We start from the raw sequence: 56568 nt of genomic DNA on the forward strand, positions 1-56568 counted from the left end.
CGCCTGCACACCGAGCTCGGCGACATCCCACCGAGCGAGCACGAGACCAACCACTACCGTCAGATCAGCACCTCGACGACCCTGGAAACCAAAGAACCGAGCCTCCACTGAACCCGGGGCGGTTCACCTGCGTGCTAGCGGTGCAGGGAGGCATCATGAGGCGCATGGGTGAGGGGCCGCGGCGGGTAGTGAAGGTGACGCGCGCCCAGGTCGCGGCCGCACAGGCGAAACTGAGTTGGATGACCGCCTCGGCAGGGCCCACGACCCGCACGTGCTCAGGATCGCCGCGGCGCTGCCCACCCCGAGACACCCCCGACCCGAACGTGGTGTCCCCCCATATGGGGCATAGGGAAGGGCCTGCCGCCTGGGGGAGCGACAGGCCCTTCCCGCCCAGCGCTACCCCGCCTACGCGGGGCTGACTGATACCCCCGAAGAGGTCCAGCGTTCGGCTACCTCCACCGCACCCACGCAGGGTTCGAGCTTGACAGGCGAAGACGGTCCCGGTCTCGCTGCCTCAAGCCGTCACCGACAGCGACAAGGCGGTTAGCATCGACTCGACGATCAGCCGCTTGTGCCGACAGGTGATGACTCTGCCCTGGGGGGCAAGGGGACCTGCCGGGTCACACGAGTCCCCACGAGTCGGTCTGGGCGGCAGGTCGGCGGAGGTGTCAGCCCCTGCCTTCTGGCGCTGCGACGCCGAGCAGTCCCTCGGCTGTCCTGTACGGGCGGAGCGTGAGGTTGTCACCGTCGGCGAGCCACCCGAGGGTGTCACGGTTCCATCGTCGGGAAAGCCGGGAGACCTCGCGGGCAGTCCCCGGGCGGGTGTCCTGCTGTCCCGCACCGGGTCGAGCTAGCGGGGACGGTCCGGCTTGTCGGACACGTCGTGATCTGAGGAAGCCCCTCGGTCGCCCGAGGCTCCGTAGATCCAGCCGATTGCGATGCCGGCCAGACCGCTGATCAAAGGGAGGTAGTCACCCGCAGTCGTGCTCGCGGTGCCGATAGCGAACGTCACGGACAACAGCAGGCCACCGACCAAGACCGCTGCCAGGGTGAGGCGCGCCCTGTCCAGGTTCCTTTCGCGTCGCAATGCCGCTCGCCTGCGAGGCTGGCCCGGATCGCTCGGCACCAGACGGTCCACGATCTCGTCGTACCGGTTCAGGTCGCCGCTCTTGGACGCCTCCAGCGCCTGCTGGAGGAGCGACCTGTTTACTTCCAGACGGAGCTTTGCGGCCTCGCGCTCTGGATCAAGGTCGCTGCTGCTGCCGTCGCCGTCGCCGTCACCAGCCGTGGCGCTGGCGCCGGTGAATACAGGTGTGCCGCTCATCGCCGACCCCCGATGACGGAATGATGATCTTCTGTGACGCCGCTGCGTCGCGGGCCCGTCGGGCTAGCTCTCCTGGTTGGGGTTGAGGACGAGACCGAGTAGGCCGGCGAAGCTGGTCGTGAACAGCCCAATCAGCACGTCCGGCGCCGTTGCATCGTTGCCGTCGAGGACCGCTACGAGGATTCCGACCATGGAGATCACCGCCAGCCCGGCCGCCGTGTACACGAGGACCCGCCAGATTTCGTTGATCACCTGGCGGCCAGGCAGCCGCAGCTGGTTGAGTTCCCTTGTCTTGTCCTCGGTGCTCAAACCCGGGTCGGAGATGACCGGTTCGATCGTCTTAACGAGTTCGTCGGTGAACTTCATGACGCCCCCTGTGCGCCAGGCCCGCAGACGCGGACACGCCCAACATCCCGCCCGAGTCGGCCGCGGGGAAGGGTCGTTCGTCCCCTATGGGTGCCGCTGGGCCCAATCTGGCACCGAGAGCTCCACCCGCCTCGACCTCACCACCCACGGGTGCTACCAGTTGTGGATCGCGGCCGGGATGGCAATCCTCGACCTCGATGCGGGCGAGTTGGTGTTCGGCACCGGTAAGGCCGTGGTGGTCGGCGTGACCTGCCCCACAGGTCACGCCACCCTCGAGGTCGGCCACGCGCACAGCTGGGACCTCCTCGCCCGCAGCGGTCCGGTCCGCTGGACCCAGGACCCGATCACCCACATCATCCCGGCCTGAGAACACCTCGGGCGGGGAGCGGAGCCTGACGCTCGACGCTCCCCGCCACCAGGGAGGGCACCACCCCGAAGGGGTGGACCAACCGGTACCGGGCACCACCCCGATCACCAGCAACCGTCGGCGACTGCCTGCGCCAGCCCGGCGTGCAGCACCCGGTAGGCCTGGGTCGCTGCGGTCTGGCCCGCGTTGCGGCGCAGCGGTCGGGCCGGTGGCAGGGAACCGCCCGTGGCCGCGAGCCAGGCCTCCCGCGCCCAGGACGGGATGCGCCCCGCGGGGGCGAGCGGTGCGCCCTGCTCGGCCGCCCAGGCACGGATCGCGGCCGCGGCCCGCTTCGGGTGCTCGGTCTGCAGGCGCCAGCGTTCGGTCTCTCGTCGGGTTGACTCGGTCATCACGGCGTGGTGCCACTCGCGCACGAGGGCGGGCGTGATCGACGCGAGGGTACGGATCCCCAGGTGCACCGTGCGTGGCTTGCCGGTGCGACCGGTGGTAGGCAGCGCGGCATCGATCCAGGTGGCCACGGACTGCAGGTACAGCGCCCGGGTGGACTCGGCGATGTCGGTGCGGGTGGCAATCCAGCCGTGCAGCCACTCGCCGAGCAGCTGTTCGCCGAGGCGCGGGTCGCGCCACTCGCCGCGGGCGATCCGGGAGACCTCCTGGGCCAGCCTCTGATCGGCCTCGGCCTTGGTGGCGAAGGTCCCCAGCGTCCGCATCGCCCCGTCCGGGCCGGTGTAGCGGGCCTGCCAGCGGCCCGAGGGAAGGTGGCGGATGGCGCCGCTGGTACGGCGACTGGCGACACGCGTTGTGGACATGGCGAGGTCCCTCCCCGGGGCCGAAGTGGCACGTTATGGCACGACGGGCCTGGAACGAGGGTCCACCGGGGGTCTGACATGGCCACCGCAGGTCTCTGACCTGCGGAAACGTCGGAGCGGACGACGGGAATCGAACCCGCGTAGCCAGTTTGGAAGACTGGGGCTCTACCATTGAGCTACGTCCGCGCGCGGCCCGGTGGGGCCGCCGCCCCAGAGTAGTGGGCTCGGCGGTCGGTCTCCCAAACGCCCCGGGCCGCGCCGTGCCTCACCCCGAGCTCTGCACCGGTTCCGGCGTCGCGGTCGGATCCGCCGTGGGATCGGCCGTCGCACTCGGATCGGGTGTCGAGCTGGGTTCGGGCGACGGGCTCGGGTCGGGCGTCGCGCTCGGGTCCGCCGTCGCGCTCGGGTCCGGCGCCGCGGTCGCCGACGGATCGCTGCTCGGACTCGGCGTCGGGCTCGGGCTCGCCGTCGCGTCCGCCGCGGTGGCGGTCGGGGACGGGTCCGGGGTGGCCGCGGCCGTCGCGGCTGCGGTGGCGTCCGGGGTCGCCTCGGCGGCGGCCGGTTCGGCTCCACCGGCGACGAACCCCGCGGCGGGATCCGTGATGCCGTCGATGAACGCCTGCAGCGAGTCGCGCCGCGAGTCGATCCGCCAGTCGTTGGTGATCCGGGTCCCGCCCGAGTACGTGGTGATCGCGTGGTTGAACCAGGCGAAGCCGATCACGTCGTCGTACTTCGGGTCGGTGAACGCGTCGAAGAACGACGTCAGCCACGCCGGCTTCTGGTCGCCGATCTCCGACGCCCCGACCTCGGCCAGCAGGATCGGTTTGCCCGGTGCGACCTCGCGCAGCTGGGCGAGTGAGCGGTCGAACGTGTACGAGAACGTCGGGGTCTGGTCGGACGCGTAGGGCGGCCGGAAGTAGCCGGACAGGCCGACCCAGTCCACGTAGTCGTCGCCGGGGTACAGGCTCGCCATGTACCACGAGCTCCACTTCGCGTAGTCGGGCAGGCGGTTGACGATGTTCGGGGCCCAGACCCAGATGACGTACGCGTTGGCACCCTCCTCCTCGAAGATGTCGTGCACGTGCCGCCACATCTTCACGTAGTCGCCCTTGCTGTTGCCGTTCTGGAAGCCGCCGCCCCAGCTGCGCTCGCCCCACGGGTACCAGGAGCCGTTCATCTCGTGGTCCAGGCGGATCGCGAGCGGCAGGCCCAGGTCGGCGACGTCCTTCGCGTACTGGTGCAGGTAGTCGTCGTACGTGCCGTTGATGATGCTCGGCAGGTTGTACGCGGCGTTGGTCGGCTGGTCGTTGCCCGCCGTGGAGTCGATCGACTCCCAGGACAGCAGGGGCATCGCGCCGCGCTGCCAAGAACGGATCACCGCGTCCGGCCGGAATGGCTTGTCCCAGCCCTGGAAGTACCCGGCGATCGTCGGCTTCACGCCCACCTTGCCCACGATGTCGTCCCACTCCGCCCAGTTGAACGGCGACTGCGTCGTGTAGAGGCCGAACTGGCGTGTGCTCGGGTGCAGGAGCTCGGCCAGCGAGGGCGTGCTCGGGAGCGCCGGCTCGGTCGGCGTCGGCGTCGGGGTCGGTGTCGCGGCGTTCTTCTCGGCGTCGATCGCGCGCTGGAGCCGAGCGTCGGCCAGGCCCTGGTAGTAGTCGGCCCGGCCGTCGGCGGCCGCCGCCTGCTCCTGGCTCGCGGCCGCGTCCTGCTCGGCCGTGGCCTTCTCCTGCCAGGCCTGCTTCGCCCGGTCGAGGGCCCAGGTGTAGCGCCCCTGCGCCGCAGCGGCGGCGCGTTCGGCCGCGGCCTTCTCGCGGGCGGCCTCCGTCTGCGCCTCGGAGTCCGCGGACCCGCTCGACGTGTCGCCGATGGACGGGTCGGTACCGGAGGAGTCCTTCGCGGCCTGCAGTGAAGCGATCTCGTCGTCGCGTGCCGCGAGCGAGTCCTGGGCGTCGGCCAGCTGCTTGTTCAGGTCGGCGACCTGCGCGGCGAGCGCCTCGGCCTCCGCGCTGGTCAGGGCGGCACCGGTGGCCGGGCCGCCCGGCGAGAGCCAGACCGTGACGCTGACCACCGCGAGCAGCATGCCGATGGCCGTGGTCGCGACCCGCGACCGGCGGGAGAGCCGGCCGCCGGCCCACCACTGACGTGTTCCACGACTAGACATAGAGGAGTACCTCCAGACCGATGAGGACGGCACCGATCAGATACGGGATCGCAGCCAGGGGGTTGGGTCCACGACGCGTGGGCGCCGGCGCGGTGGCGGCAGCGGCGCGGAGCGTCGTGCGGGTGGCAGTGCGGGTGGCGCCCTGGGGCTCGGCGAGGGCGACCGTCCCGCGGTCCACCACGTCGAGCGGGGCCGTCCCGCGCTGGTCGTCCAGCTCGGCCAACCAGTCCTCGGCGCCGCCGCTGACCCGGAGCGCACCGGGGTCGGTCAGGCTCTCCCGGCCCGCGTACGCACCCGCCCGGGTACCCCAGCCGGCCACGTGCCCCATCCGGAAGAAGCCGAAGAGCCGGATCGGCATGAGGAAGAAGGTCGAGACGATGATGAACACCGGCAGCCGGAGGAAGTCCGTCGGCACCTCCTGCAGGTGCCGGATCTGCCGGATCGCCATGCTGAGCACCGACGACAGGATCATCAGCGTGATGACGGCGGCCCAGCCGACCTCCTGGCCGTAGGTGGCCAGCATCGCCTGGTAGAAGTTCACGCCGGTGTGCGACACCGCGCGGTAGACCCAGCCGCCGATCGTGCCGAGCAGCAGGAACGGCAGCAGGATGTCGGCCACGAAGAACACCGCCAGCACCGGGGCGTGCCCGACCATCCAGGGCAGCATCCGCAGCGTGTTGTACTGGCTGCCGCGCGCCCAGCGCAGCTGCTGCTTGGTGAGCTTGCGGACTTTCAGCGGGGCGTCCGTGTACACCAGGCTGGTGTGCTGGTAGACGGTCCGGAAGCCTTCCTTCAGCACGAGGTTCGTCAGCGTCCGGTCGTCGGAGATCTCGAGGAAGACCCCGAGGAACTTGTCGGTCATGAACCGGTCCATGACGCGCACCAGGAGCTCGCGGCGGAACGCGATCGTGCGTCCGGGCAGGCACCCGACCTGGCCGAGCGTGCTCTGGGCGGGCATCGAGTACAGCGAGCGGGTGTTCTCCAGCCAGTCGGCCCAGCGGGTGATCCAGGACCGGCTCGGCTCGAGGATCCGCTGGCGGGTCGTGACCCCGCCGACCCGTGCGTCCGCGAACGGCTTGACCAGCTCGGTCAGGGTGCCCGGCGTCCAGACCGTGTCGGAGTCCACCAGGACCGTGATCTCCCCGGCCGAGAGCAGGGTGCCGATCCGGACGGCGTTGCGCTTGCCGGGCACCGTGGTGTGCACCCAGCGGACCAGCGGCGCGAACTCCTCGCTGACCTGCTCCAACGTGGGGTTGCGGGCGCCGTTGATCACGACGATCACCTCGTCGGGCCGCTGCTCGCAGATCCGGCCGAGCACGTCGCGGAACAGGTCCTCGGGCTCGTCCACGACCGGCACCACGACGCTCGTGGTCGTGGAGTGCGGCTCGGTCCAGGGCCGGTAGCGGCGGGAGAGCACCACCTTGGTGAGCCACAGGGCCCAGACCAGCGCGCTGAAGAACGCGAACAGGTAGTACTCGTCCTGGTCCGCCAGCATGTGGCGGACCTGGAGCAAGAAGATGAACATCCCTGCCTCCACGGGCGCGCGAGGTGTCACCGCCGCCGCGGGAGCGACGGTGGGATCGACATCGATGGGGACCGGCCGGAGACGGTCGGTCGTGGAGCGGCCCGGCCGTGCCGGTGCGTCGCTCTGCGTTGTCCTGTGATGCGGACCGGGGGTTCCGAGGTCGCGATCCTCGTCACCCGTTCGGGTGAACGCGGCGTGTGACTGACCGTCGCGTCCCTGTGTGACACACCGTGCGGGACGATCACGGGTGGCGCAAGACGGCAATCGGCCACTCGGGGGAGGCGTCTCCCGAAATGTCCGGTTCGCCAGCACGGGGGACATTCCGGCGATGCCCGCCGGTAACAGAAACGTCACTCCACGATGCGAGACATCGGGCGGTGCCGGTGGGGCGGCCGGCGCTGACAGCGTGGGCGGCCCGCGCGTGACTGGCACGCGACCGGGCGAGTCGGGCGCGGGCTCGATCCGGCCACCGGCAGGTGGTGCGCTCGGCCGCCGGCGGCTGCCGGCGTGCCCGAGTGACCGATCAGGCTGATCGCCGACTACGCTGCGGCCGACGGGATGTGGCGCAGGTTGGTAGCGCGTCCGCTTTGGGAGCGGAAGGTCGTGGGTTCAAATCCCGCCATCCCGACTCTCGGACGAGCGAGAGCGAGGCAGGTGCCGCGCACCTGCCGACGATGCCTCGTCAGGCGGAGCGGCGGCCGCCGAAGAACCGCCAGGCGGCGGTGACGATCACGGCACCGACCACGGAGCCGATGATCCCCGACGGCCGCAGCGCGAGGCCGTCCCCGGCGAGCAGGCTCGCGAGCAGACCGCCGACGAACGAGCCGACCAGGCCGCTGACGATCGCCATGGTCCAGTCGACGCCCTTGCGCGAGCGCCCGAGCAGGAGCTGCGCCGCGGCGCCGACGAGCATGCCGAACAGGATGATCCCGAGGATGAGCACGTTCGTACCGTAGTGCCACGGGTGCTCCGTGGTGGTAGGGGTGCTCGCGTGCCGTAGGATCGGTGGGCCGTGCGCGCCGTTTCGTCGCGCCCGCGGACCTTCGACCACCACCCATCTGGAGACCACTGCTGTGAAGAGCGACGTCGAGACCCTGGACGCCACCACGGTCAAGCTCACCGTCGAGGTGACCGGGGAGGAGCTCAAGCCGAGCATCGACCACGCTTACCAGGCGATCGGGAGCCAGGTTCAGGTGCCCGGATTCCGCAAGGGCAAGGTCCCGACCCGGATCATCGACCAGCGGATCGGCCGCGCTGCCGTGGTCGAGCAGGCCGTGAACGAGGGCATGGCGACGTTCTACCGCCAGGCCGTCACCGAGGCCGACCTGCGCCCGCTCGGCCAGCCGGAGATCGAGGTCACCGAGCTGCCCGCGCTGAACGACCCGGCCGCCGGCATGACCTTCACCGCGCAGGTCGAGGTCCGCCCCGAGATCACCCTCCCGGAGCTCGACTCGCTCACCGTCACGGTGGACGGCGTCGAGGTCACCGAGGACGACGTCGCCGAGCGCCTCGACGCGCTGCGCGAGCGGTTCGGCACCCTGGTGGGCGTCGACCGTCCGGCGGGGGACGGCGACTACGTGGTCCTGGACCTGACCGCCACCGCCGGCGAGGAAGAGATCGACGCGGTCAGCGGCGTCTCCTACCAGATCGGCTCCGGCAACCTGCTCGAGGGTCTCGACGAGGCGCTGCTCGGCCTGTCGGCCGGGGAGACCACGACCTTCGAGACCGCGCTCGCGGGTGGCGAGCACGCCGGCGAGAACGCCGTGGTGACCGTCACCACGACCTCCGTGAAGACCCGCGACCTGCCCGCCGCGGACGACGACTTCGCCCAGCTCGCCTCCGAGTTCGACACGCTCGACGAGCTGCTCGAGGACCTCAAGGTCCAGGTCGCCGCCGCCAAGGCGAACAACCAGGCGGTGCAGGCGCGCGACAAGCTCCTCGAGGCGCTGCAGGAGGCCGTCGAGATCCCGGTCCCGACCGGCGTGGTCCAGGCCGAGGTGCACCGCCACCTGGAGTCCGAGGGCCGGCTCGAGGACGACGAGCACCGCGCCGAGGTCGAGGCCGACGCCACCAGCACGCTGACCCAGCAGATCCTCCTCGACGTCCTCGCGGAGAAGCTCGAGGTCAAGGTCTCCCAGAGCGAGCTGGTCGACTACCTGGTCAACGCCGCGCAGCAGTACGGCATGGACCCCAACCAGTTCATCCAGACCGTCGACCAGCAGGGCCAGCTCCCCGCGATGATCGGTGAGGTCGGCCGCTCGAAGTCCATCGCCGTCGCGCTCCGGCACGTCACGGTGACCGACTCCTCGGGCACCGTGGTCGACCTGACGCAGTTCATCGGCACGGACGACGAGCCGGTCGCCGACGCCGTCGCCGAGCCTGCTCCCGAGCCGGCCGACGAGCCTGCCGAGGACGCTGCCGAGGACGCTGCCGAGCCGGCCCCGGCCGACGAGGCCTGACCTCGCGCCACGACGGCCCCGCCCCGTTCCGGGTGCGGGGCCGTCGGCGTTCCACCACCCGGGGGTCGTGTGGTGCGCCGACAGCGAAACCCGTCCGGAGCGCGCGTGGCGGCGAGCCGCCCCGGGTTAGGGTCCAGGAGCACGTTGACCCAGCGGAGGAGAACCGTGAACCAGTTGCCGACCACCCCGCGCGATGCCCGGGGCGAGGGGCCCCAGATGGGCGGCCTCAACGACCACATCTTCAACCGGCTGCTGCGCGAGCGGATCATCTGGCTCGGCTCGGAGGTCCGTGACGAGAACGCCAACGCGATCTGCGCGCAGATGATGCTGCTCGCCGCGGAGGACCCGGACAAGGACATCTGGCTGTACATCAACTCCCCGGGCGGCTCGATCACCGCGGGCATGGCTATCTACGACACCATGCAGTACATCCAGCCCGACGTCGCCACCATCGCGATGGGCATGGCGGCCTCGATGGGCCAGTTCCTGCTCTCCTCGGGGGCCAAGGGCAAGCGGTACGCGACGCCGCACGCGCGGGTCATGATGCACCAGCCCTCGGGCGGCATCGGCGGCACCGCGACCGACGTCCGGATCAACGCCGAGCTCATCCTGCACATGAAGCGCGTGCTGGCCGAGCTCACCGCCGAGCAGACCGGCAAGAGCCTCGAGCAGATCAACCGCGACGCGGACCGCGACCGTTGGTTCACCGCGGACGAGGCCCTCGAGTACGGCTTCATCGACCACGTCGTCACGCACGCCGGTTCCGTCAGTGGCGGCGGCGGCACGTCCGCCCGCTGAGGGAACAAGGAGAGAACATGAACGACTTCCTCGCCCGTGCCGAGCGCCTCGGTGGCGGTCGCGCGATGCCCTTCGGTGCGCCGTCGTCGCGCTACGTCCTCCCGCAGTTCGAGGAGCGCACCGCCTACGGCTTCAAGCGCCAGGACCCCTACACCAAGCTGTTCGAGGACCGGATCATCTTCCTCGGCGTCCAGGTCGACGACGCGTCGGCGGACGACATCATGGCGCAGCTCCTCGTCCTGGAGAGCCAGGACCCGGACCGCGACATCACGCTCTACATCAACTCTCCGGGCGGCTCGTTCACCGCGATGACCGCGATCTACGACACGATGCAGTACATCAAGCCGCAGATCGCGACCGTGTGCCTGGGTCAGGCCGCGTCCGCCGCGGCCGTGCTGCTCTCCGCGGGCACCAAGGGCAAGCGGCTCGCGCTGCCCAACGCGCGCGTGCTCATCCACCAGCCGGCGATGGAGGGTGGCGGCTACGCCCAGGCCTCCGACATCGAGATCCACGCGAACGAGCTGATCCGGATGCGTGAGTGGCTCGAGGAGGTGCTGGCCAAGCACACCGGGAGGCCGCTGGAGCAGGTCCGCAACGACATCGAGCGGGACAAGATCCTCTCCGCCGAGCAGTCGCGCGACTACGGCCTGGTCGACCAGGTGCTGGAGAGCCGCAAGGCGCCGACCCTCTGACGGGGACCCATTCGGAGCAGACACACGTGGTGTCCGGCTGACAGGCGGGCCGCCGTGGTGTGCAATGGTCTTTGACACGGGTCGAACGGGAGAGGAGGCGTCGTGGCGCGGATCGGTGACGGTGCCGACCTGTTGAAGTGCTCTTTCTGCGGCAAGAGCCAGAAGCAGGTCAAGAAGCTCATCGCCGGGCCCGGCGTCTACATCTGCGACGAGTGCATCGACCTGTGCAACGAGATCATCGAGGAGGAGCTCGCCGAGGCCACCGAGGTCGGCATGGTCGAGCTCCCCAAGCCGCGCGAGATCTTCGACTTCCTCGAGCAGTACATCGTCGGCCAGGAGGCGGCCAAGCGGTCGCTCGCCGTGGCGGTCTACAACCACTACAAGCGGATCCAGGCCGGTGAGCCGAAGGACGCCGACGCGGTCGAGCTCGCGAAGAGCAACATCCTGCTGATCGGCCCGACGGGCTGCGGCAAGACGTACCTCGCGCAGACCCTCGCGCGGATGCTCAACGTGCCGTTCGCGATCGCCGACGCGACCGCGCTCACCGAGGCCGGCTACGTCGGTGAGGACGTCGAGAACATCCTCCTCAAGCTCATCCAGGCGGCCGACTACGACGTGAAGAAGGCCGAGACCGGGATCATCTACATCGACGAGGTCGACAAGATCGCCCGGAAGTCGGAGAACCCGTCGATCACGCGCGACGTGTCGGGTGAGGGCGTCCAGCAGGCGCTGCTGAAGATCCTCGAGGGCACCACGGCCTCGGTGCCGCCGCAGGGTGGGCGCAAGCACCCGCACCAGGAGTTCATCCAGATCGACACGACGAACGTGCTGTTCATCGTGGCCGGGGCGTTCGCCGGGCTCGACGAGATCATCGCCGCGCGTGCCGGGCGCAAGGGGATCGGGTTCGGCGCTCCGCTGCACTCCGCGGACGACACCGACGTCTACGGCGACGTGATGCCGGAGGATCTCCTCAAGTTCGGTCTGATCCCGGAGTTCATCGGTCGTCTGCCGGTCATCACGACGGTGTCGCCGCTGGACCGCGCCGCGCTGGTGAAGATCCTCACCGAGCCGCGCAACGCGCTGATCAAGCAGTACAAGCGGATGTTCGAGATCGACGGCGTCGAGCTCGAGCTGACCACGGACGCGGTCGAGGCGATCGCCGACCAGGCCCTGCTGCGCGGCACCGGTGCCCGTGGCCTGCGGGCCATCCTCGAAGAAGTGCTCCAACAGGTGATGTTCGACGTGCCGAGCCGGGACGACGTGGCACGCGTCGTGGTGACCCGTGATGTCGTGCTCGACAACGTCAACCCGACGATCGTGCCGCGCGAGACGAAGCGGACTCCGAAGGAGAAGTCCGCCTGACGGGCGCGTCGCGACCGGTCGTGGGCAAGTGACAGTGCCGACGAAAGGTGTGCGATGAAGCTGGACTCGCTCAAGCCCCTGCTCGACCACGAGGGCGCACTCACCACGGTGTGCATCGACGTGACCAAGCCCGACGAGGTGGGGGACCGCGAGATCCGGAACCGCTGGGGTGCGCTCAAGCGATCCCTCGAGCACCAGCAGGCACCACCTGAGTCGGTTGCGGCGATCGCCGAGGTCGTGCTCCGCCCGACGCACGTGCCCGGCCCGCACGGGCGCTTCGTCGTCGCATCCGGGACGGAGATCCTGTTCGACCGGGTGCTGGCCGACGCGCCGGCCCGCGAGGAAGCCTTCCACGCCGGCGTGCCGTCGCTGATGCCGGCTGCGCAGGCCATCGACGAGGCGGTGCGCTACCTGCTGGTCGAGACGGACCGCAACGGCGCGGACCTCACCTGGTCGGGGATCGACATCCCGGACGAGCAGGTCGTGGGCGGTCACGACGTGATGCACAAGGTGCACGCGGGCGGTTGGTCGCACCGCCGGATGCAGACCCGCGTGGAGGACTCGTGGGAGCGCAACGCCGAGGCCGTCGCGGACGAGCTGGACAAGCTCGTCGCCGCGCACCACCCCGAGGTCGTGCTCATCACGGGCGACGTCCGAGCGGTGTCGATGATCCGGGACGCCGTGGGCAAGCACTGCGCCGAGGTGCTCGTCGAGGTGCCCGGCGGTTCACGGGCCGACGGCGTCAAGGCGGACGTGTTCGCGGGCCGGCTGCACGAGGCGATGGAGGCGTTCCGCGCGCGCCGGCGCGACGTCGTGCTCGACCGCCTCCGCGAGGCCCTGGGTCGCGGCGACGGCGGCGTCACCGCGCTCGCCGACGTGGTCGAGGTGCTGCGCCGTGGTCAGGTGGCCGAGCTGGTGATCCTCGAGAACGCCGCAGGCGTGCCGGCCCCGCTCGGCGAGCGCCGGCTGTGGGTCGGCTCGGACCCGCTCGCGATCGGGATCCGCCGAAGCGAGATCGAGAGCCTCGGGCAGGAACCCACCCAGGTGCGGGCCGACGTCGCGCTGCTGCGTGCCGCGGTCGCCCAGGACGCGGGCGTCACGTTCGTCGAGGAGGGCAGCGTCGCGCTGATGGACGGTCTCGGCGCGCTGCTGCGCTGGACCGACCCGGCGACACCGCACGAGGCGGCGCCGAGCTACGGGGCCGACCACGGGCGGCGCCGGGCGCCGTGACGATCGGGCCGGGCGCCCTGTCGACGACGGGGTGCCGGGCGCCGTGACGTTCGGGCCGGGCGCCCTCCGGACGAGGGGGTACCGGGCGCCGTGACGATCGGGCCGGGCGCCCTCCGGACGACGGGGCGCCGGGCGCCGTGACGATCGGGCCGGGCGCCCTCCGGACGACGGGGCGCCGGGCGCCGTGACAATCGGGCCGGGCGCCCTGCCTACGACGGGGCGCCGGGCGCCGTGACAATCGGGCCGGGCGCCCTGCCTACGACGGGGCGCCGGGCGCCGTGACGATCAGGGCTGGTAGATCGCCTCGATCTCGGCCGCGAAGTCGTGCAGCACGGCCGCCCGCTTCACCTTGGTCGACGGGGTGAGGTACCCGTTCGCCTCGGTGAAGTCGAGGTCGAGGACCTTGATCTTCCGGATCGACTCCGCGCGGGACACCGCCTCGTTGGTGCGCGTCACCGCGCGGTCGAGCGCTGCGAGCACCGCGTGGCTGCGGGCGGCCTCGGCGACCGTCATCTCGGGCAGCCCGTGCCCGGTGAGCCAGCCGGGGAGCATGTCGGCGTCCAGCGTGAGCAGCGCCCCGATGAACGGCTTGCCGTCGCCGACCACGACCACCTGGCTGACCAGGGGGTGACCGCGCAGCCGGTCCTCGAGCACCGCGGGCGCGACGTTCTTGCCACCCGCGGTGACGATGATCTCCTTCTTGCGGCCCGTGATCGTCAGGTAGCCGTCATCGTCCAGGGCGCCGAGGTCCCCGGTGTGGAACCATCCGTCGACCAGTGCGGTCGCGGTCGCCTCGGGGTTGTTGTGGTACCCGCGGAACACGTGCGCGCCGCTGACCTCGATCTCGCCGTCGTCGGCGATCCGGATGCTCGCGCCCGGGAACGGCGGACCCACGGTCCCGATCTTGGACTTCGCGGGCATGTTGACCGCGGTCGGGGCGGTGGTCTCGGTGAGGCCGTAGCCCTCGAGCACCCGCAGACCGATGCCGCGGTAGAAGTGGCCGAGCCGCTCGCCGAGCGGCGCCCCGCCGGAGATCGCCCACCGCGCCGACCCGCCGAGCGCGGCGCGCAGCTTGTGCAGCACGAGCGTGTCAGCGACCTTGAGCCGCAGGCGCAGCATCGCGCTCGTCGAGGAGTCCAAGGACTTGGAGTAGTCGATCGCGGTGCGGGCCGCCCAGCGGAAGAGTCCGAGCTTGACCTTGCTGGTCGCCGCCTTCTGCTCGGCCGAGTTGTAGACCTTCTCGAACACCCGCGGCACCGCGAGCAGGTAGGTGGGCTTGAAGCCCGCGAGGTCGGCGAGCAGGTTCTTGATGTCCGGGGTGTGGCCGAGCACCGAGTCCGACGCGACGCACATCACCTCGATGTAGCGCGCGAACACGTGCGCCAACGGCATGAAGAGCAGGGTCCGGGCGCCCTCGTGGTGGACGACCTCGGGCAGGCCGACGGTGCCCTCGAGCGAGAGCGAGGTGAAGTTGCCGTGGGTCAGCTCGGCGCCCTTGGGGCGGCCCGTGGTGCCCGACGTGTAGATGATCGTCGCGAGGTCGTCCGCGGTCGCGAGCTTCGAGCGGCGCTCGATCTCGGCGTCGTCGATCGAGCGTCCTTCCGCGACGAGGGTCTCGATCGCGTCCTCGTCGATGACCAGGATCGGGACGTCCACAGCGGCCTTGGTGGCGGCGGCGTGCGCAGCGGTCTCCACGACCGCGAGGCGCACCCCGGCGTCGTTGAGGATCCAGGCGATCTGGTCGCTCGAGCTCGTCTCGTACACCGGCACGGGCACCGCGCCGGCGGCCCAGATCGCGAAGTCGAGCAGGGTCCACTCGAACCGCGTGCGGCACATGATGCTGACCCGTTCCCCGGGCTCGATGCCCCGTGCCACCAGTCCGCGGGCGACCGCGTTCACCTGGTCGACGAAGGCGCGGGTGGACATCGTCGTCCACGAGGCGCCGATCTCGGACTTCCGCTCGCAGAACGTGCTCTGCGGCGCTCGGGCGAGGCGATCGGCGAGCAGCCCGGGGATCGACGGGAGGTCGGGGTCGATGAGACTGGGCGAGGTGGCGGTACGCACGTGGACTCCTGGGGGTGTGCGGCCCACGATCGGGCCTGCTCGACCCTAGCGTGCCGGGGGTGCGCTTCGGGCGGCCCGGGCGCCGCGGGGTAGCGAGGTTGTAGCCCTGGCCCGGCGCGACGAACGGAACCCAGGCAGAGGTCCGCCGAGCGCAGGACCCCAGGCGTCGCAGCGCCCCGGGGCATCAGACGTCGTGGGGTGCGGGGCGCCTCGGGCGTGGCGCCCGGAGCGGAGAACCGGAGGGGTGGCGCGTCCCGTGGGGCATGGCGGGGTTCGGGTGGTGCCGCGGATCCTCAGGCGTCGTGGTGGTGCGTGGGGTCGAGGACCCGGGCGAGGAACGTCTTCGTCCGCTCCTCGGTGGGCGCGCCGATCACGGTGTCCGGCGAGCCCTGCTCGACGATCACGCCGTCGTCCATGAAGACGACCCGGTCGGCGACCTCACGCGCGAACGCCATCTCGTGCGTGACGACGAGCATCGTCATGCCGGCGTCGGCGAGGTCACGCATCACGGCGAGCACGTCACCGACGAGCTCGGGGTCGAGCGCCGAGGTCGGCTCGTCGAAGAGCATGAGCGCCGGGTCCATGCTGAGCGCCCGCGCGATCGCGACACGCTGCTGCTGACCTCCGGAGAGCTGGCCGGGCATCGAGGTCTCGCGGTCGGCGAGCCCGACCTGCGTGAGGTTGCGGCGGGCGACCTGCTCGGCCTCCTCGCGCGGCCGGCGCAGCACCTGGCGCTGGGCGAGCGTGCAGTTGTCGAGCACGTTGCGGTGCGGGAAGAGGTTGAACTGCTGGAAGACCATGCCGACGTGGGTCCGCACGGCGTCGATGTCGACGTCCGGGTCGGTGACCTCGGTGCCGAGCACCTCGACGGTGCCTCCGGTCGGCTGCTCCAGCAGGTTGACGCAGCGCAGCAGGGTGGACTTGCCGGAGCCGGACGGCCCGATGACGCAGACCACCTCACCCTCGGCCACCTCGAGGTCGATCCCCTTGAGGACCTCGCGCTCACCGAAGGACTTGTGCAGGTCGGTGATCCTGACCACCGCGCTCATACGTGCCCCTTCGAGCCGGTGGTGCGTTCGAGGTGCCGGGTCAGCGCCGACAGCGGGATGGTGATCAGCAGGTACGCGATGCCGATCACGAGGATCGAGGTCAGGCCACCCCCCGCTGAGCTGAGCGCTGTCCGGCCCACCTTGGTGAGCTCGTAGTCGGTCGTGGCGAGACCGAGGCCGAAGACCAGTGAGGTGTCCTTGAGCAGCAGCACGATCTCGTTGGTCAGTGGCGGCAGCACCATCCGGAAGGCCTGCGGGATGACGATGCGCCGCATCGTGGCGCCCGACGACATGCCGAGCGAGCGCGCTGCCTCGACCTGGCCCTTCGGCACGGCCTGCAGGCCGGCCCGCACGGTCTCGGCGATGTAGGCCGCGGACACCATGCCGAGCGCGAGGCTGATCTGCAGCAGCACTGAGCTGAACCGGATCTCGAAGGCGGTCGGGATCGCGTAGCCGTAGGCGAACACGACGAGCAGCGCGGGGATCCCGCGGAAGAACTCGATGTACCCGGTGGCGAGCGCCCGCCAGACCCGGATGCTCGACAGCTTCATCAGCGCGAGCGCCGTGCCGAGCGTCAGACCCACCGCGAACGCGCCGAGCGTGTACATCACGGTGTTCAGGGCCGCGCGGGGGATCGCGGGCAGGATCGCCTTGATCGACTCGGGGTTGAGGAAGACCTCCGCCACCCGATCCCACTGCGTGGTGACGACGATCACCAGGCCCAGCACGATCAGGATCCCGTACTGGATCCGCCGGGACAGCTCAGCCCGCCGACGCGGGCTCATCCGAGCCCGGGCCGCGAGTGCGGCCCGGGCGTCGGACGACGCGCTCGTCATCAGTTGGACGGCGCGGTGCCGATGTAGGTGGTGTAGATGTCGTCGTAGGTGCCGTCGCTCTTGATCCGCTCGAGCGTGGCGTTGACGGCGTCGAGCAGCGCGGTGTTGCCGGTCTTCACGCCGAAGCCGTACTGCTCACCGGTCGGGAACGTGGCGCCGACCTCGAGGGAGTCGTCGACGAACGGGCCGAGGACCGCGATGTCGTTGATGATCGCGTCGACGGTGCCGCCGCGGAGAGCCTCGACCTGGAGCCCGAGGTCCTCGAACTGGACGGTCTTGAGGCCCTGCTCGGTCGCCCACTCCTCACCGGTGGTGGCGGCCTGGACGCCGACGGTCTTGCCGTCGAGCGACTCAACGCTGTTGAGGCCCGAGCCGGCGGGGACGAGCAGGCCCTGGTCGGCGTCGAAGTACGGGTCGGAGAAGTCCATCTTCTCCTCGCGGACGTCGGTGATCGTGATCCCGGAGGCGACGAGGTCGCAGTTCCCGGCGTCCAGGTCCGCACCGGACTGGATGCCCTCGAACGGGGTCACGATGGTCTTGAGCTCGACACCCAGGTCGTCGGCGACCTCCTGGACGATGGCGATGTCGAGGCCGACGATGGCGCCGTTCTCCTCGTACTCGAACGGCTCGTACGGCGGGTTGGTGCACACCGTGAGGGTGCCGGGGGTCAGCAGCTCGACCCCACCTTCGCCGGTCGCCGCGCCGTCGGACGCGGTGGACGAGCAGGCGGTCAGGGCCAGTGCCGCGACGGCGGCGAGGGAGAGGGCGCGGGTCAGCCGGGCCATGGGGGTCCTTCCAGGGAACGCGAGGAGCACGCGGGGAGGGTGTGGTGCGCCCACGGTAGGGAAGATCACCTCGCCGGCCCGCGACCTTAGTCCTGAGGGAGCGTAGCGCCGCGTTCGCCCCTCTACCGATTCCTGGGACGATTCGACGGCGTCGTCTCACTACGCGGGCGCGGGCTCCTCGGGGATCCTGCGGAAGCCGATGAGGCCGACCGTGTTGCCCTCGGGATCGGTCACGAACGCCTGGACCTCGTCGTGGCCGGCGGGCCCGAGCGTGTCGTCGTCGTGCCGGAAGATCACGTGCGGCTCGCTCACCACGGGCGACGACGCGCGGAGCCGTTCGACCGCGGCCGCCACGTCGCCGACCTCGAGGTAGAGCATCGCCGACGGCGCACCGGGTTCGAGCAGCAGCCGCACGCCGTCCAGGTCGAAGAACAGCAGCCCGGGCGGGTCGAACCGCGCGGTCGGTGGGACACCGAGGAGCGCCGAGTACCACGCGGCGGCGCGGTCGAGGTTGTCCGCGTGCTGCGCGACCTGGCGCAGTCGCACGTCAGGCCTCGCCGAGCTCGGGTTCCCGGACGACCGGCAGGTCGCGCGTCTCGTCGGCGAGGATCACCGCGGCGCGGCCGGCCGCGAGCACGTCGGCGAGTGCGGCCTCGACGAGCGGGCGGTCGACGGTCGGCACGACGAGCTCGCCGCCGACGATCGGCGTGCGCATCGAGACCTTCGCCTCGCTCTTGACCTTGCGCAGCGCGGCGAGGGCGCGGCCCGCGGCGTCGAGCATGGTGGGCTGCCCGTCGCCGGCGACTTCGCGCAGGGGTGCCGAGCCGGGCCACGGGGCCCGGTGCACCGAGCCTTCGCGCCACCACGACCAGACCTCTTCGGTCGCGAACGGCAGCACCGGCGCGAGCAGGCGCAGCAGCGTGTCCAGCGCGGTCGCGAGCGCGAGCCGCGCGGACGCGGTGGCGGCCGGGTTCACGCCGTCGGCGCCGTAGGCGCGGTCCTTGACCAGCTCGAGGTAGTCGTCGCAGAACGTCCAGAAGAACGTCTCGGTCGCCTCGAGCGCACGGGTGTGGTCGTAGGCCTCGAGCGCGTCGGTGGCGGCGTCGACGACGTCGGCCAGGCCGGCGAGCATCGCGCGGTCCAGCGGCTCGGTGATGGTCGCGGAGTCGTCCACGGCGCCGAAGCCGAGCGCGAACTTGCTGGCGTTGAGGACCTTGATCGCCAGGCGGCGGCCGATCTTCATCTGGCCTTCGTCGAAGGCGGCGTCGGTGCCGAGGCGCGCGCTCGCGGCCCAGTAGCGCACCGCGTCGGACCCGTGCTGCTGCAGGAGCCCCATCGGGGTGACGACGTTGCCCTTGGACTTCGACATCTTCTTGCGGTCGGGGTCGAGGATCCAGCCGCTGATCGCGGCGTGCGCCCACGGCAGCGAGCCCTCTTCGAGGTGCGAGCGGACCACGGTGGAGAACAGCCAGGTGCGGATGATGTCCTGGCCCTGCGGGCGCATGTCCATCGGGAACACCCGCGAGTAGAGGTCCTCGTCCCAGCCCCAGCCGCCGGCGATCTGCGGCGTCAGCGAGCTGGTGGCCCAGGTGTCCATGATGTCGTTCTCGCCGACGAAGCCGCCGGCTGCGCCGCGCTGGCCCGCCTCGTAGCCCGGCGGGACGTCGCTGCTCGGGTCGATCGGGAGCGAGCCCTGCTCGGGCACGATCGGGTGGTCGAAGTCGGGTTCGCCGAGGTCGCTGATCGGGTACCAGAGCGGGATCGGCACACCGAAGAACCGCTGGCGGGAGATCAGCCAGTCGCCGTTGAGCCCGTTGACCCAGTTCTCGTAGCGCACGCGCATGAACTCGGGGTGGAACGCGAGCTCGCGGCCGCGGCCGATGAGCGCCTCGCGCAGCCCGACGCCCGCGCCCTCGGCCTTGCCGCCGTTGCGGATGTACCACTGGCGCGAGGTGACGATCTCGAGCGGCTTGTCGCCCTTCTCGAAGAAGTTCGCCATGCGCTGGGTGGGGGACGGCTCGCCGTCCAGGTCGCCGGTCTCGCGCAGCCCGTCGACGATCGCGGCGCGCGCCGAGAACGTGGTCTTGCCGGCGACCTCTTCCCAGAAGCGCTGCGCCGAGGCGGTGGTCAGCCACTCCGGGGTGTCGCGGATCAGGCGGCCGTCCTTGGACAGGATCGAGCGGGTCGGCAGGGACAGCTCGCGCCACCACTGCACGTCGGTGAGGTCGCCGAAGGTGCAGCACATCGCGATGCCGGCGCCCTTGTCCGGCTCGGCGGCCGGGTGGGCGAGCACGGGGATCTCGATGTCGAAGAGCGGTGCGCGCACCGTGCTGCCGAACAGGCCCTGGTAGCGCTCGTCGTCCGGGTGCGCGATGAGGGCGACCACGGCCGGGATCAGCTCCGGGCGGGTGGTCTCGATGTAGACCGGGGAGTCGTCGGCGACGTTGTGGAACGCGACCCGGTGGAAGTGCCCGGGGTACTCGCGGGCCTCGAGCTCGGCCTGCGCGACGGCGGTCTGGAAGGTCACGTCCCACAGGCCCGGCGCCTCGGCCTGGTAGGCCTCACCGCGGGCGAGGTTGCGCAGGAACGCGCGCTGGGCGACGGCCCGCGAGCGGGCGTCGATGGTCTGGTAGTTCTGCGACCAGTCCACCGAGAGGCCGAGGTGCCGCCACAGCGCCTCGAACTGGCGCTCGTCCTCGACGGTGAGCCGCTCGCAGAGCTCGACGAAGTTGCGGCGCGAGATGGGCTGCTGGTCGGCGGCCTTGATGGACTTGCCCTCGCCACCCTCGTGCGGCGGTTCGAAGCCGTCCTGGTAGGGGAGTGACGGGTCGCAGCGCACGCCGAAGTAGTTCTGCACGCGGCGTTCGGTGGGCAGGCCGTTGTCGTCCCAGCCCATCGGGTAGAAGACCTCGCGGCCGCGCATCCGCTGGAAGCGGGCGACGACGTCGGTGTGCGTGTAGGAGAACACGTGACCGACGTGCAGGGACCCGGAGACGGTCGGCGGTGGGGTGTCGATCGAGTAGACCTGCTCGCGGGTCTTGGTGCGGTCGAACGCGTAGGTGCCCTGCTCGCGCCAGACGCCGTCCCACTTGTCCTCGAGGCCGTCCAGGCTGACCTTGTCCGGTACGCGCGACGTCGAGGGGCTCGACGGTGCGGTGGTCCGGGGCATCTGGTCGTCGCTCATGGCCGGTGATTCTCCCAGAGAACCCACGGTGGTCGCGCACGCAATACGGGGTGTGGCGCGCGCCGGTGGGGTGCGTCGCGCCTCGGGCTGCGTGCCGGTGGAGCGGGTCCTGGTCATGCGGACTCCGCGAGATCCAGGCAGGGCTCTGCCAGATCCAGGCGGCGCTCTGCCAGATCCAGGCAGCGCTCCGCCCGATCGGTCTCCGTCGGTGGCGCACTGTGATCGAGGTGTGCGGTGTCGGGGACCTCCGTCCCGTCGGGTCGCCAGAAGCGCCATCGGCGATGGTCGCGGGTGATCCTCAGCTGTCGTCGATGGACGAGGTCGTGGTGGTGCCAGCACACGAGGATCCCCCGCGCCACATCGGTCTCGCCGTCATCTCGTGCCCACCAGTCCACGTGGTGCACCTCGCCGAGCCCGGGCGGGGCGCCGCAGCCGGGGAACTGGCACGACCGGTCCCGCGCGAGCACCGCGCGGCGCTGCGCCCCGCTGTACGTGCGCTGCGACCGACCGAGGTTGAGAACTTCGTCGCCGGGCCCGAACACGATGCGGGAGATCTCCGAGTCGCAGGCCAGTCGCGCGAGAACGCTGGGCGGGATCGGCGTCCCGTCGTCCAGCTCGGCGGGCTCGTCGGCGCGCCGGTCGGCCGTGTGCCACGCGTCGGGCAGCCAGTCCAGGTCGGCGCCGGTCCGGCCGTCGTGCAGCGCTGCAGCACCGATCTGGCGCTGGAGGGACTCGTACGAGACCACCACTGAGAGGTGAGGTCGGACCGCCCGCCCCGCGCCGGCGAGACCTCGATCGAGGACGAGCCGTGCGGCATCCGCGAGCGCGACGGCGCGGCGTTGCTCGGCCGTCCGTGGGTCGTCGGCGGCCGGAACGCCGCCGACCGCGTCGAGGGCGATGCGCAGTGCCTCGCCGTGCTCGAGCGTGAGGAAGCCGGTCAGTGCGACCCCGTCGGAGCGGCGGGTGAGAGTGAGGTGCTCGCGCTCGCATGCTGCGGTGTGCTCCGCCTCGGCCGAGGCTGCGTCGACCGTGTGCGCCCAGCGCTGCACCACCTTGCGGAACCGGTCGGCGCCCATCCGATGCGCCTGCCGGACGAGCTGGGCCTCGTTGACCTCCGGGTCGTCGGATCCGAGGGCTGCGCGGCGGGCGTCGGAGCTCATGCCATAGCTCGCGAGGATCTGGGCGTGCTCGAACGGCATCGAGCCTCCAGCGACGGCCTCGGCCGTGCGGGGGAGTGATCCGTCGAGCGCCTGCCCGAGCCCGACCTCACGGCGTGCGGCGCCCACCGAGCCGCCTTCACGCTGGGCGACCCACTGCTCGAAGGTGCGCGACGTACCGGCCTGCCATCGACCGTCTGCCTCCACGCGCGCGAGGACCCGCGCCGCCACGGCCTGCACGCGACCCGCGAGCCGGGACAGCTCGGCGTGGAGCCCCGGCCCCGAGGCCCCGTCCACGTCGGAGAGCTCGAGATCCGCGAGAGCGGAGACCGCGTTGCGCAGCTGCGACACGGCCGTCGCCGTCGCCACGTCGCTCCCCCTGCGCATAGAACAAGTGTACGAACGACCACTGACACAGCGGGTCGCGGGTGTGTGCGGTGGCCCGCGCGGATGCGGGTGGAGCAGCGTCGCCTTACCGACCTGTGTCCCACCCGGCGACCGATGCCACCACACGCCGTGCCGGCCGACCCCGTGCCCGGCCCGCCCCTGTGCCTGACTCGCCCTGTGCCTGAGCCGCCCTGTGCCTGAGCCGCCCTGCGCCTGAGCCGCCCCGTCCCGTGGCTCCGCTCCCGAGCCCAACCAGCCGTGACCCTTTTGTCACGTTCCGACCATTGATCAACCCGTTCCGCCGTCGGTACGTTCCAAGTGCTCACCGCGGAGTCCGCGGCGGGGGGTGGGTGCGGCCACGGGCCGTGTCGTGCGGCCCGACCGACGACATGAGGAGGACACGTCCCGTGCGCAAGAAGCTCCTTGCAGCCGCCGCGGCGGTTGCCACGCTCGCCACAACCATGGCCGTCGGTCCCTCGGCCTACGCCGTCACAGACGGAGAGCTCGACGGCGACGGCCACCCAGAGGTCGTCCTGATCCTGATGGAGGTCGACGGCACACCCGCGTACCGGTGCAGCGGCACGATGATCGCCCCCACCTACGTGCTCACGGCCGGGCACTGCGCCGGCGCTCCCGGCGAGTTCTCCGGCATGCGGATCTTCACCGAGTCCGATGTCGAGGCCGGTATCGGTGTCACCAACAACTACCCGTTCGGTGGCGGCGACTACTCGATCGAGGCGGTCCGGTGGGCCGCGCACCCCGACTACCCGGACTACCCCTTCTTCATGAACGACGTCGGCATGATCGAGCTCGCCGAGCCGTACGACCCGGGTGTGTTCGGCACCCTCCCCGCGGTCGACTCGCTCGACCAGTACAAGACCAAGCGCGGGCTCAACCCGCTCACGTTCACGTCGGTCGGCTACGGGCTGCAGCAGAGCTTCCCCGACGCGGCGTACTGGCTGGCGAGCAACACGAGGACGAGGTACGTCGCCCATCCCCGGCTGATCCAGATCAACACCCCCGGATTCACCGGTGACTTCTCGATGCTGCTCTCCAACAACGCCAACACGGGCGGCACGTGCTTCGGTGACTCGGGCGGCGCCAACTTCCTCGGTGACACGACCATCGTCGCCGGCATCACGTCGTTCGGCCTGAACAGCACCTGCGGCGGCACGGGCGGCGTGTTCCGCACCGACCGGCAGAACGTCCAGGACTTCATCAACGACTTCATGAACCCCTGAGCCACAGCTAGGCGCACGTCGACGAGCCCCGGGCGGACCTGCCCGGGGCTCGTCCGGCCTCGGCCGGGCCACCCGCGCCGGGACCTGCGTCTCTTGCCCGGGCGAACGCGCCTGGGACGGTGGAAGTAGCCGCCGACATCGTCCGCTGGAGGTGGCGAGATGAGTTCGGCTGCACCGGGAGGACGGGGAGCTGAAGGTCCACCACGAGGTCATGTGCGACCCGATCCTGTTCCGGTCCATGGGGCTCTAGGGTCGCCGCCCACGCGCCGGCCGGCGATCTCCGCCCGGCGCAGCCTGGTCGCGGTTGCCGCCGTGGCCGTCGTTGCCGGCCTGGGCGCGTGCACGGGCGACGCCGGCACGACGTTCACCGGAGCGATGATGCCCTGGAGCCAGGTCCAGGCGGCCGCCGAGCGGGCGTCGAGCGTCGCCGAGAGCGTCACGGTCGGACTCAACCGACCCGACTCGGGGCTGTTCCTCGCCCAGTTCGCGGACGGGGCGGTGGTGGTCGACCCGGTCGACGCCGTCGACACACCCGACGTGGCTTCGTGGTTCTCCGGTGAGCGCGGCCTGTGCGAGACGTGGGGCCTGGTCGACGTCTTCGTGAACGCCGACGGCTCGCTGACCGACGCGTACTGCGAGGGCTTCTTCGCCCCGACCGCGGGTGGACCCGACCGGCTCGACGCCGCGCGTCACCTGCTGATGACGGACGGGCTGGCGACGCGAATGATGCACCGCTTCGACGTGGACCACTACGGGTCGTACCCCGACGAGATCCTGGCGGTCATCGGCTACCCGTCGGACCGGGCGGGCGCGGTGCTCGAGCAGGTCGATGCGGCGCGCGGCTTCGCCGAGTCGCTCACCGACGCGTGGACCTCGGCCGACCCGGTCCGGATCGCAGCGCTGTACGCCGCCGACGGGTTCCGGGACGACCCCTTCGCGGGGCTTGCGCCGAACCACGACGCGACCGTGGCCTGGTTCGCGGACCTGACCGGGGCGTACGACTCGATCGCCTTGTCCCTCGACACCCTCGACGCGAGCGCCCTGGGCCCTGCCGCCACGTACGAGCTCCGGCTGGTCGACGGGACGACGGAGTGCAGCATGCGACTCGCGTCGGTGTGGAACCTCGACGACGAGGGCCGCGTCACCCGCGAGTGGCTCTACTACGACCCGGACACCCTGAACGCCTGCGGATGGTGGGACGACGGGGCCTGACGCCGACCCCGACCCGGACCCCGGCCCCCACCCCACCCCGATCAGGGGTGCCCCAGGGGTGGACCAGGGGTGTCCCCGATGCCGCCCGAGTCCTCACCTCGCGAGGATCGACACCGACATCAAGGACGAAGCCGCGTCCGGCGGCGAACGGAGCCAATCATGCGAGCACTCGCGGCAGACCCGAGCACAGACGCGCAGATCGCGTCGGCACGCGGTCTGGTCAAGATCTACGGGACGGGTGCGGCGCAGGTGCGTGCCCTGGACGGCATCGACGTCGACATCGCGCGCGGCGAGCTGACCGCGGTCATGGGCCCGTCGGGCTCGGGCAAGTCGACGCTCATGCACTGCATGGCCGGGCTGGACACCGCGACCGCGGGCCGGATCCTGGTCGACGGCGAGGACATCGGCGCGGCCAACGAGCGCCGCCTGACGAAGCTGCGGCGCAACCGCATCGGGTTCGTCTTCCAGGCGTTCAACCTGATCCCGACCCTGACGGCGGCGGAGAACATCACGCTCCCGCTGGACATCGCGCGCCGCCCGGTCGACCAGGACTGGTTCGACGCGGTGGTGGATGCGGTCGGCCTGCGCGACCGGCTCGCGCACCGCCCGGCCGAGCTGTCCGGCGGGCAGCAGCAGCGCGTGGCATGCGCCCGCGCCCTGGTCTCCCGGCCTGCGGTGGTGTTCGCCGACGAGCCGACCGGCAACCTGGACTCGCGGTCCGCCGCCGAGGTCCTGTCGTTCCTGCGTCGCTCGGTCGACGAGCTCGGCCAGTCCGTCGTCATGGTCACCCACGACCCGACCGCGGCCTCCTACGCGCACCGCGTGCTCTTCCTCGCGGACGGCCGGCTGGTCGCCGAGGTCGAGCACCCCACGCCCGACACCGTGCTCGACGTGCTGCGAGACCTGTCCGGCCCGGCCCGCGGCGCGCACACGTCCGCGCCGACGGCTGCTCGTACCGCGGAGCCGGTCCGATGACACGGGTCGCGCTGCGCAGCATCCGCAGCCACCTCGGCCGCTTCGTCATGTCGATCGTGGCCGTGCTGCTCGGGGTGGCGTTCGTCTCCGGCACGTTCGCGCTGCGGACCATGATGGCCGGGACGTTCGACGACATCGTCGCGACCTCCGCGCAGGCCGACGTCTACGTGCGCGGCACCGAGATCGCCTCGCAGACCGGCGGCGGCTCGATGGGTGTCGGCGGGAACCGGACGCTCGTGCCGCTCGCGCTGGCGGACGAGCTGGCCCAGGTCGACGGCGTCTCCGCGGTGACCCCGGACGTCACGGGTCCGATCATCCTGGTCGGCTCGGACGGCACCGCGGTGCTCGCGGCCGGTGGCGCGCCCAGCTTCGGCCTCGGCTACGACCCGCAGGACCCGACCACGACGATCGCGGCCGGCCGTGCGCCGACCTCGCCCGGTGAGATCGCGCTCGAGACCAGCACGCTCGAAGCCTCCGGGCTGGCGATCGGCGACCCGACCCAGGTGCTGCTCGGCGGTGCGCTCACCGACGTCACCGTGGTCGGTGAGGTGCACTTCGACGCCGCGATCGCCGGTGCGATCTTCGTGATGCTCGACCTGCAGACCGCCACCCAGGCGTGGGCGGCCGACGGCCTGGTCCCGGACATCGGCGTCTTCGCCGCCGACGGCACCGACACCGACCGCCTGCTGGCCGACGTCCAGGCCGTCGCGGGCGGCGACACCGAGGCGATCTCGGGCGCCGACCTGCGCGCCGAGACCACCGCCCAGATCCGGGAGATGCTCGGGTTCGTCGGCACGTTCCTGCTGGTCTTCGCCGGGATCGCGCTGTTCGTCGGTGCCTTCATCATCGCGAACACGTTCCAGATGACCGTCCGCCAGCGGCAGCGCGAGTTCGCGATGCTGCGCGCGGTCGGTGCCTCGCCCAGTCAGGTCTTCGGGTCGATCCTGGTCCAGGCCCTCGTGGTCGGGGTCGTGGGTGCCGCGGGCGGCATCGCGGCCGGCGTCGGCCTGGTGGCCGTGCTGCGCATGGTGCTCGGCTCGTTCGGCATGGAGCTGTCCGGCGCGATCCCGCTCGACGGCTTCACGGTCGGCGTGTCGATCGCGATCGGTGCGCTGGTCAGCCTGGTCGCCGCGGCGATCCCCGCCCGGCACGCGGCCCTGACGCCGCCGGTCGAGGCCATGCGCGAGGAGGACGTCCGCCACGAGGGCGGTGCAGCTCGGTGGTCCGGCGCCCTCGGCGCCGTGCTCACGGTGGGTGGCGCGGCGGCGGTCGTGCTCGCGGCGACCGACCGGCTCGGCGACGGCAACGAGCTCGGCCTCGCGGCCGGTGCGATCGCGGCGCTGATCGGTGTGCTGCTGCTCGCACCCGCGCTCGTCCCGGGCGGTCTCGGCGCGCTGGCCTGGCCGGCCGCGGCGACCATGCGCCCGCTCGGCGGCCTCGCCCGCGGCAACGTGACGCGCAACCCGCGTCGCACCGCGAGCACCGCGGGTGCGCTGATGATCGGCATGGCGCTGGTCGGAGCGGCGGCCGTGATCGCCTCCTCGACGCAGGCGTCCGTGCGGTCCGTGGTCGAGACCGAGTCGACGTCGGACTACCTGCTCCGCTCGGCCACGTACGACGTGCCCTCCGGTGCCGTCGACGCGGTGGCCGCGCTCGACGACGTCGACCAGGTGCTCACGGTCGAGGTCGCGATGCTCGCCGTCGACGGCTCCGTGCACGACGTGGTCGGCGTGGACCGGGCGCTCTTCGAGCGCGCGCTGGACGTCCCGGTGGTCTCGGGCGACCTGGCCGCGCTCGACCGGGGCGAGGCGGTGGCGCGGGTGTCCGCGGCAGAGGAGAACGACTGGCAGGTCGGCGACCGGATCGCCCTCGAGGGCAGCACCGGGTCGCAGACGGTGACGCTCGGCGCGATCGTCGACACGCAGGCGATCGACACCACGCTGATGGTGCCGCAGGGCGTGCTCGACGAGCTCTCGTCGCCCGCCGAGCAGACCATCAACACCGCGTTCGTGATGCTCACCGACGGTGCGGACGCCGCGACCGCCCGGGACGACCTCACCGCCGCGGTCCAGCCGTTCCTGATCGTCTCCGTGATGGACAACGACGAGTTCGCCGACGCGTTGTCCGCGCAGGTCGACCAGGTCCTCGTGATCCTGTACGCGCTGCTCGGGCTGTCCGTGGTGATCGCGGTGCTGGGCATCGTCAACACGCTGGCGCTGTCGATCGCCGAGCGGACCCGCGAGATCGGGCTGCTGCGTGCGGTGGGTCTCGGCCGGCTGCAGCTCGCGTCGGTCGTGACGATCGAGTCCGTGCTCACCTCGGTGTTCGGCACGCTGCTCGGTGTCGGGCTCGGCGTCGGGCTCGCCTCGGCGCTGCCCTCGGTCTACGCCGACTCGGGGTTCACGGACCTGGTGATCCCGTGGGCACAGCTCGGGACGTTCGTCGGCCTGGCCGTCGTGGTCGGCGTGCTCGCCGCGATCTGGCCGGCGGTGCGGGCAGCCCGGATGGACGTCCTGGACGCCGTCTCGTACGAGTGAGGTCCCGGCGGCCGGTGCGCCAGGCGGTGCACCGGCCGCCGTTCGTTCACCCGAGTGGCCCAGCCAGAGCGGATCGCTTCGTGCCGATATCGCCATCGGTGTGCACGTTCGCGCACCGTGAGAGGGGGCATCGTGACCTGGCAGCCGGAACCCGTCCCGCCAGAGCGCAACGACTGGGCGCCGCCGACCGAGCCCGTCGGACAGCCGACGGTCCCCGGCTACCTGCCCGACGGAGCGACCGAGGACCCCTATCGCGCGAGCGACCCGTACGCCCCGCCACCCTCGGACCGGGCCCCCGCGGCACCACAGGGCTACGGCCAGCAGGCGTACGGCCAGGCCGCCCCCTACGGCCAGGCCGCCCCCTACGGCCAGGCCGCCCCCTACGGCATGCCGGTGGCGCCGTGGACCATGCCGACGATGCCGCGGACGTTCGAGCACGGCGCCTGGTCGCGCACGCTGCTCGTGGTGACCTGGCTGGGCATCGGCCTGACCGTCCTGGGGACCGTCGCGGTCCTCGCCTCGCTGGACACCCTCACCGGTGGGACTCTGCCGGTCGACACCCGGGGGTTCGTGTACGGCGTGGTGCTCGTCGCTGTGGCCTTCAGCCTGGCCATCCTGATCGTGCTGCTCTGGCTCACCACGACCGGACGCCGACGCGCCGACCAGGGGCAGCCCGGTCGTCTGCGGGGCGCCGCGATCATGGCGATCGTCCTCGGCGCGCTGGCCGTGCTCGGTGCCGTCGAGTCGCTCGCGAACGGTCAGTTCCCGAGCGGTCTGGTGGGCGCGGCGCTGTACCTGGTCCCGGGCATCCGGCTGCTGCAGATCACCAAGAGCTGACCCGCGCCGACCCGCGGGTCTGCCCGCTCGGGACTAGCCTCGACGGCAGGCAACGAGCGGAGGTCGAGACGTGGGTCTGACGGTCGGTCTGGCGGCGGCGCTGGAGCAGTTCTCCCCGACGGAGATCCTGTCCCATGCGGTGCTCGCCGAGCAGAACGGGTTCAGCGGCGTGATGGCCGCCGACCACTTCCAGCCGTGGGTCCCGGCGCAGGGCCAGGCGAGCTTCGTGTGGAACGTGATGACGGCGATCGCCGAGCGGACGTCGGGTGATGTCGGTCCGGGGGTCACGGCGCCCACCTTCCGGTGGCACCCCGCCATGGTGGCTCAGGCCTCGGCGACGCTGGCCACGATGTACCCCGGGCGGCACTGGCTCGGCCTGGGGTCCGGCGAGGCGCTCAACGAGCACATCCTCGGCCAGTACTGGCCGGAGGTGCCCGAGCGGATCAACCGGATGTTCGAGGCCATCGAGATCATCTCGAAGCTCTTCCAGGGCTCGCTGGCCGGCAAGGACGTCAAGCACGCGGGTCCGTACTACACGCTCGAGTCGACCCGGCTGTGGACGATGCCCGAGGTGGCGCCCGAGATCTACGTGGCCACCGCCGGTCCGGTGACCGCCAAGCGGGCCGGCAAGCACACCGACGGCCTGATCACGGTCGGCGCGCCGCTGGAGAAGATCGGCGGCCTGTTCGCGAAGTTCGACGAGGGGGCCCGCGAGGCGGGCAAGGACCCGTCGACCATGCCGCGGCTGCTCCAGGTGCACCTGTCGTGGGCCGAGACCGACGAGGAGGCGCTCGCCAACGCCATGCAGCAGTGGCCGAACGGCGGGATGAAGTTCCCGAAGGGCGACATCCGCTCGCCGCACGACCTCGCGGCGATGGCGGCCCTCGTGCGGCCGGAGGACTTCGAGGGCCGGATGGTCATCTCGTCCGACCCCGACGTGCACCGGGCTGCCCTGCAGCGCTACGTGGACCTCGGCTTCGACCGGGTCTACCTGCACAACGTGGGCCGCAACCAGGAGCGGTTCTTCGAGGTCTTCGGCCGCGAGGTGCTGCCGAAGCTGCACCGGTGAGCAGTGCCGTGCGGCTGACGGTCTGGGCGCCGGACGGCCTGCCGGAGATCCGGCCCGGCGACGACCTCGGCGCGATGGTCGCCGACCTGCTCGCGGGGGACCTCGAGGACGGCGACATCGTGCTCGTCACGTCGAAGGTGGTCTCGAAGGCCGAGGGCCGGGTGCTCGCCGCCGAGGACCGCGAGCAGGCGATCACCGACCAGACCGTCCGGGTCGTCGCGACGCGCGAGCACGCGCGCGGCGTGCTGCGCATCGTCGAGAACCCCCAGGGTCTGGTGATGGCGGCGGCCGGCGTCGACGCGAGCAACACCCCGGAGGGCACGGTGCTGCTCCTGCCGGAGGACCCGGACGCGTCGGCCCGCGGGCTGCGAGCCGCGCTCCGCGGACGCACCGGGCTGACGCTCGCGGTGGTGGTGACCGACACCGCGGGCCGGGCGTGGCGCGACGGTCTGGTGGACATCGCGATCGGCGCGGCGGGCCTGGCCGTGACCGACGACCTGCGCGGCACGGTCGACTCCCACGGCCGGCGCCTCGACGTGACGGTGACCGCGGTGGCCGACGAGGTCGCCGCGGCGTCGGAGCTGGTGCGCGGCAAGGCCACCGGCCGGCCGGTGGCCGTGCTGCGTGGGCTGGCGCAGCACGTCACCGAGGACGACGGTCCGGGAGCGCGTGCTCTGGTCCGGACCGGCCCGGACGACCTGTTCCGCCTGGGCACCCGGGAGGCCAGGGACGAAGGCTTCGACGCCGGACGTCGCGCGGGCTACGACGCCGGGTACCGGGCCGGCTACCGCACCGGGTTCGACGCGGGCTGCGCCACCGGCCACGGGGGGCACGCGAGCACGCCGGAGGAGATCCGGGCCGCGTGCGAGGCGGCCCGTCGCACCGCGGCGGACGCGGGTGCCGAGCAGGAGGGGTGGTGGTGAGCGAGCGCTGGACGCTCGTGCTGCCGGTCAAGCGCCTCGAGGCCGCGAAGTCGCGCCTGGACGTCGCCGCCGACGCGCGCGCCGAGCTGGCGCTCGCGTTCGCGCTCGACACCCTCGCGGCGGTCGCGGCCTGCGAGCAGGTCGAGGACGTCGTCGTGGTCACGTCCGAGCCCCGGGTGCCCGAGATCGGGATCCGGGTGGTGGCGGACCCGGGGGGTGGGTTGCTCGCGGCGATCGGTGCCGGCCTCGCCGCGGTGGCCCAGGACCGGCCCGTCGCCGTGCTGCTCGGTGACCTGCCCGCGCTGCGGCCCGAGGAGCTGGACGCCGCGCTCGCCGCGGCCGCGAGGCACCGGTCGGCCATGGTGGCCGACCTGGACGGCACCGGCACGACACTGCTCACGGCGCGCCGCGCCGCCGACCTCGACCCCCGCTTCGGGCCCGGCTCGCGCGCGGCCCACGAGGCGGCCGGCCACGTCCTGCTCGACGCCGGCGACGGCCTGCGCCGCGACGTCGACACCGCCGCCGACCTCGCAGCGGTGGTGCGGCTCGGGGTCGGGCCGGCGACCGCTGCCGTGATCGCCGCCGTCTCGCCGCTGCAGCCTTGACAGGTAAGCGCGCGCTTGCCTATCGTGCCGGCGTGAGCGACATGCTGTTCCGGGCGCTCGCCGACTCGACCAGGAGGGCGATCCTCGACGAGCTCGCGGTTCGCGACGACCAGACGCTCTTCGAGATCTGCTCCCGACTGGCCGTGAACCACGGTCTGACGCCCACCCGGCAGGCCGTCTCCCAGCACCTCGACGTGCTCGAGGACGCCGGTCTGGTCCACTCCCGCCGGGAGGGCCGCTACCGGTACCACACGCTCGACACGTCACCGCTGCGCGAGATCACGCGGCGGTGGCCCGTTCCCGGCGACGCCTGACGTCGCCGGCCAGGAGGTCCCGTGCCCCGCATCACCGTGTTCAGCATCTTCGTCGACGACCAGCGCGAGGCGTTGGCGTTCTACACCGACGTGCTCGGGTTCCGGCTCAAGGCCGACATGCCGATGGGTGAGCACGCGTGGCTCACCGTGGTGGACCCCGCACACCCGGACGGGACGGAGATCAGCCTCGAGCCCGCCGAGCACCCTGCGGTGGGACCGTTCCGCGCGGCACTCGCGGCCGACGGGATCCCGTTCACCTCCTTCGGGGTCGACGACCTGGACGCCGAGGTGGCCCGACTCACCGAGCTGGGCGTGCGCTTCACGCAGCCACCCCTGGACTTCGGACCCGTGCGTACGGCGGTGCTCGACGACACCTGCGGGAACCTCATCCAGCTCGCGCAGCACGTCTCCTGACGCCCGTGCACGCGCAGGCCCCGACGTGCGGGTCGGTCAGCGGGTGCGGGTGGCGGTGAGCGAGGTGCCGAGGTCCAGCGCGGCACGCGCGATCGCCGCGGTGGCCGACTCGTCGCTCATCAGCAGCGGCAGCGCCCGCGTGGCGATCCCGGCCTGCTCCAGCGGAGCCACGGCGTCCGCGTCGGCGCCGTCGACCAGCCAGCCGTCGATCAGCCCGCCGGCGGCCCGCGCGCCGTAGTGCTCCGCGACGGCGCGGGCCGACGTCTCGACGCCGATCGCCGTCAGGCACGCATCGGCCATGCCGCGCACCGGCGCGCCGCCGATGATCGGCGAGACTCCCACGACCGGGGCCGACGCCGAGCGGACGGCGTCCGCGATCCCGGGCACACCGAGGATCGTGCCGATCGACACCACCGGGTTGGACGGCGGCAGCACCACGAGGTCGGCGTCCGCGATCGCGTCCAGCACGCCGGGGGCCGGCCGGGCGCCCGCGACGCCCCGCTGCACGAACCGCCGCGCCGGGAGCCCCGCGCGGTACCGGACCCACCACTCCTCGAAGTGGATCGTGGTGACCTCGCCGTCGCGCTCGACCTCGACCCAGGTCTCCACCTCGTCGTCGGACATCGGCAGGACCGTGGCGCCGGGTTGCCAGCGCTCGTTGAGCCGGGCGGTGACCTGCGACAACGTCAGGCCCGAGCGCAGCAGCTCGGTGCGCGCGACGTGCGTGCCGAGGTCGAGGTCACCCAGGGTGAACCAGTCCCAGCCGAGGCCGTAGGCGTGCAGCTCCGCGGTGACCCGGGTCGACTCGTCGGCCCGGCCCCAGCCCTGCTCGCCGATCACGCCGCCGAGCGTGTACATCACGGTGTCGAGGTCCGGACAGACCCGCAGCGCGTCGAGCCACAGGTCGTCGCCGGTGTTGACCACCACGGTGAGGTCGAGCCCGAGGTCCTCGGCGCGGCCCAGCTCGCGCAGACCGCGCGTGAAGCGCGCCCCGCCGACCCCGCCGGCGAGCAGGACGACCCTCATCGGCGTGCTCCGCGGGTGGTCGAGGCGGCGGTCTTCGACGTGCCGGTCTTCGAGGCCTTCGCGGCCGCCTTGGTCGCGCGCTTCGACTCGCGCACCCGGCCCAGCGACTCGGCGTCGACGACGTCGGCGACCGACAGGTAGGTGCCGTCCGGCCCGTACCTGCCGGCGGCCTCGCGCCAGCCGGACGGCCGCACGCCGTGCTGCTTGCCGAGCAGCGCGAGGAAGATCTGCGCCTTCTGCTCACCGAAGCCCGGCAGCGTGCGCAACCGGCGGAGCACCGCGGTCCCGTCCGGGTCGCCGTCCGTCCACAGCCGGGTGGCGTCGCCGTCGAGGTCGTCCGCGACGGTGCGTGCGAGGGTCTGGATCCGTTCGGCCATCGACCGTGGGAAGCGGTGCACCGCCGGGGGAGTGGCGCACAGCGCCGCGAACTCCTCGGGGTCGGCCGTCGCGATCGCGGTCGGGTCGAGGTGGTCGCCGGTGCCCATCCGCTCGGCGATCTTCGCCGGTCCGGCGAACGCCGACTCCATGGTCACCTGCTGGTCGAGCAGCATCCCGACCAGCAGGGCGAACGGGTCTCGGTCGAGCAGCGCGTCGGCCGCGGGGTCGCCGGTGAGGTTCATGCCGCCATCCTCGCACCGGGCATCTGGTCGGGCAGGTCGTGGCGCCCGCCGGGGTGGCGGCGTGGGCGGGTGGCCGCCCGGCGCTGCGTTCAGAGCGGGACGACGACGCCCTCGGCGGCCGACCGGCGAGCGGCGTCGAGCACGTCGAGGAGCGCCGCGCCCTCGTCGGCGGTCACCGGCAGCGTGGCCGTACCGGCCACCGCAGCGGCGAACTGGCTGTAGTAGTCCTGGTAGGCGCCGCGCTCGGACGGCACGCGCTCGACGCCGTCCGCGGTGCTCAGCAGCCCCCACCGGGACTCGGCCTCGTACCCCCACCGCTCGCCCTCGTCGGCGGGGCGGCGGCCGGAGAGCAGCGCCTGGGTCTGGGTGTCGGACCCGAAGGACACGTAGCTGCCGCCGCTGCCGTACACCCGCCAGGACTTCTCGACGTGCCGGTTCAGCTTGCCCGCGGCCACCCTCGACCGGACGCCGGACGCGTGCACCAGGCTGATCGCGAACCCGGCGTCGGTGCGGCCCTCGGGCAGGTCGACCTCGTCGAGTTCGGCGTAGACCGAGCGGACCGGGCCGAGCAGCCACATCATCTGGTCCACGAGGTGGGTGCCGAGGTCGCGCAGCAGGCCGCCGGTGGGTCCGGCGTCGAGGGTGGACGGCTCGTCCAGCTCGAAGCGCGACTCGACCCGCCACAGGTCACCGAGCCGGCCCGAGTCGATCAGCGCACGCACCGTGCGCACGTCGGTGTCCCAGCGTCGGTTGTGGAACACGGCGAGCAGCAGGCCGGCGGCCTTCGCGGCGTCGGCCAGCTCGCGGGCCGCGGCGGCGCTCGGCGCGAACGGCTTGTCCGCGACCACGTGCGCACCGCCCGCGAGCGCCTCGAGCACGAGGTCGTGGCGGGTCTGCGGCGGGGTGGTGATCGTGACCGCGTCGACGCCCGCGGCGAGCAGGTCGGCCAGCGAGTCGTAGATCGGGACGTCGGGCCGGTCCGCGGCGAGCTGCGCGCGGCGCTCGGGGCTGCGGGTCACCACCCCGACGAGGTCGACGCCGTCCGCCGCGTCGATGTACGGGGCGTGGAACAGGCGCCCGCCCGCGCCGTAGCCGACCAGACCCAGCCGCATGGTCTCCTCCTCGTCGTCGAGGACTGCAGCATATGTCTGGTTGTACGGACATGGGAAGAGTGGCGAGGTCGAGACGCGGACTCGCGCCGCACGGCGGTCGCCGGCGTTCTAGCGTGTCGTCATGACCTTCCCCATCCGGATCGGTGTCCAGCTCCAGCCCCAGCACGCCGACTACGCCGGCATCCGCGACGCACTGCGGCGCGCGGAGGACCTCGGTGTCGACGTCGCGTTCAACTGGGACCACTTCTTCCCGCTCTACGGCGACCCCGACGGCAAGCACTTCGAGTGCTGGACGATGCTCGGCGCGTGGGCCGAGCAGACCAGCCGGATCGAGATCGGCGCGCTGGTCACCTGCAACTCGTACCGGAACCCTGAGCTGGTCGCGGACATGGCGCGGACGGTCGACCACATCTCCGGTGGCCGGCTGATCCTCGGGATCGGTGCCGGCTGGTTCCAGAAGGACTACGACGCGTACGGCTACGAGTTCGGCACCGTGGGCAGCCGGATCGCCGACCTCGCCGAGGCGATGCCCCGGATCACTGCGCGCCTCGCCGCCCTCAACCCCGCGCCGACCCGGCACATCCCGGTGATGATCGGCGGCGGCGGCGAGAAGAAGACCCTGCGGATCGTGGCCGAGCACGCCGACATCTGGCACTCGTTCGGCGACGCTGCAGTCCTGCGTCGCAAGAGCGTGATCCTCGACGAGCACGGCGCCGCCGTCGGCCGCGACACGGCCGCCCTCGTCGAGCGGTCGATCGGGGTGTCCGCAGCGCCCGGTGCCGTCGCCGAGGAGCTCGTCGAGTCCGGGGCCACGCTGTTCACGATCGGCCTCGACGGTCCCGACTACGACCTGTCGCTGGTCCGCCAGTGGGTCGAGTGGCGGGACGCCCGATGAGCACCCCGCTGCGGGCCGTCGTCACCGGCGGGTCGTCCGGGATCGGGGCGGCCACCGTCCGGCGCCTGCGCAACGAGGGCTGGGACGTCGTGGCGGTGGCCCGGCGGGCGGACCGGCTCCAGGCGCTCGCCGAGGAGACCGGGTGCGACACGTTCGTGGCCGACCTCACCTCCGACGCCGACGTCGAGCGGCTCGTCGAGCACGTGCGTGCCACCGGCGGCCTGACGTCGCTGGTCAACGTCGCGGGCGGGGCGCTCGGCCTCGACCCGGTCGAGGGTGCCGACCTCGAGGACTGGCGGTGGATGTTCGAGGTCAACGTCCTCGCCACGCTGCGCCTCACCGAGGCGCTGCTGCCGATGATCGAGGCCAGCGGTCGCGGTGACCTGCTGTTCGTCACCTCGACCGCAGCGCACGGCACCTACCCGGGCGGCGGTGGCTACGCGGCCGCGAAGCACGCCGAGCGGGTGATGGCCAACAACCTGCGCCTCGAGCTCAAGGGCCGGCCGATCCGGGTGCTCGACATCCAGCCGGGCGCGGTGGCCACCGAGGAGTTCTCGCTCGTGCGGTTCGGCGGGGACGCCGAACGGGCGGCCAAGGTCTACGAGGGCTACACCCCGCTGTCCGCGGACGACGTCGCCGACACCATGGTGTTCATGCTCACGAGGCCGCACCACATCAATCTCGACACCGTGGTGATCCGCCCGATCGCCCAGGTCTCGCACACCGAGATCGCCAAGGGCTGACCTGCCGGCCCGGCCGACACCCGGCGAGTTCGCTGGGTGTCGCCGAGTTCGCTGGGTGTGCGCAGCGAACTCGCGCACAGCCGGCGAACCCGCGCACGTGCCGGCGGCGGGCCCGGCGCGCGAGTGTCGGACCGGGTTCGTAGGCTGGCGCGGTGCCCTCTGATCCCGGCGGCGCCGTCCCGGCGCCGTCCGCTCCGCGCCGCGTCGGTGCCGTGGTCTCACGGCTCGGCACGTGGCTGCGGCCGGTGCTGCCCCGGCTCGTCCTCGGCGGGCTCGGCGCCCTCGGTGCGAGCCTGCTCGCGCTCGCGGTGCCGCAGGTGCTGCGCTGGGTGGTCAACGGCCCGCTGATCGGCGGCGGCAACCTCTCGGCGGTCGTCGCGGCCGCCGGGCTCGTCGCGCTGCTCGGCGTGCTCGAAGCGTTCCTGGTGTGGACGCGGCGCGCCCTGATCGCCTCGCCCGGCACCACCGCCGAGCGCGAGATGCGCACGGCGCTGTTCGACCACCTGCTCGACCTGCCGATCGCGTTCCACGACCGCTGGGCCGGTGGGCAGCTGCTGTCCCGGTCGATGTCCGACCTGTCGATGCTGCGCCGGTGGATGGTGTTCGGCCTCGTCATGCTCGTGGTCAGCGCGACCACCGTGGTGGTCGGCGTGGTGCTGATGCTCAGCACGAGCTGGCCGCTCGGCCTGGTCTACCTGACCGGCGCCGTGCCGGTCATCTGGCTCGGGTTCCGGTTCCGCGAGGACTACAAGGTCATCGCCCGCCGCGCGCGCGACCAGGCCGGCGACCTCGCGACCACGGTCGAGGAGTCGGTGCACGGCATCCGCGTGCTCAAGGCGTTCGGGCGCGGCGAGGACGCGCTCGAGGAGTTCGCGCAGCAGGCCGACGAGCTGCGGGGAACGGAGATCGTCAAGGCCCGGACGCTGTCCCGCGTGACCTTCGCGCTCGGCACCGTCCCGGAGGTGGTCCTCGCGCTCACGCTGGGCCTCGGTGTGTGGCTCGCGGCACGGGGCGCGGCGGACCTCGGCGACCTCGTCGCGTTCTTCGCCACCGCGGCCGTCGTCAACGCTCCCGTCGAGCGGCTCGGCCAGCTCCTGGCCATGACCATGGACGCACGCGCGGCCGCCGACCGGTTCTTCGAGGTGATGGACACCGAGCCGGCGCTGACCGACCCGGCCCACCCGCTGCCGGTCCCGCCCGCACCTCCCGGCGGCAGCCGGGTCGAGCTCTCCGGTGTGCACCTGCGGTTCGGCGCGCAGCAGCCGGGTGCGCGGGACGTGCTCGACGGCCTCGACCTCGTGGTCGAGCCGGGCGAGACGCTGGCTCTGGTCGGCCTCACCGGGAGCGGGAAGTCCAGCCTGCTCGGCCTGGTCCCACGGCTCATGGACGTCACCGCCGGGTCCGTGCGGATCGACGGGGTCGACGTGCGCGACCTGCGTCGGGCCGACGTACGCGCGATGGTCGCGATCGCCTTCGAGGACCCGGTGCTGTTCTCCGCGCCGGTCGCGGAGAACGTGCTGCTCGGGGTCCGTGGGCTCGGCGAGGACGAGGCGCTGGTCCGGGCCGAGCAGGCGCTCGCCGTGGCGAGCGCGGACTTCGTCGCCGACCTGCCGCAGGGCATCGCCACCGTGATCGGCGAGGAGGGGCTGTCGTTGTCCGGCGGGCAGCGCCAGCGGGTCGCGCTCGCCCGGGCGATCGCCGCGCGTCCCCGCGTGCTGGTGCTCGACGACCCGCTGTCCGCGCTCGACGTGAGCACCGAGGCCGTGGTGACCCAACGGCTGCGCTCGATGCTCGCCGGCACCACCACGCTCGTCGTCGCGCACCGGCCCTCGACCGTGGCCCTCGCCGACCGGGTCGCAGTGCTCGAGGACGGCCGGATCACGGGGGTCGGGCGGCACTCCGAGCTGCTCGCGACCCACCCGCACTACCGCTACGTGCTCACGGCGCTCGCGGCCGAGCACGCGGAGCCGGCCCGGTGAGCGCGCAGACCCGCGCGCCCCGGGACGCCGAGGAGCTCGCGTCCGGGCACCTCACCGCGACCCGCGAGGACGCCCGCACGGCGCGACGCCGGTCCTTGGCCCTGCTCGGCTCGCTCCTGCGTCCCGTGCAGGCGCGCGCGTGGGCCACGGTCGCGCTCGTCGTGCTCGCCCAGGCCGCCCAGGTCGCGGGGCCCGCTCTGGTCGCGGTCGGCCTGGACCGTGGGCTGCCGGCCCTGCGGGCCGGCGACGCCGGGCCGATCTCGCTGGTCACCCTCGCCTACCTGGCGACCGCGCTGCTCGGCGGGCTGCTCACCGCGGCCGTCGTCCGGGTCTCCGCGCAGGTCAGCCAGGCGGTCCTGCTGGACCTGCGGCGCCGCGTCTTCCGGCACACCCAGCTGCTCTCGCTCGAGTTCCACGAGCGGTACACCTCGGGCCGGATCATCTCCCGTCAGACCTCCGACCTCGACGCGTTCCGCGAGCTGCTCGACGGCGGCGTGACCACCCTCGCGACGAGCGTGCTCACCATGGTGCTCACCGCGATCTCGCTCGCGGTGCTCGACTGGCGCAGCGGCCTGGTGCTGCTCGTCGCGGTCGTCCCGGGCATCGTGCTGACCCGGCACTTCCAGGTGCGCAGCCAGGAGCAGTACCGGCGCAGCCGGACCGCCTCGGCCCGGCTCATCGTGCGGTTCGTGGAGACGATGACCGGGATCCGGGCCGTGCAGGCGTTCCGGCGTGAGCGGCGCGAGGCCGGGCGCTACGGGGCGCTCGCGGAGGACTACCGCGCGACCAGCAACGCCGCGATCCGGTTGCACGGCCGGTTCGACACCGGCCTGACGCTGATCGGCAACCTCACGGTGGCGACCGTGCTGCTGGTCGGCGGGCTGCGCGCGATGAACGGCGACCTGACGGTGGGCACGCTCGCCGCCGCGGTCCTCTACGCGCGGCGGTTCTTCACCCCGCTCGCCCAGATCGGCATGTTCTACAACGCGTTCCAAGCCGCCGTCGCGGCGCTCGAGAAGCTCTCCGCGCTGCTCGCCGAGGAGCCGAGCGTCGCGGCGCCCGTCCACCCGGTGCCGCTGCCCGCCGCGCGCGGCGACGTCCGCTTCGAGGGCGTCGAGTTCGGCTACGGCGACGGGCCGACCGTGCTGCCGCACCTGGACCTGCACCTGCCTGCCGGGCACACCGTGGCCCTGGTCGGCGAGACCGGCGCGGGGAAGTCGACCATCGCGAAGCTCCTCGCCCGGTTCTACGACGTCCGCGACGGCCGTGTGCTGCTCGACGGCGTCGACCTGCGCGACCTCGACCCGCGTGACCTGCGCCGCGCCGTGGTGATGGTGACCCAGGAGGCGTATCTCTTCTCCGGCTCGGTCGCCGCGAACATCGCCCTGGGCCGGCCCGGTGCGACCCGGGCCGAGATCGAGGACGCCGCACGCGCGGTCGGGGTGCACGACGTCGTGATGTCGCTGCCCCAGGGGTACGACTCACCGGTCGACAAGCGGGGCGTGCGGTTGTCCGCGGGGCAGCGTCAGCTGGTCTCGTTCGCGCGGGCCTTCCTGGCCGACCCCGCGCTCCTGGTGCTCGACGAGGCCACGAGCTCGCTCGACGTGCCGGGGGAGCGCCTCGTCCAGGAGGGCCTGTCGACCTTGCTCACCGGTCGCAGCGCGGTCGTCATCGCCCACCGGTTGTCGACCGTGATGGGGGCGGACCGCGTGCTCGTCGTGCACGACGGCCGGGTGCTCGAGGACGGCAGTCCCGGTGCTCTGGTCGAGGCCGGCGGGCGCTTCGCCGAGCTGCATGCGGAGTGGCGGGCGTCCCTGCGCTGAGCCGCCCGGGCGGCCCCGCTCGACGCGCGGGCCGGCGCGGTCCCACCTACGTTGCTCCGATGAGCACGGTGCGTCGGCTGGTCCGCGCGGTGGCCCTCTCGGCCGCCGCGGCGGTGCCGGTCGCCGTGCTCGCGTTCGGGGTGCGGGTCGGGTGGCACGGCCTCGTCGAGGTCGACCGGAGCGCGATCGGCGCGGCGACCGACCTCACCCGCGCCCAGCCGGCGCTGCGACAGGCGCTGCTCGTCGGCCAAGAGGTGCTCCAGGCGCGCTGGCTCAACCTCGGGGTCCTCGCGGTGGCCGCGTGGGCGTGGTGGCGCCACGGCCTGCGCCGCCGAGCGCTGTGGGCCGTCGCGACCCTCCTGGTGGCCTGGGGCATGGCCAACCTGGTCAAGCTCTTGGTCGAGCGTGCCCGCCCCGTGGTCACCGACGCGGTGGCCGATGCGCCGGGGTACAGCTTCCCGTCCGGGCACACCGCGAACGCGACCGCGGCGGCCGGCGTCACGGTCGTGCTTCTGTGGCCGCTGCTGGGCCGGTGGGGGCGTCGGGTGGCCGTCGTGCTTGCCGCCGCGCTCGTCGTGGTGACCGGCGCCGACCGTGTGCTGCTCGGGGTGCACTACCCGTCGGACGTGATCGGCGGTGTGCTCCTGGGTGCCGCCGTGGTCGCAGGCTCGGCCGTGGAGCTGCTGCGCGACGCACCTGCCGATCGCCCCGAACGTCCCGCTCGTCCCGAACGACCCGATCGACCCGTCGACGAACCCGACCACACCGTCATGGAGGAACGCCCCCGATGACCAGCCTGGATCCTGCCGCCGACCTGCCCTCCCGTCCCGCCGGCCCGTTCGCGGGTCGGCTCGACCGGTACGCCGACCCGACCCGCCCCACGGTCGGGCAGGCGTGGTCCGACCTCTGGCGCCGCGCGCTCCTGCCGGCGGTCGGCCTGCTCGCCCTCGTCACCGGGCTCGGGTTCCTGATCGTCGGTCCCCTCGGCGGGCTCCCTGCGGAGACGGCGGTGAACGAGTGGCTCGTCGAGCGTCGCGTGCCCGTGCTGGACTCGCTCACCGCGGCGTGGTCGCTGGTCGGCAGCACCGAGATCATCATCGGCGGCTGTCTGCTCGTGTTCGGGATCGCGTGGTGGGCCACCCGCGAGTGGTGGTTCGCGATCATCCCCGGCGTCGCGGTGGCGATCCAGGCCGCGGTCTTCATGCTGTCGGCGCTGCTCGTGGGCCGTGAACGGCCAGACGTCGAGATGCTCGACGACGCGCCGCCGACCTCGAGCTTCCCGAGCGGCCACACCGGCGCGGCGACCGCGTTCTGGCTCTCGACCGCCCTGCTCGCGCAGCGCATCCACGCCACCTGGCTGCGGGTCCTCGTGACCGTGGTGTGCGTCGCGGTCCCGCTGCTGGTCGCGTTCTCCCGGCTGTACCGCGGCATGCACCACGTGAGCGACGTCGTGGTCGGGGCGCTCAACGGTCTGGTGTGCGTCTGGCTGGCGTGGCACTACCTGCGTCGCGAGCCGCAGGCCGAGACCGCGCCGTAGCGTGCGTCAGACCCGCGCGTAGGCCGCGCGGGCGAAGGAGTACAGGCCGTAGCAGGCGAACCCGACGGCGATCGCGGCGACCAGCACGGCCCCGGCCGGGACGCCGAGCAGTGAGTGCAGGGCGTCGTCCAGCCCGCCGGCCTTGTCCGGGTCGTGGTTGACCGCGGCGACCGCGAACAGCACGCCCACGGCGCCGAGGGCGATGCCTTTGGTCACGTAGCCGACGCGCGCGATCCGGATCACCCATCGGTGCGGGTGCTCGCGCAGGTCCCGCAGGAACGTCGCCCGGGCACCCTTGACGACGTGGAAGACCCCGACGCCGACGATCACGGCTCCGGTGACACCGACCAGCCACACGCCGGCCGGCTGCGACATCAGCCGGGCGGTGGCGCTCTGGGCCTGCTGGTCGCTGCTGCTCGACGCGCCGCGCAGCACCGACACGGTGGAGAACGCCAGCGCCGCGTAGACCACGGCCTTCGCCGCGGGCCGGACCCGGTCCGACCCGCGCCGTGCCACCGCCTCGGTCACCTGCCACACGCCCAGCAGCACGAACCCCGCGAGCAGGGCCCACAGCAGAGCCGTGCCGAGCGCGGTGCCGGCCAGCTGTGCCAGGGCGCCGGACTGGTCGGCGCTCCCGCCGCCGGAACCGACCACGAGCTGGAGCGTCAGCCAGGCGAGAACCAGGTGCAGCAGGCCTGAGGCCGCATAGCCGAGCCGGGCCCCCGCCTCGACGACGGGGTTGTCCCCGGCACGCCGGGCCATGCTCCGCGCGGATGTCGTCATCGCGGCAGCATCGCATCGGCGTGCCGGTTGCGCGCGTCGGGCGTCGTCCCCTCAGAGGTGCAGCTCGGCGTAGCGCGCGAGGGCGTCGCGCACGAACGCCGCGCCCTGCTCGCCGCCGTAGTTCTTCGCGAACCGGGGGTCCGCGACGTACATCTCGCCGAGGCCCAGGACGTACTCCTTGACCGGTGCGGTGCCGTACCCCGGGGTGCCCGGGATGCTCCCGAGCCAGGCGACGTGCCGGGCCGCGAGGGCCTGGGCGCGCTCCGACGCCGGGTCGACGCGCTCCTGCGCCGCCGCGGTCCAGTCGGCCGCGAGCGTCGTGGAGGCCGTCTTCCAGTCCGCCCGCTCCGCCTCGCTCATCCCGCGCCACCAGGCGTCGGACGTCGCGTACGCGTCCTTGCCCCAGCGCTCGACGACCTCGTCCTTGTACCGGGTGTGGTCGAACCCGTCCAGCATCTCCTCAGCCATGAGGTCTCCTCCTTCTTCGAGTGTCGTGATGGTCCGCTCGACCGTGGTCCTCAGCCGCTCGAGGCGCGCGGCCTCGGCGTCGAGCCAGGACAGGTGGCGGCGCAGCGCCGGGACGGGGTCGTCCGCGGCGTCGAGCACCTCCCTGATGGTCTCCAGCCCGAGACCGAGCTCGCGCAGCAGCAGGATCTGCTGCAGCCGGACGAGCGCGTCCCGGTCGTAGAACCGGTAGCCCTGGTGGCCGATACGGGTGGGGGGCAGCAGCCCGATGGCGTCGTAGTGCCGCAGCGTGCGGCTGGTGGTCCCGGCGATCCGGGCCACCTGCTGGATCGATGCCTCCACGCGTCCTCCCTCCACGACGACGACGCTAGAAGTTGACGTTACGTCAAGGTCAAGGGCATCGTCACGTGGCCGCAACCTGGGCGACCCACGACCCCGCTAGCCTCGCGCCATGAGCGAGACAGCCCCCGGCCAGCAGCTGCCGACCGACCGTGAGGTGCTCAGCTGGGAGCAGATGGGCGAGGCGTGCCGCTCGCTCGCGCAGGCCGTCGCCGACTCCGGCTACCGGCCCGACGTCGTGGTCGCGGTCGCGCGGGGCGGCCTACCGGCCGGCGGGGCGATCGCCTACGCCCTCGGCACCAAGACGATCGGCACGCTGAACGTCGAGTTCTACACCGGAGTCGACCAGCGGCTCGCCGAGCCCGAGGTGCTCCCGCCGCTGCTCGACACCCACGCGCTGGCGGGTCAGTCCGCGCTCCTGGTCGACGACGTCGCGGACACCGGCGAGACCCTGGCCCTCGTCCAGCGGCACCTGGCGCGGCACTGCGGCGAAGTCAGGACCGCGGTGATCTACGCCAAGCCGCACTCGGTGGTCGATCCCGACTACGTGTGGCGCCGCACCGACCGGTGGATCACGTTCCCGTGGTCCGCGCTGCCGCCGGTGATCGGGCTCGGCACGGCGTGAGACCCGCGCCGGGTGCGGGCAGCACCGCGGCGGAGGTCCGGGCCGCCGTGCTGGATCTGGCCGACCCGGACCGTGCCGCAGGTCTCGCGCGCTACTTCCAGACCGGTCCCGGTCAGTACGGCGAGGGCGACACCTTCGTCGGTGTCATGGTGCCCGGCGTGCGTGGCGTGGTGCGTGCCCATCGCGGGCTCGGGTCGTCGGAGATCGGCGTGCTCCTCGACGACCCGGTCCACGAGGTCCGGCTCGCCGCGGTGCTGCTCCTGGTCGAGCACTCGCGCCGTGCTCCCGAGGAGGCGCTGGCGCTCTACCTCGACGCCCTGCACCGGGGCCGGGTCAACAACTGGGACCTGGTCGACCTCAGCGCGAAGCAGGTGATCGGCGTCGCTGTCCAGCACGGTGATCGCGCGCTGCTGGATCGGCTGGCCGCGTCCGGTTCGGTGTGGGAGCGGCGCGCGGCGGTGCTCGCGACCTTCCCGTTCCTGGCGGCCGGCGACGCCTCGACGTCCCTCGAGCTGGCCGAGCGGCTGCTCGACGACCCGCACCCGCTGATGCACAAGGCGGTCGGCTGGATGCTCCGGGAGACGGGTGTCCGGGTGGGTCGCGACGTGCTCACCGGGTTCCTCGACGTGCACGCGGCCGCGATGCCACGAGTCATGCTCAGCTACGCCACCGAGCACCTCGACCCCGAGCAGCGGGCGCACTACCGCGCGCTGCGCTGAGCGGCCCGGCCGCTCCGCGTGACCGGCCGGCAGGTCACGCCTGCAGCGCATCCAGGCAGGCCCGGTACAGCGGGCGGTCGTCCACCTCGCCGGCCTCGACACGGGAGTGCGCGCGCGTCCCGTCCGTCGTGGCGAGCACCACGAGCGTGAACCCCGGCCCACCCCCGCCGTGGCCGACGACCCTGGCCGGTCGCCCCGACGTCATCAGCCCGAGCCCGTAGCCGGGCTCGTCGAGGGGGTGCCCGGGCGCGTCGACCGCCCGCCCCTCGCTCATCCGACGCATCACGTCGTGGCCGAGGTGCCCGGCCGCGACGCCGCGGACCAGCGTGGCGAGACCGCGCCCGTCGGTGACGAAGGTGCCGGGGTAGACCCACCCCGGGTCGTACGCGGCGAGCTGCGGCTCGACCGGGAGCGACGCGGCGACCCCGGCCCAGTCGGCCCGGGTCACGAACGGCCGCGCGTCGATCCCGAGCGGCGCAAGGACGCGTGCGGTGAGCACGTCGTGCAGCGGTGCACCGTCGTGCTCCTCGAGGGCGCGCCGCACCAGCAGGTAGCCGACGTTCGAGTACCGGAACGCCCCCGGGGTGGCGAGCGGCTCGCGTGCCGCCCGGGCGAGCACCTCGGCGGCCGGCCAGGCGTCCTCGCGGGCGGCGACGGCCGCGCGGTACTCGGGCCACCCGGCGTAGTCGCCGAGTCCCGACCTGTGCGCGAGCAGGTCGCCGACCGTGAGTGCCGCGAGCGGTCCGGGCGCCTCGGTGAGGCGCCCGATCGGTGCATCGAGCGGCAGCCCCGCGCGCAGGACCGCGGCAGCGGTCGCCGTCTTCGCGACGCTGTAGGCGGGCACGAACGACGGCGGGTCCGGGTCCGTGCCCGCCCGGCCCATGCCCGTCAGCGTGCTGCTCCCGCCTGCGGGCGTGCCGCTCCTGCCTGCGGGCGTGCTGCTCCCGCCAACGGGCGTGCCGCTCCTGCCTGCGGGCGTGCCGCTCCCGTCCTCACTCGCGCCGCTCACAGGTGCAGCTCGGCGAGGTACTCGCCGGTGGGTTCCTCCGAGCCGCCGGACGGCTCCTCGGTCACCATGAACGCCGCCACGTCCGACAGGTCGCCCTCGACGAGCGCGGTCACGTCGCCGTCGCGCGGCATGAACGTCGGACCCGCGACCATCGAGCCGTCACCGTGCATCATCCACACCTGGTAGACCATGCCCGAGTCCGGCATCGGCACGTCCGAGCCCATCACGGCCGCGGCGTCCATGTCCTCGCTCATCACGAGGTGGCTCGCCCCGAGACCGAGGTCGTGGCTCACCATGTCCGGCGCGGAGACGATCTTCATCACCTCGGCCTGGAGCTGCTCGGACGCGCGATCGGCACGCTGCGCCTGCACGAGGAGCGTGCCGCCGACCGCGAGCAGGACGGCGATCGACGCGGCGACGGCCACGGTCGGCCAGGACGCCCAGCGTGCAGCGGCCCGACGGCGGGCGCGTCCGGCCGACGAGCCGGCGGGTGCGCGGTTCGGGACGAGCGGTGGCACCTGGGGTGTGCGGCGGACCTGTTCGAGCACCGCGTCGCGCAGCGCCGGGGGTGGCGCAACGGACTCGGCTGCGGCCATCCGCGAGGTGGCCTCGCGCAGCGACGTCACCTCGGCGGTGCAGTCGGTGCACGCCGGCAGGTGCGCCTCGAACGCCGCGCGCTCCTCGGGGTCGAGGGCGTCGAGGACGTAGGCGCCGGTCAGGGCGTGCAGGTTCGTCTCGCTCATCGGTCCACCTCCTCGACGTGCAGAGCATCCCGCAACCGGATCAGGCCGTCGCGGATCCGGGTCTTGGCCGTGCCGAGCGGCACGGCCAGCGCGGCGGACACCTCTTGGTGGGTGTAGCCACGCCAGTAGGCCATCTCGATGGCCTCGCGCTGGACGGCCGAGAGCCCCGCCAGGGCGCGGCGCACCCGAGCACCCTCGAGCGACCGGTGCGCGGCGAGCGGCACCTCGTCGGGCTGGGGGACGTCGTGCACGGCGGCGGCCTTCTCGCGAACGCCGGACTGGGTCTCCTCCCGTCGAACCCGGTCGACCGCGCGACGGTGGGCGATGGTCAGGATCCAGGCCATGGCCGATCCCCGGTCGGGGTCGAACCTCGGTGCCTGGCGCCAGACCTCGACGAGGGCCTCCTGGGAGACGTCCTGGGCGAGGTCGGGGTCGCGCACCACGCGCACCGCCAGGCCGTGGACCGGCCCGGCGATGCGCGGGTAGAGCGCGTCGAAGGCGGCTGCGTCGCCGCGGCCCACCGCGACGAGCAGCTCCTCCGGACTCGGCGTCGGGTCCGGCACGCCGAGCGCCCGATCGACCTTCACGTCAGCCGTCGCTCCCGTCGGTCATGGTGTCGTCGGTCATGCTGTCCTCGGACATGGTGTCGTCGGTCATGCTGTCCTCGGACATCGTGTCATCCGACATGCTGTCGTCGGTCATCGAGTCGTCGGACATGGTGTCGTCGGTCATCGAGTCGTCGGACATCGTGTCGTCCGTCATGGACTCGTCGGACATCGAGTCCTCCGAGGCCGGTGCGGTGTCGTTGCACGCGGTCAGCAGCGACGCGGCGAGCACGGCTGCGGCGGGCACGGCGATCAGTCGGCGGTTCATGGGTCCTCCCGAAGGGCGCAGGTGTTCCGGACGGGAGTGGTTCGCGCGACCGAGCCCGGCGGATGGGTCCGCCGGGCTCGGTCGCCGTGCCTCGTCTCGAGGTGCGGGGTGGTCAGGCCTTGGCGCCACCGTTGGTGGGCGCGACCGCGGTCACCTCGGCGCCGCCGGTGAAGCGATCGAGCAGCGCCTGCAGATCGAAGCCGGTGGTGTTCTTGAGCATGGCCAGGGTCTGGGTCAGGTTGTCCGTGACCTGCTTGGGCAGGGCTGCGGCGCCGTCCGTCGACAGCACGGTCAGCTGGTCGATCGCGGCCATCGGTGCGGCGACCTCGTGCGCGACCTGGGGCAGCACCTCGACCAGCATCTGGAGGATCGCGGCCTCGTTGTACCGCGCGAACGCCTCCGCACGCTTGTTCATCGCCTCGGCCTCGGCCCGGCCGGTCGCGAGGATCGCGCTCGCCTGCGCCTCACCCTCGGCGCGCAGGGCCTCGGCCTGCGCGACCCGCAGGGACTTGTCCGCCTCGCCGCGCCGCTGGCCCTCGATCGCCTCCGCGTCGGCGAGCGCGGAGCGCCGCGCCTTCTCGGCCTCGCCGGACAGCCGCTGCTGCTCGGCGTCGGCCTCGGCGGCGGCGATGCCGGCAGCCTTGTTGGCCTCGGCCTGGGCGATCGCCGCGTTCCTGGCGGCCTCGGCCTCCTGCTCGACGCGGTATCGCGCGGCGTCGGCGGGCTTGCGCACCTCGGTGTCGAGCTGGCGCTCGGTGAGCGCGGCCTGGCGGACCGCGACCTTCTCCTGCTCGGTGAGGATCGCCTGGTCGCGGTCGGCCCGGGCGAGTGGACCGGCTGCGGCCGCCTGGGCGAAGGCGGCGTCGGTCTCCGCCTTGATCTCGGACTGCTTGAGGGCCAGCTCGCGCTGGGAGATCGCGATCTCCTGCTCGGCGGCGAGCCGGGCCTGCTCGGCGGCCTGGCGTGCGTTCGCCTCGGCGATCGCCGCGGTCTGGCCGACGCGCGCCGCCTCGGGCCGGCCGAGGTCGGACAGGTAGGTGCCGTCGTCGGTGATGTCCTGGATCTGGAACGTGTCCAGCACCAGTCCCTGGCCGGTCAGCGAGGACTCGGACTCGTCCGCGACACGCTGCGCGAACGCCGCACGGTCGCGGATGATCTGCTCGACCGTGAGCGAGCCGACGATCGATCGGAGCGAGCCTGCGAGCGTCTCCTGCGTGAAGGTCTCGATCTCGTCCTGCTGGGTGAGGAACCGCTGTGCGGCCGCCCGGATGGAGTCCTCGTTGCCGCCGACCTTGACGATCGCGACGCCGTCGAGGTTGAGCTTGACCCCTTGACCGGACACCGCGCCACGGATCTGGACCATGATCCGGCGGCTCGACAGGTCCAGGATGTGCAGCCGCTGGACGAACGGGACGACGAAGACCCCGCCGCCCATCACGACCTTCTGGCCGGACAGGTCGGTGGAGAGCTCACCGGTCTCCGGGTTGCGTACCTCGCGCCCCTTGCGTCCGGTCACGATGTACGCCTCGTTCGGTCCGGCCACCCGGTAGCGGGACGCGATGATCAGACCGACGAGGAGGACGAGCAGGACGAGCCCGAGGACGGCGATGAGCGTCACCGAGGCGTCGGACATGGCCGACCGGCCTTTCCGGGCATGAGGGGTGCCCAGGTGGAAGTGGTGTGGACGCGCGGTCCTGCCCCCGATCTCGTCCCGCGCGGGGTCGACGTCACCCGGTTTGCCGGGCGACCATCACTGCGGTGGGGCTGAGGACCGTCGTGACGACCACGGCGGTTCCGCTGGGCAACGGCTCCGCGGCCCGCGCGTTGAGGCGCGTGATGTGCCCGGCGGCCACGACGCTCACCATCCCGTAGCCGGCGTCGGGGACTGCCTCGACGACGGTGCCGGCGAGACCCACCAGCCCCGAGGTGCGGACGTTCGACTCGTCGCCGCCGCGCATCAGGCGGACGCTCGCCACCCCGACACCCGTTCCGACGACCGCACCCGCGCCGAGCCCGGCCAGGATCGCGATCCCGCTCGAGGCCCCCGCATCCAGGGTCAGCGCGCCCACGAAGCCGAAGGCGGAGAGGAAGCCCGCGACGGCGAGCCCGGACAGTGCGTCCGGCCCGACGCCTTCGAGGACCCCGTCGAGGAAGTCACCCACGAGCAGTGAGATCAGCAGCAGGACGATGCCGACACCGCCGATGACGAGCATCGTGATCTGCATCGCTGCCCCCTGACCCGCGTATCGACACCTGCGCCACGACGGACGGGCGCCCCGCAGGAGCGTAGCGGGCGCACCGGCCCCAGGGACGGGACAGCGGCGTGACCACGCACGGTCGGGGCCCGGGTTCACCCGAACGTGAAGGCGTACGCCTGGATCCCGGGTCCGGCGGTCAGGTGCAGCACGTCGCTGGTCTCGCCGCCGTCGTAGAGCGTGTACAGCGCCGGGCTGCCGGACACGTCGACCTCGTGCGTCTCGCCGCCGACGGTCACGGTCACGGCACCGTCGCCGGCCAGCACCAGGTAAACGGCCGAGGCGTGGAACCCGAGCGTGAGCCGGGCGTCGTCACCCGACTCGACGTACTCGGCCTCGACGGTCCAGGTGCCGCCGAGCGAGAAGGTCGACTGCGGCGGGTGGTGGTCGAGCGTGTAGGTGGCCGGCTCGCCCGGCGTGACGCCGGCGTTGGTGTGCGGACCCATCCGAGCCGACCCCAGGTACGTCTCGGGTGTGCGGTCGGCGGTCAGCCCGCTCGCCGCGTCGGCGGTCCCGGTCCCGTCGGCCGGCGCACCGAGCAGCTCTTGGATCAGCGCCTCGGTCTCGGCGTACGCACCCTCGCCGTAGTGCACCTGGCGCACCTCGCCGGTCCGGTCGATGAGGTAGTGCGCGGGCCAGTAGTGCTGGTCGTAGGCGCGCCACGTCGCGAAGTCGTTGTCGAGCGCCACCGGGTACGTGACACCGAGGCGTGCGGCGTTGTCCTCGACGTTGGCCGGGACCTGCTCGAAGGCGAACTCGGGGGAGTGCACGCCGAGCACCACGAGCCCGTCGTCGTGATACGTGTCGTACCACTGCGTGAGGTAGGGGAGCGTCCGCTGGCAGTTGATGCAGGAGTAGGTCCAGAAGTCGAGCAGCACGACCTTGCCGCGCAGGTCGGCGAGCTCGAGCGGTGCGCTGTTGATCCAGCCGGTGATCCCGGTCAGCTCGGGCGCGGTGCCGCAGTCGGCGAGCTGCGAGGGGTCGGCGGCGCACTCGTCGAACGTGCGCGGACCGGTGCTCGCGGCACCCACCTCACCGCCGGTGCCGGCTTCCCCGGCCAGCGCGTCGAGCTGGGCCCGGACGGCGGTGTCGTTCTCCACCCGGTCGCTGAGGCCGGAGAGCCAGGACGGCGTGAGCCGCTGCAGGGGCTCGGCGATGTTGGTCGCGATCACCAGCGCGGTCACGATCATGATCACGCCACCGGCGGTGCGCACGGCGGGGGTGCGCTCGCGGAACGCCTTGACCCGCCCGAGGATCGCGCCGCCCGCGCTCGCCATCACGAGCAGCGGGATCGCGATGCCGACGCAGTAGGCCGCCGTGAGGACGACGAGGCCCGGGCCGATCTGGGCGGTCGCCGCCAGGACCGTGATCGAGGCCAGGATCGGCCCCGCGCACGGGACGAACACCAGGCCCAGCCCCAGGCCGAGCACGAACCCGTTGCCGTTCCGGTCCAGGGCCGGCATCCGGGTCCGCGCGAACGGTGCCTCGAGCAGGTGGCCGAACCGCGGCCACACGAGCCCGAGCCCGACGACGCCGAGGATCGCGACGCCGATCCAGCGCAGCAGGTCCGCCGGTAGGTGCAGCAGGGACAGCAACGCGCCGCCGAGCAGGGTGAACACCCCGAACGACAGCACCAGCCCACCCACCACGACCCAGGGCCGGCGCCGTGACCCGGGTCCGGGCGCAGCGGTGGTGAGCACGACCGGGAGCACCGGCAGGACGCAGGGTGACAGGGCGGTGATGACGCCGGAGACGAGGCCGACGAGCACGAGCGTGGTCATGCCAGAGGTTCGCCCGTCCGCCGTGGACGGATGGCCCGCGTTCGGGCGCGGGCCGGGTCAGCCGAGCGCCGCGATCGCCCCGTCGTAGTCCGGTTCGTCGCCGATCATCGGCACGACCTGGGTGTGCAGGACGGTCCCGTCGGCGTCCAGGACGACGACCGACCGTGCGTACAGCCCGCGCATCGCGCCGTCGGTCATCAGCACGCCGAAGTCGGTGCCGAACGTCGAGCGGAAGCCGGAACCGACCACGACCCGGTCGATCCCCTCGGCCGCGCAGAACCGTCGCATCGCGTACGGCAGGTCCATCGACGCGCACACCACCGTGGTGCCGTCCAGGCCTGCCGCGATCTGGTTGAAGCGGCGCACGCTCGTGGCGCACGTGGCCGTGTCCAGGCTGGGGAAGATGTTGAGCACGACCCGCCCTGCGGGTCGGCTCACGTCCGACAGGTCCTGCCCGGTCAACGTGAACTCCGGTGCCCTGCTGCCCACGGCAGGCAGGTCGCCGACGGTGTGCACCTCGGTCCCGTCCCTCAGCTCCGTCCTCGCCATGGCCGAGAGTCTGCCGTGACGGTCCGCCGGCCGCACCCGCCCGGGCCCCGGCCGGTCGTGGTGCGCGGCCGCGCCGCCGAGGCGCCGCGGGCGGCGCCGAGGATTCGAGGAGGCGATCCGCCGCGGGGCTGTTCTAGACTCCCGCCCACAGGCGTCGACCCGGCCATCACCGGTGAGCCTCCGGAAGAACGGACCTCGCGGTCGTCCCGCGGGTCTCAGTAGAACCGGACGGGGCAGGCCCGTCACAGCCGCAGCGGAGAGGTCGGCACGGCCGGGCATGGCCCGGGCACGGCCGGCAAGCGGGGTGGTACCGCGGTGAGGCCCTCCGGGCCGAGTCGTCCTCGCGACGCACACGTCCCACCGGACGAGGAGACCACCCGCGTGTACCCGAAGCACCGCCCGGAGACCCCCGTGCCCGCCGCCCCGGACCTGCCGGGCATCGAGCACGAGACGCTCGCGCACTGGGAGGCCGACGGCACGTTCCAGGCCTCGGTCGACGCCCGCGACGCGGGTGAGCACGGCGACAACGAGTTCGTGTTCTACGACGGCCCGCCGTTCGCCAACGGCCTGCCGCACTACGGTCACCTGCTCACCGGCTACGTGAAGGACGTCGTCCCGCGCTACCGCACGATGCGCGGCCAGCGGGTCGAGCGCCGGTTCGGCTGGGACACCCACGGCCTGCCCGCCGAGCTCGAGGCGGAGCGGATCCTCGGGATCACCGACAAGTCGCAGATCGAGGAGATGGGCATCGCGGCCTTCAACGCCGCGTGCCGCGAGTCGGTCCTGCGCTACACCGGCGAGTGGGAGACCTACGTCACCCGCCAGGCGCGCTGGGTGGACTTCGAGAACGACTACAAGACGCTCGACCTGTCCTTCATGGAGTCGGTCCTGTGGGCGTTCAAGCAGCTCTACGACAAGGGCCTGGCCTACGAGGGCTACCGGGTGCTGCCGTACTGCTGGCGTGACCAGACGCCGCTGTCGAACCACGAGCTGCGGATGGACGACGACGTCTACGCCGACCGGCAGGACCGCACGGTGACCGTGACGTTCCCGCTCGAGGGCGAGCGCGCCGAGGCCCTGGGCCTGGCCGGCGTGGCGGCGCTCGCGTGGACGACGACGCCGTGGACCCTGCCGACCAACGCGGCGCTCGCGGTCGGTCCGGACGTGACGTACGTCGTGGTGCCGCACGCGGTGCCCGAGGGCGAGCGCGCCGGCAAGCAGGTGCACCTCGGCGGTGCCCGGTTCCTGCTGGCGAAGGACCGGCTGGCGGACCACGCGAAGGACCTCGGCTACGCCTCGGCCGACGACGCCCTGGCCGCGGTCGAGGAGCGCACGTTCGTGGGCACCGAGCTGGCCGGGGTGCGCTACCGACGGCTGTGGGACTACTTCGCCGACGGCTACGGCGAGAACGCCTGGCAGGTCCTGGTCGAGGACTACGTCACGACCGAGGACGGCACCGGCGTGGTCCACGAGTCGCCGGCCTACGGCGAGATCGACCAGGAGTCCTGCGAGCGGGCCGGCATCCCGACGATCCTCTCGGTCGACGAGGGCGGCGTGTTCACCTCGGCGGTGCCCGACCTCGCCGGTCAGCAGGTGTTCGACGCGAACCCGGCGATCATCCGCCGCCTGGAGGCCGACGGCCGCCTGCTGCGCGAGTCCAGCTACGTGCACTCCTACCCGCACTGCTGGCGCTGCCGGAACCCGCTGATCTACAAGGCGGTGTCCAGCTGGTTCGTGCGCGTGACGCAGTTCCGCGACCGGATGGTCGAGCTCAACCAGGAGATCACCTGGGTCCCCGACCACATCAAGGACGGCCAGTTCGGCAAGTGGCTGTCGGGGGCGCGCGACTGGTCGATCAGCCGCAACCGCTACTGGGGCACCCCGATCCCGGTGTGGGTCTCGGACGACCCGGCCCACCCGCGGCTCGACGTGTACGGCTCGCTGGCCGAGCTGGAGGCCGACTTCGGCCGGCTGCCGCGCAACGACTCCGGCGAGGTGGACCTGCACCGGCCGTGGATCGACGACCTGACCCGACCGAACCCGGACGACCCGACCGGTGCGTCCACGATGCGCCGGATCCCGGACGTGCTGGACGTGTGGTTCGACTCCGGGTCGATGCCGTTCGCCCAGGTGCACTACCCGTTCGAGAACGCGGACTGGTTCGAGCACCACTACCCGGGCGACTTCATCGTGGAGTACATCGGGCAGACCCGGGGCTGGTTCTACACGCTGCACGTGCTGGCCACGGCGCTGTTCGACCGGCCCGCGTTCCGGTCGTGCGTGTCGCACGGGATCGTGCTCGGCGACGACGGCCGCAAGGCCAGCAAGTCGCTGCGGAACTTCCCCGACCCGTCGGCGATGTTCGACCGGTACGGCTCGGATGCGGTGCGCTGGTCGCTGATGAGCTCCCCGGTGCTGCGCGGCGGCAACCTGGTGGTCGCCGAGGAGAACATCCGCGAGGGCGTCCGTCAGGTGCTGCTGCCGCTGTGGAGCACCTGGTACTTCTTCACGCTCTACGCCGGTGCCGCCGAGGACGGCGCGGGCTACCAGGCGCAGCCGGTCACGGCCGACCGCGTGGCCGCGCTCCCGGTGATGGACCGCTACCTGCTGGCCCGGACCCGGGAGCTCGTCGAGGCCGTCACGGTCCGGATGGACGTCTTCGACATCGCGGCGGCGTGCGAGGTCGTGCGCGAGCACATCGACATGCTGACCAACTGGTACGTGCGCACGCAGCGCGACCGGTTCTGGTCGGAGGACGCCGACGCGTTCGACACGCTCTTCACCGCGCTGGAGGCGCTGACCCGCGTCATGGCGCCGTTGGCCCCGATGGTGGCCGAGGAGGTGTGGCGCGGCCTGACCGGTGGTCGGTCGGTGCACCTGACCGACTGGCCGGCGACGGTCTCGGGGGTGACCGCGTCGATCGAGGTCGACCCGGCCCTGGCGCCCGACGCGGACCTCGTGCGCTCGATGGACCGGGTGCGCGAGGTGGTCTCGACCACGCTCGGCCTGCGCAAGGCCAGCGGGCTCCGGGTGCGCCAGCCGTTGCGCGAGCTCGGTGTGGCGGCGTCCGACCCGGCCGCGATCGAGCCGTACACCGCGCTCCTCGCCGCCGAGCTCAACGTCAAGCACGTGACGCTCGTGGACCTGGCCGAGGTGGGCCTGGCCGAGCTCGGCGTCGAGCAGCGCCTCGCGGTCAACGCCCGTGCGGCCGGGCCACGGCTGGGCCGGCAGGTCCAGGCGGTCATCCGGGCCGCGAAGGCCGGGAGCTGGAGCGCCGACGGCGACACCGTGGTCGTCACCACCGACGACGGCCCCGTCGACCTCGTCGCGGGCGAGTACGAGCTCGCCACCGTGGTCGCGGACGGCGGCCCGAGCGATCGGGTGGCCGCCGTGCTCGCGGACGGCGGCGTCGTGCTGCTGGACACCGGCCTGGACGCCGAGCTCGAGGCCGAGGGCTTCGCGCGGGACGTCGTGCGCGTGGTCCAGGACGAGCGCAAGGCCGCCGGGCTCCAGGTCAGCGACCGGATCCGGTTGGTGCTCACGGTCCCGGCCGACCGGGTGGCCGCGGTCGAGGCGCACCGCGACCTGATCTCCTCGGAGACCCTCGCGCGCGAGCTGGTCGTCGAGGCCGGGACGGTCGACGGGCCTCGGGCGACGGTCAGCCTCGCCGGCTGAGCGGCACTGATCCGGGCCGGTCGCGCGGTCGGCCGGCCCGGATCAGTCGATCGTGGACGACGTGACCACGGGTCGCGCGGTGCGGCCCAGGTAGAAGATGTCGTGGTACGGCGAGGTCCAGAAGCTCTCACCGGTGTTGCCGGTGATCGTCGAGCCCTCGATGGTCAGCTGGCCGGTCCGGGAGTTGCTCACGTAGAAGATCCCGGAGCCACCCTCGGGAGCGACGTTCCCGGTGATCGAGGTGCGCGTCACTCGCACCGTCTCGCCGGTGCCGTCGAAGTAGACCGCTCCGCCGTTGCCGCCCTGCCCGGACGACGCGCCGGATCCGGTCG

The 56568-nt window shown here is 72.4% G+C and carries 51 protein-coding genes, 2 tRNA genes and 1 pseudogene (1 of these 54 only partly in view); 26 read left to right on the forward strand and 28 right to left on the reverse strand.

Translation table 11 applies throughout. From position 1 onward, the window contains the following. Window positions 1–850: 850 nt before the first annotated feature. Both OEB99_RS17020 and OEB99_RS17025 read right to left on the reverse strand, forming a co-directional pair. Window positions 851–1324 (reverse strand): hypothetical protein, encoded by a 474-nt coding sequence (locus OEB99_RS17020; RefSeq protein WP_263578493.1) that lies wholly within the window; start codon window positions 1322–1324, stop codon window positions 851–853. Between the two features lie 63 nt (window positions 1325–1387). Next, on the reverse strand, window positions 1388–1690 hold the full coding sequence (locus OEB99_RS17025) for a hypothetical protein (protein WP_263578494.1): 303 nt from the start codon (window positions 1688–1690) through the stop codon (window positions 1388–1390). Window positions 1691–1868: 178 nt separating this feature from the next. Here OEB99_RS17025 and OEB99_RS17030 point away from each other — a divergent pair, with 178 nt between their 5' ends. Then, entirely contained in the window at window positions 1869–2057 is a 189-nt protein-coding gene (locus OEB99_RS17030) for a hypothetical protein (RefSeq protein ID WP_263578495.1), read from the forward strand. Between the two features lie 104 nt (window positions 2058–2161). On the opposite strand, the gene OEB99_RS17035 is transcribed toward OEB99_RS17030, so the two are convergent. The 4 genes from OEB99_RS17035 to OEB99_RS17050 all read right to left on the reverse strand — a co-directional run bounded on the left by OEB99_RS17035 (window position 2162) and on the right by OEB99_RS17050 (window position 6555). Beyond that, a complete protein-coding gene (locus OEB99_RS17035; RefSeq protein WP_263578496.1) occupies window positions 2162–2866 on the reverse strand; it encodes a hypothetical protein in 705 nt (234 codons plus the stop codon). Between the two features lie 115 nt (window positions 2867–2981). Continuing rightward, window positions 2982–3052, reverse strand: a tRNA-Gly gene (locus OEB99_RS17040). 79 nt (window positions 3053–3131) lie between these two features. Further along, the gene (locus OEB99_RS17045; protein ID WP_263578497.1) at window positions 3132–5030 is read right to left on the reverse strand and encodes a glycoside hydrolase family 26 protein; all 1899 of its coding nucleotides are present in this window, start codon (window positions 5028–5030) and stop codon (window positions 3132–3134) included. After that, entirely contained in the window at window positions 5023–6555 is a 1533-nt protein-coding gene (locus OEB99_RS17050; RefSeq protein ID WP_263578498.1) for a glycosyltransferase, read from the reverse strand. Before OEB99_RS17050 ends, OEB99_RS17045 begins: the two co-directional genes overlap by 8 nt. A gap of 554 nt (window positions 6556–7109) precedes the next feature. Between OEB99_RS17050 and OEB99_RS17055 the strand changes: the two genes are divergently transcribed. Next, window positions 7110–7183, forward strand: a tRNA-Pro gene (locus OEB99_RS17055). A gap of 54 nt (window positions 7184–7237) precedes the next feature. Here the strand turns inward: OEB99_RS17055 and OEB99_RS17060 are convergent. Further along, window positions 7238–7498 (reverse strand): GlsB/YeaQ/YmgE family stress response membrane protein, encoded by a 261-nt coding sequence (locus OEB99_RS17060; RefSeq protein ID WP_263578499.1) that lies wholly within the window; start codon window positions 7496–7498, stop codon window positions 7238–7240. 130 nt (window positions 7499–7628) lie between these two features. On the opposite strand from OEB99_RS17060, the gene tig reads away from it, so the two are divergent. From tig to OEB99_RS17085, 5 genes are all read left to right on the forward strand, one after another. Then, window positions 7629–9014, forward strand: coding sequence for a trigger factor (gene tig / locus OEB99_RS17065; protein WP_263578500.1), 1386 nt, complete (start codon window positions 7629–7631; stop codon window positions 9012–9014). 216 nt (window positions 9015–9230) lie between these two features. Continuing rightward, window positions 9231–9812, forward strand: coding sequence for an ATP-dependent Clp protease proteolytic subunit (locus OEB99_RS17070; RefSeq protein WP_263578615.1), 582 nt, complete (start codon window positions 9231–9233; stop codon window positions 9810–9812). 17 nt (window positions 9813–9829) lie between these two features. Beyond that, window positions 9830–10504, forward strand: a complete 675-nt coding sequence (locus OEB99_RS17075; RefSeq protein WP_411910703.1) for an ATP-dependent Clp protease proteolytic subunit — start codon at window positions 9830–9832, stop codon at window positions 10502–10504. Between the two features lie 102 nt (window positions 10505–10606). Next, window positions 10607–11866, forward strand: coding sequence for an ATP-dependent Clp protease ATP-binding subunit ClpX (gene clpX / locus OEB99_RS17080; RefSeq protein ID WP_263578501.1), 1260 nt, complete (start codon window positions 10607–10609; stop codon window positions 11864–11866). Between the two features lie 54 nt (window positions 11867–11920). Further along, on the forward strand, window positions 11921–13096 hold the full coding sequence (locus OEB99_RS17085; RefSeq protein WP_263578502.1) for a baeRF2 domain-containing protein: 1176 nt from the start codon (window positions 11921–11923) through the stop codon (window positions 13094–13096). 285 nt (window positions 13097–13381) lie between these two features. Here the strand turns inward: OEB99_RS17085 and OEB99_RS17090 are convergent, their stop codons facing one another. The 7 genes from OEB99_RS17090 to OEB99_RS17120 form a co-directional block, all read right to left on the reverse strand. Further along, the gene (locus OEB99_RS17090; RefSeq protein WP_263578503.1) at window positions 13382–15160 is read right to left on the reverse strand and encodes an AMP-dependent synthetase/ligase; all 1779 of its coding nucleotides are present in this window, start codon (window positions 15158–15160) and stop codon (window positions 13382–13384) included. A 293-nt stretch (window positions 15161–15453) separates the two neighbouring features. After that, a complete protein-coding gene (locus OEB99_RS17095; protein WP_318011432.1) occupies window positions 15454–16209 on the reverse strand; it encodes an amino acid ABC transporter ATP-binding protein in 756 nt (251 codons plus the stop codon). Then, the gene (locus OEB99_RS17100; RefSeq protein ID WP_263578504.1) at window positions 16206–17045 is read right to left on the reverse strand and encodes an amino acid ABC transporter permease; all 840 of its coding nucleotides are present in this window, start codon (window positions 17043–17045) and stop codon (window positions 16206–16208) included. Before OEB99_RS17100 ends, OEB99_RS17095 begins: the two co-directional genes overlap by 4 nt. Next, entirely contained in the window at window positions 17045–17830 is a 786-nt protein-coding gene (locus OEB99_RS17105; RefSeq protein ID WP_263578505.1) for an ABC transporter substrate-binding protein, read from the reverse strand. Before OEB99_RS17105 ends, OEB99_RS17100 begins: the two co-directional genes overlap by 1 nt. 159 nt (window positions 17831–17989) lie before the next feature. Beyond that, a complete protein-coding gene (locus OEB99_RS17110; protein WP_263578506.1) occupies window positions 17990–18376 on the reverse strand; it encodes a VOC family protein in 387 nt (128 codons plus the stop codon). 1 nt (window position 18377) lies between these two features. Next, window positions 18378–21014: a valine--tRNA ligase gene (gene valS, locus OEB99_RS17115; protein WP_263578507.1), complete on the reverse strand. Its 2637-nt coding sequence runs from the start codon at window positions 21012–21014 to the stop codon at window positions 18378–18380. Window positions 21015–21127: 113 nt separating this feature from the next. Then, window positions 21128–22558, reverse strand: coding sequence for an HNH endonuclease signature motif containing protein (locus OEB99_RS17120; protein WP_263578508.1), 1431 nt, complete (start codon window positions 22556–22558; stop codon window positions 21128–21130). Window positions 22559–22965: 407 nt separating this feature from the next. Here OEB99_RS17120 and OEB99_RS17125 point away from each other — a divergent pair, with 407 nt between their 5' ends. From OEB99_RS17125 to OEB99_RS17170, 10 genes and pseudogenes are all read left to right on the forward strand, one after another. Beyond that, window positions 22966–23799 carry a S1 family peptidase gene (locus tag OEB99_RS17125; RefSeq protein ID WP_263578509.1) on the forward strand — a complete coding sequence of 278 codons (834 nt, stop codon included), beginning with the start codon at window positions 22966–22968 and terminating at the stop codon, window positions 23797–23799. A 312-nt stretch (window positions 23800–24111) separates the two neighbouring features. Further along, the gene (locus tag OEB99_RS17130) at window positions 24112–25011 is read left to right on the forward strand and encodes a nuclear transport factor 2-like protein (RefSeq protein ID WP_263578510.1); all 900 of its coding nucleotides are present in this window, start codon (window positions 24112–24114) and stop codon (window positions 25009–25011) included. Window positions 25012–25170: 159 nt separating this feature from the next. Then, entirely contained in the window at window positions 25171–25986 is an 816-nt protein-coding gene (locus OEB99_RS17135; RefSeq protein WP_263578511.1) for an ABC transporter ATP-binding protein, read from the forward strand. Further along, a complete protein-coding gene (locus tag OEB99_RS17140; RefSeq protein WP_263578512.1) occupies window positions 25983–28523 on the forward strand; it encodes an ABC transporter permease in 2541 nt (846 codons plus the stop codon). The genes OEB99_RS17135 and OEB99_RS17140 overlap by 4 nt, the downstream gene beginning before the upstream one ends. 132 nt (window positions 28524–28655) lie before the next feature. After that, entirely contained in the window at window positions 28656–29360 is a 705-nt protein-coding gene (locus tag OEB99_RS17145) for a COX15/CtaA family protein (RefSeq protein ID WP_263578513.1), read from the forward strand. A 70-nt stretch (window positions 29361–29430) separates the two neighbouring features. Further along, window positions 29431–30429: a TIGR03557 family F420-dependent LLM class oxidoreductase gene (locus OEB99_RS17150; protein WP_263578514.1), complete on the forward strand. Its 999-nt coding sequence runs from the start codon at window positions 29431–29433 to the stop codon at window positions 30427–30429. An 8-nt stretch (window positions 30430–30437) separates the two neighbouring features. Then, window positions 30438–31181 (forward strand): annotated as a pseudogene (gene cofE, locus OEB99_RS17155) (coenzyme F420-0:L-glutamate ligase); the annotation flags it as partial. Window positions 31182–31348: 167 nt separating this feature from the next. Further along, window positions 31349–31957, forward strand: coding sequence for a 2-phospho-L-lactate guanylyltransferase (gene cofC / locus OEB99_RS17160; RefSeq protein WP_263578515.1), 609 nt, complete (start codon window positions 31349–31351; stop codon window positions 31955–31957). A gap of 41 nt (window positions 31958–31998) precedes the next feature. Next, window positions 31999–32271, forward strand: coding sequence for an ArsR/SmtB family transcription factor (locus OEB99_RS17165; RefSeq protein ID WP_318011435.1), 273 nt, complete (start codon window positions 31999–32001; stop codon window positions 32269–32271). Window positions 32272–32292: 21 nt separating this feature from the next. Continuing rightward, window positions 32293–32685, forward strand: a complete 393-nt coding sequence (locus OEB99_RS17170; RefSeq protein ID WP_263578517.1) for a VOC family protein — start codon at window positions 32293–32295, stop codon at window positions 32683–32685. Window positions 32686–32721: 36 nt separating this feature from the next. Here the strand turns inward: OEB99_RS17170 and cofD are convergent, their stop codons facing one another. The 3 genes from cofD to OEB99_RS17185 all read right to left on the reverse strand — a co-directional run bounded on the left by cofD (window position 32722) and on the right by OEB99_RS17185 (window position 35443). Further along, on the reverse strand, window positions 32722–33711 hold the full coding sequence (gene cofD, locus OEB99_RS17175) for a 2-phospho-L-lactate transferase (RefSeq protein ID WP_263578518.1): 990 nt from the start codon (window positions 33709–33711) through the stop codon (window positions 32722–32724). After that, window positions 33708–34331, reverse strand: coding sequence for an HhH-GPD-type base excision DNA repair protein (locus OEB99_RS17180; protein ID WP_263578519.1), 624 nt, complete (start codon window positions 34329–34331; stop codon window positions 33708–33710). The genes cofD and OEB99_RS17180 overlap by 4 nt, the downstream gene beginning before the upstream one ends. Window positions 34332–34420: 89 nt before the next feature. Further along, window positions 34421–35443, reverse strand: a complete 1023-nt coding sequence (locus OEB99_RS17185) for a Gfo/Idh/MocA family oxidoreductase (RefSeq protein ID WP_263578520.1) — start codon at window positions 35441–35443, stop codon at window positions 34421–34423. A gap of 121 nt (window positions 35444–35564) precedes the next feature. On the opposite strand from OEB99_RS17185, the gene OEB99_RS17190 reads away from it, so the two are divergent. From OEB99_RS17190 to OEB99_RS17215, 6 genes are all read left to right on the forward strand, one after another. After that, window positions 35565–36338 (forward strand): LLM class F420-dependent oxidoreductase, encoded by a 774-nt coding sequence (locus tag OEB99_RS17190; RefSeq protein WP_263578521.1) that lies wholly within the window; start codon window positions 35565–35567, stop codon window positions 36336–36338. After that, window positions 36335–37081, forward strand: coding sequence for an SDR family oxidoreductase (locus tag OEB99_RS17195; protein WP_263578522.1), 747 nt, complete (start codon window positions 36335–36337; stop codon window positions 37079–37081). Before OEB99_RS17190 ends, OEB99_RS17195 begins: the two co-directional genes overlap by 4 nt. Window positions 37082–37233: 152 nt before the next feature. Further along, on the forward strand, window positions 37234–39060 hold the full coding sequence (locus OEB99_RS17200; protein ID WP_263578523.1) for an ABC transporter ATP-binding protein: 1827 nt from the start codon (window positions 37234–37236) through the stop codon (window positions 39058–39060). Next, complete coding sequence (locus tag OEB99_RS17205; RefSeq protein ID WP_263578524.1) at window positions 39057–40883, forward strand: ABC transporter ATP-binding protein; 1827 nt, start codon at window positions 39057–39059, stop codon at window positions 40881–40883. Before OEB99_RS17200 ends, OEB99_RS17205 begins: the two co-directional genes overlap by 4 nt. 59 nt (window positions 40884–40942) lie before the next feature. Next, window positions 40943–41674, forward strand: a complete 732-nt coding sequence (locus OEB99_RS17210; protein WP_263578525.1) for a phosphatase PAP2 family protein — start codon at window positions 40943–40945, stop codon at window positions 41672–41674. Continuing rightward, window positions 41671–42420, forward strand: coding sequence for a phosphatase PAP2 family protein (locus tag OEB99_RS17215; RefSeq protein ID WP_263578526.1), 750 nt, complete (start codon window positions 41671–41673; stop codon window positions 42418–42420). The genes OEB99_RS17210 and OEB99_RS17215 overlap by 4 nt, the downstream gene beginning before the upstream one ends. Window positions 42421–42426: 6 nt before the next feature. Here OEB99_RS17215 and OEB99_RS17220 read toward each other — a convergent pair whose 3' ends face one another. Together OEB99_RS17220 and OEB99_RS17225 are read right to left on the reverse strand one after the other, a co-directional pair. After that, the gene (locus tag OEB99_RS17220; RefSeq protein WP_263578527.1) at window positions 42427–43203 is read right to left on the reverse strand and encodes a DUF1206 domain-containing protein; all 777 of its coding nucleotides are present in this window, start codon (window positions 43201–43203) and stop codon (window positions 42427–42429) included. Window positions 43204–43254: 51 nt separating this feature from the next. After that, window positions 43255–44010 (reverse strand): MerR family transcriptional regulator, encoded by a 756-nt coding sequence (locus OEB99_RS17225; protein ID WP_263578528.1) that lies wholly within the window; start codon window positions 44008–44010, stop codon window positions 43255–43257. Between the two features lie 109 nt (window positions 44011–44119). Between OEB99_RS17225 and OEB99_RS17230 the strand changes: the two genes are divergently transcribed. Next, window positions 44120–44632 (forward strand): phosphoribosyltransferase, encoded by a 513-nt coding sequence (locus tag OEB99_RS17230; protein WP_263578529.1) that lies wholly within the window; start codon window positions 44120–44122, stop codon window positions 44630–44632. Beyond that, window positions 44629–45351, forward strand: a complete 723-nt coding sequence (locus OEB99_RS17235; RefSeq protein ID WP_263578530.1) for a DNA alkylation repair protein — start codon at window positions 44629–44631, stop codon at window positions 45349–45351. Before OEB99_RS17230 ends, OEB99_RS17235 begins: the two co-directional genes overlap by 4 nt. A gap of 34 nt (window positions 45352–45385) precedes the next feature. Here the strand turns inward: OEB99_RS17235 and OEB99_RS17240 are convergent, their stop codons facing one another. The 8 genes from OEB99_RS17240 to tpx all read right to left on the reverse strand — a co-directional run bounded on the left by OEB99_RS17240 (window position 45386) and on the right by tpx (window position 52561). After that, window positions 45386–46234: a serine hydrolase domain-containing protein gene (locus OEB99_RS17240; protein WP_263578531.1), complete on the reverse strand. Its 849-nt coding sequence runs from the start codon at window positions 46232–46234 to the stop codon at window positions 45386–45388. Window positions 46235–46356: 122 nt separating this feature from the next. Further along, window positions 46357–47103, reverse strand: coding sequence for an anti-sigma factor (locus OEB99_RS17245; RefSeq protein ID WP_263578532.1), 747 nt, complete (start codon window positions 47101–47103; stop codon window positions 46357–46359). Next, window positions 47100–47690, reverse strand: a complete 591-nt coding sequence (locus OEB99_RS17250; RefSeq protein WP_263578533.1) for a sigma-70 family RNA polymerase sigma factor — start codon at window positions 47688–47690, stop codon at window positions 47100–47102. Before OEB99_RS17250 ends, OEB99_RS17245 begins: the two co-directional genes overlap by 4 nt. A gap of 1 nt (window position 47691) precedes the next feature. After that, window positions 47692–47976 (reverse strand): hypothetical protein, encoded by a 285-nt coding sequence (locus tag OEB99_RS17255; RefSeq protein WP_263578534.1) that lies wholly within the window; start codon window positions 47974–47976, stop codon window positions 47692–47694. Window positions 47977–48088: 112 nt separating this feature from the next. Beyond that, window positions 48089–49609, reverse strand: a complete 1521-nt coding sequence (locus OEB99_RS17260) for a flotillin family protein (RefSeq protein ID WP_263578535.1) — start codon at window positions 49607–49609, stop codon at window positions 48089–48091. Window positions 49610–49703: 94 nt separating this feature from the next. Beyond that, on the reverse strand, window positions 49704–50201 hold the full coding sequence (locus OEB99_RS17265; RefSeq protein WP_263578536.1) for a hypothetical protein: 498 nt from the start codon (window positions 50199–50201) through the stop codon (window positions 49704–49706). Between the two features lie 125 nt (window positions 50202–50326). Continuing rightward, window positions 50327–52012, reverse strand: a complete 1686-nt coding sequence (locus OEB99_RS17270) for a cytochrome c biogenesis protein DipZ (RefSeq protein ID WP_263578537.1) — start codon at window positions 52010–52012, stop codon at window positions 50327–50329. Between the two features lie 57 nt (window positions 52013–52069). Next, window positions 52070–52561, reverse strand: coding sequence for a thiol peroxidase (tpx, locus tag OEB99_RS17275; RefSeq protein WP_263578538.1), 492 nt, complete (start codon window positions 52559–52561; stop codon window positions 52070–52072). Window positions 52562–52942: 381 nt separating this feature from the next. Here tpx and ileS point away from each other — a divergent pair, with 381 nt between their 5' ends. Then, window positions 52943–56236 carry an isoleucine--tRNA ligase gene (ileS, locus tag OEB99_RS17280; protein ID WP_318011433.1) on the forward strand — a complete coding sequence of 1098 codons (3294 nt, stop codon included), beginning with the start codon at window positions 52943–52945 and terminating at the stop codon, window positions 56234–56236. A 42-nt stretch (window positions 56237–56278) separates the two neighbouring features. On the opposite strand, the gene OEB99_RS17285 is transcribed toward ileS, so the two are convergent. Further along, on the reverse strand, window positions 56279–56568 hold the final stretch of the coding sequence (locus tag OEB99_RS17285; RefSeq protein WP_263578539.1) for a DUF4214 domain-containing protein. It continues 1486 nt past the right edge of the window; the window shows 290 of its 1776 coding nt (coding positions 1487–1776); its start codon lies off the right edge, out of view; its stop codon occupies window positions 56279–56281.

The sequence above is a fragment of the Actinotalea endophytica genome (genome assembly GCF_025717005.1).
GTDB lineage: Bacteria > Actinomycetota > Actinomycetes > Actinomycetales > Cellulomonadaceae > Actinotalea.

Excerpts from the sequence above, each read along its gene's own strand:
- OEB99_RS17035 (WP_263578496.1), bottom strand. The coding sequence starts at position 2,866 with ATGTCCACAACGCGTGTCGCCAGTCGCCGTACCAGCGGCGCCATCCGC.
- OEB99_RS17100 (WP_263578504.1), bottom strand. The coding sequence starts at position 17,045 with ATGACGAGCGCGTCGTCCGACGCCCGGGCCGCACTCGCGGCCCGGGCT.
- OEB99_RS17195 (WP_263578522.1), top strand. The coding sequence starts at position 36,335 with ATGAGCACCCCGCTGCGGGCCGTCGTCACCGGCGGGTCGTCCGGGATC.
- cofD (WP_263578518.1), bottom strand. The coding sequence starts at position 33,711 with ATGAGGGTCGTCCTGCTCGCCGGCGGGGTCGGCGGGGCGCGCTTCACG.
- OEB99_RS17260 (WP_263578535.1), bottom strand. The coding sequence starts at position 49,609 with ATGTCCGACGCCTCGGTGACGCTCATCGCCGTCCTCGGGCTCGTCCTG.
- OEB99_RS17245 (WP_263578532.1), bottom strand. The coding sequence starts at position 47,103 with ATGAGCGAGACGAACCTGCACGCCCTGACCGGCGCCTACGTCCTCGAC.
- OEB99_RS17240 (WP_263578531.1), bottom strand. The coding sequence starts at position 46,234 with ATGGGCCGGGCGGGCACGGACCCGGACCCGCCGTCGTTCGTGCCCGCC.
- OEB99_RS17140 (WP_263578512.1), top strand. The coding sequence starts at position 25,983 with ATGACACGGGTCGCGCTGCGCAGCATCCGCAGCCACCTCGGCCGCTTC.
- OEB99_RS17020 (WP_263578493.1), bottom strand. The coding sequence starts at position 1,324 with ATGAGCGGCACACCTGTATTCACCGGCGCCAGCGCCACGGCTGGTGAC.
- OEB99_RS17185 (WP_263578520.1), bottom strand. The coding sequence starts at position 35,443 with ATGCGGCTGGGTCTGGTCGGCTACGGCGCGGGCGGGCGCCTGTTCCAC.
- OEB99_RS17105 (WP_263578505.1), bottom strand. The coding sequence starts at position 17,830 with ATGGCCCGGCTGACCCGCGCCCTCTCCCTCGCCGCCGTCGCGGCACTG.
- OEB99_RS17210 (WP_263578525.1), top strand. The coding sequence starts at position 40,943 with ATGAGCACGGTGCGTCGGCTGGTCCGCGCGGTGGCCCTCTCGGCCGCC.
- OEB99_RS17255 (WP_263578534.1), bottom strand. The coding sequence starts at position 47,976 with ATGAACCGCCGACTGATCGCCGTGCCCGCCGCAGCCGTGCTCGCCGCG.
- OEB99_RS17190 (WP_263578521.1), top strand. The coding sequence starts at position 35,565 with ATGACCTTCCCCATCCGGATCGGTGTCCAGCTCCAGCCCCAGCACGCC.
- OEB99_RS17220 (WP_263578527.1), bottom strand. The coding sequence starts at position 43,203 with ATGACGACATCCGCGCGGAGCATGGCCCGGCGTGCCGGGGACAACCCC.
- OEB99_RS17165 (WP_318011435.1), top strand. The coding sequence starts at position 31,999 with ATGCTGTTCCGGGCGCTCGCCGACTCGACCAGGAGGGCGATCCTCGAC.
- OEB99_RS17120 (WP_263578508.1), bottom strand. The coding sequence starts at position 22,558 with ATGCGCAGGGGGAGCGACGTGGCGACGGCGACGGCCGTGTCGCAGCTG.
- OEB99_RS17030 (WP_263578495.1), top strand. The coding sequence starts at position 1,869 with ATGGCAATCCTCGACCTCGATGCGGGCGAGTTGGTGTTCGGCACCGGT.
- OEB99_RS17075 (WP_411910703.1), top strand. The coding sequence starts at position 9,830 with ATGAACGACTTCCTCGCCCGTGCCGAGCGCCTCGGTGGCGGTCGCGCG.
- OEB99_RS17070 (WP_263578615.1), top strand. The coding sequence starts at position 9,231 with ATGGGCGGCCTCAACGACCACATCTTCAACCGGCTGCTGCGCGAGCGG.
- OEB99_RS17045 (WP_263578497.1), bottom strand. The coding sequence starts at position 5,030 with ATGTCTAGTCGTGGAACACGTCAGTGGTGGGCCGGCGGCCGGCTCTCC.
- OEB99_RS17265 (WP_263578536.1), bottom strand. The coding sequence starts at position 50,201 with ATGCAGATCACGATGCTCGTCATCGGCGGTGTCGGCATCGTCCTGCTG.
- OEB99_RS17095 (WP_318011432.1), bottom strand. The coding sequence starts at position 16,209 with ATGAGCGCGGTGGTCAGGATCACCGACCTGCACAAGTCCTTCGGTGAG.
- OEB99_RS17215 (WP_263578526.1), top strand. The coding sequence starts at position 41,671 with ATGACCAGCCTGGATCCTGCCGCCGACCTGCCCTCCCGTCCCGCCGGC.
- valS (WP_263578507.1), bottom strand. The coding sequence starts at position 21,014 with ATGAGCGACGACCAGATGCCCCGGACCACCGCACCGTCGAGCCCCTCG.
- OEB99_RS17135 (WP_263578511.1), top strand. The coding sequence starts at position 25,171 with ATGCGAGCACTCGCGGCAGACCCGAGCACAGACGCGCAGATCGCGTCG.
- OEB99_RS17230 (WP_263578529.1), top strand. The coding sequence starts at position 44,120 with ATGAGCGAGACAGCCCCCGGCCAGCAGCTGCCGACCGACCGTGAGGTG.
- OEB99_RS17180 (WP_263578519.1), bottom strand. The coding sequence starts at position 34,331 with ATGAACCTCACCGGCGACCCCGCGGCCGACGCGCTGCTCGACCGAGAC.
- OEB99_RS17025 (WP_263578494.1), bottom strand. The coding sequence starts at position 1,690 with ATGAAGTTCACCGACGAACTCGTTAAGACGATCGAACCGGTCATCTCC.
- OEB99_RS17270 (WP_263578537.1), bottom strand. The coding sequence starts at position 52,012 with ATGACCACGCTCGTGCTCGTCGGCCTCGTCTCCGGCGTCATCACCGCC.
- tpx (WP_263578538.1), bottom strand. The coding sequence starts at position 52,561 with ATGGCGAGGACGGAGCTGAGGGACGGGACCGAGGTGCACACCGTCGGC.
- OEB99_RS17050 (WP_263578498.1), bottom strand. The coding sequence starts at position 6,555 with ATGTTCATCTTCTTGCTCCAGGTCCGCCACATGCTGGCGGACCAGGAC.
- OEB99_RS17085 (WP_263578502.1), top strand. The coding sequence starts at position 11,921 with ATGAAGCTGGACTCGCTCAAGCCCCTGCTCGACCACGAGGGCGCACTC.